Here is a 43,623-nt window from a genome sequence, read left to right on the forward strand (position 1 = left end):
ACGCCGGCGCAGATATGATTCTTCTCAGCCACACTCCCGAACTTCAAAGGAGGGCGATCGAGGCTTTGAAGGGAGCTGTGGAGGATGGAACCATACCGATGCGGCGCGTGAAGGAAAGTCTCTTGAGAATTGAAGAGACCAGGGAGAAGCTCTCGCGTCCCGACTATCGCGCCGGCTTTTCACAGGTACTGTTCGCCCCCGATGATCTCTTGCAGAAGACCCTTGCCGAAAAGAGCGTGGTGATCGGAAGAAACGGCGGGGACATACCCCTGGAGAAGAATTCCGCGATAGTGCTCGTCGAGTTGAGCCCCACGGTTACGGGATTGAACGAAGTCGAGGTCTCGAGCTCGGAAACCAGGAGGATCGTCTCCCGCTTCTTCAAGATAGAGCGCAGTTATACTCTCGGTTACGATACACCGCCCGACAAGCTCGTCGTGCTGGAAGAACTCGTCGATTCGAACACTTCTCTGGTAGTGATAACTGCCTCGAGGGGCTCTGAACAAATAAAGCCGCTCAAGGAAACACTCGAAAGTCTGGCCCGCAAGAGCGGGAAGTCCATTCTCATTTCGGGAAGAGACCCTTACGACGTCGGTACTCTCGAAGCTTTCGGTGCGTCGATGAAGACGTTCGGACTGCTTCCCGGGTCGATCGAGGCAGCCTGTATGGCTATCTGCGGAGAGTTGAAATGAACATCCTTCTGATTTCCGAGGAGGGGAAGTCCAGGGAAGCTCTGACGACAGTGTTCAGCGAGCGCGGTTTCTCCCTCGCGCAGACGCTCGATGAAGCCACCGATCTGGGTCGAGTCGATATGGTGGTTATAGGCGCCGGCAGGGCGACGACTTTCGGTTCGCGGTTCGGTGGCGGTGTGTTGAAAAAATTGACCCGATACGTCTTCGAAGGCGGGAGGTATCTGGGGATCTGCGCCGGAGCGTATCTGGCCCTCCAGCCCTACAACAGCGAAACAACCGGTTTCAATCTCTCCCCCAGAGAGGCGCTGGATATAGGTAACTGGGATAGGGGCTGCGGCGACGTGAAAATAAACTGGGAGGGCCGGCCCTGTGTGGTTCACTACGAAAACGGACCGATCTTCGGCGCCGAACCCGACGGCTGCGAGGAAGTGGCTGCGGTCTACGTCGATAGTTTCGACGGGGTTATGAAAGATGGAATCGCCGCGGTGAAGGGACAGGCCGGCAGAGGCAGGTACTTTCTTTTCGGGTTTCATCCAGAATTGAAGGAAAACACCCGGTTCATGGTAGAAGAAGCGATCGATTTCCTTTTCCGGGAGGAGTGATGAATTTGTGGAGGCAGTATTTTTCCAGACTGGAGAAGATTCTGGAAACGGTGGAAAAGAATGAAGATTCGAAAATTGAGAAGGCGGCACAGCTCATATTCGAAGCGCTTCAAAGGAACCGGCTGGTTTATGTGTTCGGCACCGGCCATTCCCATATGCTCGCCGAGGAGATGTTTTACCGGGCCGGAGGTCTCGTGTCGATTTACCCGATTCTCGAGACTTCTCTCATGCTTCACGAAAGCGCCGCGCGTTCCAGCAAGCTCGAAAGGCTTCCCGGCCTGGCCCGGGTGATACTGGAGCGTTACTCTCTGAAGGAGGGCGACGTGATGATCGTCGCTTCCAACTCCGGGGTCAACGCCGTCCCGGTCGAGGCCGCAATTAGGGGCAGAGAACTCGGCGCCAGCGTGATCTGCATAACCTCCATAGCCCACTCTTCCTCGGTGGAACCCAGAAACCCCGCCGGAAAGAGGCTTTTCGAGGTTGCCGATGTAGTTATAGATAACCATATTCCAATAGGGGACGGTCTTCTGGATATCTCGAACACAAAAGTTGCGCCGGCCTCGACGGCCGTGGGGGCGACCATACTCAATTCGATCGTCGGACAGGTGGCGTGGCTGTATTCGAAAAGGGGGGAGCTTCCACCGGTTTTCAGCAGTGCCAACACGCAGAACGGCGATCTGGAGAATTCCGAGCTGATACAGATATACCGGAAGATAATTCCGATCTTGTAAACACAGGGAGGTGTTTGTATGAAAAGGTTCTTGATCCTTCTAGTTCTTCTCCTGTTGACAGCAGGATTGATGGCGGTCGAGTTCGACGGCGCGACTATCATGAAAATGGCGATCAATCTGAACACGAAGATCAACGACTCGGGCCGCGTGATTCCCGATACCATCGAAATTCCGGGAACCGACAGGAGCGTCTCGATGGAAGAGGCGCTGTATCTGGTGGCCAAATGGATGGCGATATACGGTGCCAACGGAGAGAAGATTGGACAGCTACCTGCATCTGTGCCGTACATCGAGGTGAAGGCGCCACAGAAGCAGCTCCAGGGCGAAATAGGCGGCATGATAAACTGGCCGGATATTTACGAGGTTTCCAGACAAATCACGGCGAAGCTGGAGGCCGACCCGCTCATTCCGTCGCAGGTGGAGTTCCTGCTGAACGGCGAGAGTATGGCCGTAATGACACCGGATATTCTTCTGTACGTACTGACGAGATCGGTGAGCTGGGTGAACGACAACGGCAGCATGCCCAACTACGCCTCGCTTAGAGAAGTTAGCGGACCCGCCAACTGGCCGCCGGTAGAGAAGGCCGCTCCCGAAGTTATCGAGAAGATCCCGGGCAGCGAAGGAGAGATCAGGGCGGTATGGGCCTGGTCGACCGATTTCATATCTTACGGCGTGGACAGTGCCGTCAACGAATTGAAAGAGGCGGGCTTCACGGATGTATTCCTGCTTGTGAAGGGGACGGCGGGGCAGGTCTCCTGGCCTTCGGCGATCGCGTACGAGAAGATCGACGATACGACTATACTCGAAAAGACCGTGGCGGCCTGCAGAGAGGCCGGGCTCAGAATACACGCGTGGTTCGTAGTGAACCAGGACCAGGCATATCTCAAGAGGTTCCCCGAATCCAAGATGTGGGGCGTTCCAATCGAAGAAGGCGCAGATCCGCAGAAGGCAGGCTCTACGGTGGAGTTCGTTCAGGACACCCGTTACAGAGAGTACCTGGTCGATCTAATGAAAGAGGTAATAATACTGTACGACGTCGATGGGATCCATCTGGACTATATAAGGTATCCAACCGGAGCCTGGGGCTGGGGACCTTACAACATAGGCAGGGCCTGGCTCGAGGGACTCGACGTTGATTTCCTCATGGAGACTGCTAAAGAGACCTGGAGCTCCATCGGCGACAACAAGAAGTTCATCGATCTGTACAGGCAGTTCATGTACTTCGATATAAACCGCTGGGTAGAGATGAGAATGGACGATATAAGGGCCTTCACAGAAGAGATCAAGGCCGGAATAGAGTCCATGAAACCGGAGATAATCTACAGCGCCTCACTTATGCCTGAAGGTGGAGACATAGACGCCGCCTCCAACGGATTCGCGATGGTACACTACGGTCAGAGGTACGCTGATTTCGGAGAACTATGCGATATAGTTATCCCGATGACGTACCATCTCGATTTCGGAGAGAAGGCAAACTGGGTCGCCGACGTGGCGACCGGAACCAGGGACGTGATGATGTCCGATACGAAAGTCGTGATGGGCATTCAGGCTTACGATCTCTCGCCGACCGAGTTGCAGAAGGCTATATACTACGCCAGGGGCGCGGGGGCCGACGGAATCATGTTTTTCAGGTTCGGAACGCTGTTCGGCAACGAAAATCTCAAGAACGCCATGCTGGAAGCTTTTAAGTGAAAGGGGGAGAGACGATGAAAGGTAAATTGCTTGTTTTTCTCGCGATCGCGCTTCTTTCGACGGTGCTCTGCGCGAAGGAAATCACTTTCTGGTTCGCCGGCGGCGATCCCACGCTCGATCTTCCCGTGGTGCAGAGACAGGTCGAGGAATTTGAAAAAGAGACCGGCATAAAGGTCAAGCTCGTTGTCGTGCCGTGGGCCGAGGATCCACACACGAAACTGCAGGTTGCCATAATGTCGGGAAAGGCGCCCGATCTGGTGAAGCTCGGGTCTCCTTTCGAGCATGTCCTGGCGCGTTTCGGTGTGCTTGAACCGCTCGACGGCCTCATCTCGGAGGAACTGAAGGAGCAGCTTCTTCCTTCCGTACTGACTGCCAGTCTTTACACATCGATAACGCCGAAAGACATGACGGGCAAGCTGATATCTATCCCGTATTTCACCGATACCAGGGCGATCCTGTACAGAAAAGACATCTTCCAGGAGCGCGACGTGCCGGAACCGATAGGCTGGACCTGGAGCGAGTTCGTCACGTACGCCAAACAGCTGACCTTCGACAGGGACGGCGATGGAAAGATAGATGTTTACGGCTTCGGAACGGCGGCCAACTACACTTACCAGGCGGTCATGTACGCCTGGCAGGCTGGAGGGGAGCTCATGGGGGCCGACGACAGACCGGCCTTCACAACCGATGAATTCAACGAAGGCATCCAGTTCTACGCCGATCTCTTCAATGTGCACAAAGTCGTTCAGCCGGGCGCGATAAACGTGGATCTCTGGGATGTAAGGCGGCAGCTGGCCGAGGGTACGGTCGCCATGTACATAGACGCGGGCGACAGCGCCAAAGAACTCCAGAAGATCCTCGGAGACACCCTCGGGGTGGGACTGCTGCCCACGAACGAGAAAACCGGGAAATTCACATCCTACTTTGGCTCGGACGCCCTGGTGATACCGAAACAATCCAGGAACAAGTCCGAAGCCGCCAAGTTGCTCGAGTGGCTGGTGGATAAGGACCACATGACCGAATACTGCATCGCCTCGGGCTTTTTGCCTGCCAGACTCGACTCGGCGGCCGATCCGCACTTCTCGGATAGTCCCGTCGTCTCCATGTATCTCAGGCAACTCGAAGATGCGCACGCATGGATAGCCCACCCGGAGGCCAACTTCATCGCCAGAACGCTGAGAGTCGAGATTCAGAACGCCATTTCCGAAAACTCCGATATCGCAGCGGCATTGAAGACGGCGCAGGAACTCGTCGAGAAACAGCTGAAAGACAAGGGCTTTTTGAAATGAGGAAAGGAGAGAGCAAAGCTCTCTCCTTTATTTTCTCCGAGGAGGTTTTGAGATGCCCAAACGCAGGCTCTGGCGCGATACTTTGGTGGCATATCTCTTCTGTGCGCCGGCTTATACAGTCTTCGTACTTTTCATATTCATACCTATAATCTGGGCTCTCTTTTTGAGCTTCTACGATTTCAACATAATGACGTTCCTCTTCCCCGATTTCGTGGGATTGAGGAATTACCAGAAACTATTCACCGATCGCTACTTCTGGCTGGCGCTGAAGAACACGGCCGTCTTCTCTCTTATGTACGTTCCCATAAGCATGCTGGCCGGTCTCGTCTTTGCGCTGATGCTCCACGAGAGATTCCCCGGGAGGAATATCTTCCGTCTCTCGATATTCATTCCCAGCGTGATCTCCATGGTCGTTGCCAGCATAGTCTGGATGTTGATCCTTTCCCCTGGCTCTTCGGGACTGGCCAACAGGTTTCTGGGGGCCTTCGGGCTCGAGTCGAGGGGCTGGCTTTCCGAATCGCGGCTGGCGATGTTTTCGATCGTTATCGTGATGGTCTGGAAGGACTTCGGCTACAACATGCTGATCTATCTGGCCGGTCTTCAAAACATTCCCGGGGAGCTTTACCAGGCCGCAGAACTCGACGGCGCTTCGAGGCCGCAGAGGATACTGAAGATAACTCTGCCTCTTTTGAAACCGACCACCTTCTTCTTGAGTGTGACAACGATAATCGGATCGTTCCAGATATTCACGCCGATTTATATAATGACCGGGGGCGGTCCCGGATACGCGACTACCACGCTGGTCAACTATCTATACACCAAAGGGTTTCAGGAGTTCGAGATGGGTTACGCGACGGCGATCAGCTTCGTTCTCTTCGTTATACTGCTGGGACTGACGATTGTCCAGAGAAAGCTTTCCCGCGGCTCCGACACGGTCATGTGAGGGGGGATTGAGATGAATAAAAAAGGCAAAAAGCTCATCGGGTGGTCGTTGAGATACATGATCCTTATAGGCGTCTCTCTCTTCACGCTCATGCCACTTCTCTGGGCTTTTTCCACTTCCATCACTCCCGATACAGGCATAGTGACTTACAAGATAATTCCGAAATCCGTGACGCTGGATAACTACCCGGCCGCATGGGATTATCCGAGACTGTTCGACGAGAACGTCACGCTCGGGACGATGTTCCTAAACAGTATCCTGGTGGCCGGAGCGATCACCCTGGCAAGCCTTCTCTTCGATTCAATGGCCGGCTACGCGCTGGCCAGAAAGCAGTTCTTCGGTAAAACTCTGCTCTTCTGGGCCGCGCTCTCGACACTCATGATCCCCTTTTACGTAATAGTAATCCCCCTCTACCTTATAATACTCAGGATGGGGCTGATAAACTCTTATACGAGCATGATAATCCCTTTCATGTCGAGCGGCTTCGGGGTCTTCATGTTCAGGCAGACGTTTTTCAGTATTCCGCTCGAGCTGGAGGAGGCGGCCAGGATGGACGGTGCGAAGGACTTCTATATATACTGGAAAGTGATGCTGCCCCTGGTCAAGCCGACGATAGCCACGATGGCCATCATGAAGGTCCTCTGGTCGTGGAATATGTTCTTCTGGCCGTTGCTGGTAGTTCAGGATTACTCGAAGATGCCGATCAACCTGGGGCTGACGGTCTTCAGGGGACACAACATAACGCGCTGGGGACTGATGAGCGCGGGGATGATAATCGCCACCATTCCGGTGCTGATCCTCTTCCTGTCGCTCCAGAAATGGTACATACAGGGACTCACATCGGGCGCCGTAAAGGGGTAGTTTATGGAGAGAGAGCTGTTCTTGGGGATCGACGCCGGCGGATCGCAAACCAAGCTCGCGGTCTGCGACGGCCGGGGAAGACTCGTCGGCTACGGAAAGGGTGGCCCGGCGAACCACCTCTCGGTGGGACTGGAAAGGATGAAAGAGTCGCTCGTGGAGGCTATGAACGATGCCGGCTGCAGCGGGCTGCATTTCGAGTCCGCTTACATCGGTTACTCCGGTCTGGGAATCTGGAGCCCTTCGGAGCTTCTCGAAAAGATAGGCCACGAGGTGATAGACACCGACAGACTGGCGATAAACAACGACTGCTACAACGCCCTGTACGGTGGCTTTGGCGGCGAATCCGGCATCGTGGCCGTTACCGGCACCGGCTCGATGGTCCTCGCCATCGACGACGATGGCGAGGTAACCAGGCTCGGAGGCTGGGGCCACATACTCGGAGACTGGGGCAGCGGCTTCAGGATAGCCATGGATGCCATACAGGTCGCGCTCAAAGTGCATGACGGGACAGTGGACTCCCTTCTTCACGACAAAATGATGAGTTTCTTCGGTTTCGATTCCTCGAGGGCTATCGTCCGCTACTTCTACATAGAACAGCACTCGAAATCCGAGATCGCAGCCTTCGCTCCCCTTGTAATTGAAGCCGCCGTTTCCGGCGATCGCGAGGCCCGCAGAATAGTCGAGGCAAACGCTATAGAAATAGCCAGAACGGCGGTCGTAATGTACAATAAAGTGGCCGTCGCTCCGAGACTGGCCGTGGTCGGCGGATTGAGCAAGTCGGAGTTTTTCATGGAACAACTCCGGTGGGGGGTCAGCGGCTGGCTGAAACTCTGTAAGCCCCTGCTCCAGCCGGTTTTTGGAGCCGTACTGATCGCCATGAACAACTTCCGAAAGGTAGATAAACCTTCACTCGAGAGACTCAGCGAAATATCCGGGGAGTACGAACGTGAAGGCCGGCTTTAGCGAGACGAGAATCGAGCCGGAAACCGGGCTCGAGATGGCCGGTTATATCGATAGGCTGGAGATGTCATCCGGAATTCACAGACCGCTCGAAATGAAGGCTTTATTCATAGGAGACCGCGATCCCTTCTGGCTGGTCGCCGTAGATCTTCTCGGTATACCGGCCTCTTTCAGACCGAACGATACCGTAGCCGTCGCCACACATACCCACGCCGCGCCGGAACCGGGCTTGCTGACAGACCAGTTGAATTCGGCCTTCGATCGTTGCAGCGACCGGGCAAGAAAGGTGGCCAGTCACCTCTCTGGCATAGAACACATAACCTTCGAGGTTGAGGGCGTCTGTTCGCGCCGTACAAGCGGCGAGCAATCTAGCGTGGTAGGGGGAGATATTCTTGTTTTCGAGTGCGAGACGGGGAGGATCGGGATAGTGGTCTTCCCGTGCCACCCGACGGTTCTGGGACCGGAAAACACTCTCTACTCGCCCGATCTGGCGGGCGGTATCCGTCAGGCGCTGACCCGGAAGTTCGGCTTCCCCTTCATGTACTTCAACTCCTGCGCGGGAGATGTCAGCACGCGCTACACACGCGCCGGCAGATCTTCTGACGAGATAGAGAGACTCTCCGGTCTCTTCGTGTCCGGCATGGTCGAAACCGGTAGAAAGAGGATAGTTCCATCTGGTCCGTCATACAGCGAACACTCTTTCGAGATGCCAGTGAAATCGCCGGATGAAAAACCACCCTATCCGGCCAGACCCGAAGCGCTCCCGGGTTACAGACTGGCCCTGAAGCGGCTCGAGTCGAAGGGATTGGATAAGTACCGACCGGCCAGACTGGGCCTTCTGGAGCTGGGAGAGATCGCCATGCTCTTTCTCCCCTTCGAGCTCTTTCTCGACACCGGAGAAATCCTGAAGAGAATCGCCAGGAAGCATTTCGAGGTCCCGCTGGTCGTCTGTTACGCGCTGGATTATCTTCCCTACGTTGTACCGGCCGGGATGGAAGGCGGTTACGAATGGTACGCCTCGCCCTACGACGAACGGGCCGAAAGTCATTTGATAAGTGAAGTAGAGAGCTTTTTACTTGCCGGGAGGCCAAAAGATGAACAGGAGCTTTATTGAACTTTTGAAGAGAATCTCGACGATTCCTTCGCCAACCTTCCACGAAAAGGAAAAGTGCGAACTGATTGCCGGCCTTCTCGAGAAGGCCGGCCTGAGAGTATCCCGCGACGGGCTGTACAACGTGCTGGCCTGGTCGGGCGAGGAACTCCCGCAATCGGTAATACTTATAGAGGCACACATGGACACCGTCTTCGATGAATCCGTCCCGCTGAACTGGATAGAAGAGGATGAGACAATAAGATGCCCCTCAATCGCCGATAACTCCGTCGCCCTCGCCGCGCTGGTTGTGCTGGCGCAGAAACACTCGAACTGGCCGGACGTGGTTTTCGCGGCCACGACCAGGGAAGAGGGCCCGGGAAAGGGAGAGGGTATGAAGCGGCTCATAGAGGGAATTCTCGGCACCGGAAGAGAGATCAAATACTCTATCTCGCTGGAAGGCATACCGCAGGGAAGGATCACATACACCGGGATTGGCTCTATAAGAGCGAAGGTTTCCATAGAAACTACCGGCGGCCACCCCTGGCTGGAACCCTCCGCGCCCAGCGCCGTTCACACCGCCGCCGCCATCGTCTCGAAAATCGTCGACTCGAGCGGTTACAGAGAATCGCCAAAGACGACGGTGAACGTCGGAACAATATGCGGAGGCACGTTGCCGACCGTGAGGGCCTCGGAGAGTTATTTCACGCTGGATATAAGATCGGTTGACAGGGAGAGCCTCCATAAAACCTTTGATCTCTGCAAGCGCCTGGCCGGAGATATCTGCGCGCAGGCCAAAGCCGGGATTAAATGGGAGATCATCAGCTCGCGAGACCCTGTAAGCCTCAGGGAAGACCACGAATTGATCGGGTATGCCAGGGAGGTGCACCGTCGGCTGGGCATCGAAAGTCAGATCCGCCCGGCCGCGACCAACGCCAGCCTTCCGCTCTCGATGGGACTGGCGGCCGTAACTGTCGGGGTCTGCGAAGGCGGAAAGACTCACAGCAGGGAGGAATGGATCTCAAAGAAAGGAATAGAGAGGGGCATACTCCAGCTCGAATATCTTCTGGAGCTGCTGCAGAGAGGTGATGGTGCTTGAGCGGTCCGCTGTCAGGTATAAAAGTACTGGACCTCACGAGAGTTCTCGCGGGGCCCTTCTGCACCATGCTTCTGTGCGACCTTGGCGCGACGGTCATAAAAGTGGAGAGACCTGTAACCGGAGACGATTCGAGGGGCTTCGGCCCGATGGTGAACGGCGAGAGCGCCTATTTCATGAGTATCAACAGGGGCAAAAAAGGCATCACGCTCAACCTCAAAAGGGCCAGGGGCAGAGAGATACTGCTGGAGCTGGCTGCCAGGTCCGACGTACTGGTGGAGAACTTCAGGCCGGGAACTATGGAAAGACTCGGTCTGGGATACGAGAGATTCAAAGAGAAAAACCCCGTTCTCATATATGCCAGCAGTTCGGGCTTCGGCCACACCGGACCCCTGAAGGACAGGACGGCTTACGACATAGTCATTCAGGGAATGAGCGGCATGATGAGCATCACCGGTCCGGACGTGGAAAACCAGAGTAAGGTCGGCAGCTCGATAGCCGACATACTCTGTGGCATCTTCACCGCCCTAGCCATAACGGCCGCCCTCAACAACAGACGAGAAACCGGCAGGGGGCAGTATATAGATGTGGCGATGCTCGACTGTATGATATCGGTGCTGGAGAACGCCATTCTCCGCTACTCTGTGACGGGCGAGGTTCCCCGGCCCGTGGGAAACCGGCATGCATCGATCGCCCCCTTCGGAACTTTCGAATGTCTGGACGGAAAGATAAACATAGGCGTTGGCAACGACCAGTTGTGGAAAACCTTCTGCCGTGTGCTATCGATAGAAGAGTGCGAGAAGGATGAACGTTTTTCGAAAAACACGAGCAGAGCCGAAAACGTCGATGAACTGACGGAGATAATCAACGAAAAACTCCGTGGAAAATCCCTAGATGAGTGGCTAAGAATATTCGAAAGGGAAGGAATCCCCTCCGGAAGAATCTGCAACATAGCCGACCTCTTCGAAAACCCCCAGGTGATCGCCAGAGAGATGATAGTGAACCTGCCTGTTGGGGAGAGAAAGATCGGTATGGCCGGCACTCCCTTGAAATTCTCGGAAACGCCTGCAAATACAGGAGGTCCGGCCCCAAAGATCGGAGAACACAACGAAGAGATACTGAAGAACTTGCTGGGAATGGAGAGCTATGAAATCGAAAAGTTGCGCCAGGAGGGGATAATCTAGAGCGTGCGTGAGGAGCCCTCCTTCGTAAGAGCGAGAGGAGGAGAGAGAGAAGAGAGAAAGAGAGAGGACGCGAAAAATGGGAAAGACGCGAGGAGCCCGTCAGTCACTATTTTCGCTCTCGCCTTCTCTTGAGCGAAGCGAACTCTCGACGCTCTTTCTCTCGTGTTTTTACTCACCACTCACAACGGCTCCTATGATGAAATAAGCGTTCGCGGGTTATTATTGTTATTGAATGACGATACCGAGGAGGCGTCGAATGATAACCAGGAATGAGATACTCGAGCAACCACAGAAGCATGGAATTCTCTCAAGAAGGTACCGGAGTCTCTCGCGGCCTCTGGTCGATTTCATCGGGAAGAATGAGCCGGCGAGCATCGATTTTGTCGGCTGCGGAACGTCGTATTTTCTCGCCATGGGCTGTGCGAAGCAGCTGGAAAGGCTCTCGAAGAGGAGAATCAGGTCGTCCTATTACAGCGGTTCGGAGATAATGCTCGGTCTGGCCGGACCATCGGAGGGAGATCTGCTTATAGGACTTTCGAGGTCCGGAACTTCCACCGAAACGCTTCTCGCCCTCGAGAAGGCCCACCGGGACGGCGTGCGGACGGCCGCCCTCACCTGCCAGCCGGGAAGCAAAATGATCGAAATGGCCGATCTTCCAGTCGTGCTGGACTTCATAGAAGAGACGGCGATAGTGATGACGAAATCCTTCACGTCCATGGCCTTCTTCGTGAGCGCCCTTGCCAGAGAGCTGTTCGCCCCCGGGAGTCTTGACGATTACCTGAACAACATCCCAGCGTCCTCCCGTGCAACTCTTGACGACTCGCTGAACTGTCTGGAGACTTTTGCGATAGCGGACCTAGATCACTTCGTCTTTCTGGGATACGCCGAGTACTTCGCCGCCTCTATGGAGGGGATAATAAAGGTGACGGAGATGTCTCTCACCGAGGCCGACTCTTACCAGACATTAGAATACAGACACGGACCGAAATCTAAAGTCAGAAAGGGCACTCTGGCGGTCGTTTCTACAAATGGAAAGTCCCTGAGCGAGGAGCTGGCGATGGCCGGAGAGATAGAAAGGCTCGGCGGCCGACCGGTGATAATATCCGGCGGGAAAGTCGAAGGGTTCGCGAACATAGCCACACGGTACGGCGGCGAAGACTTCGGCGACTGGTTCCTCAGAGCTATACCTCTCCAGTTGCTCGGCGTCGAACGGGCGATCGCTAAGAGTCTCGATCCCGATAGACCGCAGAATCTCACGAAGGTCGTTCAACTCTAGATATAACGAGGAGCCGGCGGGACGGCGTTGAGAAAAAAAGGGACCGGTTTCACCCGGTCCCTTCGGTTAAATCCGTTCAGATTTTGTGTTTCTTGAGGAATTCGTCTATGATCTCTTCCAGATCCGGCTTGCCTATTTCCTGAAGTTCGTAGCCTATCCTCACGGCCGGCTTGTTTATATCTATGACTCTTCTGAGATCTATCGGCGTGCCGATGATGACCAGATCTACGTCGGCCTTGTTTTTGGTCTCTTCCAGTTCTTTCATCTGTTTTTCGCCGTAACCCATGGCCGGCAGGATCTCGTCGATATGGTTGTACTTCTCGTACGTGGCCACGATCGAGCCGACGGCGTACGGTCTGGGATCGACGATCTCTTTGGCGCCGAACTTCTTGGCGGCCACCCAGCCGGCTCCGTATCTCATTCCACCGTGCGTCAGCGTCGGACCGTCTTCGACCACGAGCACCCTCTTGCCCTTTATCTCCGATGCCTTACAGCCTTCGATCGTTATCGGGGAGGCGCCGTCGACGACTATAGCATCGGGGTTGTATTTGGCGATGTTTTTGCGGACCGTTTCGATTCCCTCGGGGGAGGCTGTCTCTTCTTTGTTTATAACTACAACATCGGCCATCATGAGGTTGGAGAAGCCCGGGTAGAAAGTGGTCTCGTGACCGGGCCTGTGTGGGTCTACGACAGTTATGTATTGACTTAATTAAGGTCAGACTCCTATTTATGATTTGGCGAAGAGGATTATTGAATTCCGTTTGCACTTGGATTCAGAATGATTGCATCAAGCTGTTTATGAAGCCTTTCACTCCCCAGGCGCATTTGGGGTTGTGACTCCTTTTCTGCGAGATCTTGCTGAACCAATCGGTGTTTTTCTGTCAATTCCAGCTTCGTCATATTTGAATGTCGAGAGACTATCCTTCTTCAAGCTCGGCTTCTACAATTCTGTAGAACTCTTCCCTGGCATGTCTTTCCATCCAGGGCATGTGGCCGCATCTTTCCAGAAGCCTGAACTTGAAATCCTTGAGTACCCTTGAAAGCGTGATCTCAACACCCTCTGCAGGATGGGGGTCGAAATCGCCATGGACTGCAAGGACGGGACAGCGAATCTTCTTGCCACTCTCGAGAAGCTCTCCGCTGCTTCTCATCTCTGAGGCCTCAGTCCAAACGCTCTTATATATCTCTGCATCAATATTGACTTCTACTCTTTCTGCATCTTCGAGAAGATCAAAGTGGTCTGTCTTGGCCAGGAGTTCTCTGAACTCAGATAGCATTTCTCTGTCTTTGAGTTCTGCATTGCTCAAGAGGCTCATGAGCTCTTCAACTCTAGCCCTTTCTTCTGCGCCAAGACGGTTCAAGCGAGTATTCATAATACCAGAAGCGTAGTGCTGTTCGAAAGGACCGCTGCTTATGAGTATTATCCTATGCACAAGATCGCTATACTTTGCCGCAAACAAGAAGACGAGCCATGCACCCCAAGAATGTCCCAAGAGAATAACTGGAGGAGAGCAATACTTCTCGACAGTCTCCTTCAATTCCTCCATTTGTCCGGATACAGTCTTCTTTGTCTGATAGGGCTCTAGAACTCCTCGCTTCTTTCCCAACTCTCTCGCAAGAGGCGCGACTCCTCCGGCCGCTCCTGGCCCTCCGTGGGCAACTATAACTTTGAATGGAGGATCACCGTACATTCTGAGATTATTCATTTTTTTCGCCTCCAGTTTGGAGTGTTCTTCTCTGCGCTTTGCAGTTACCTCTCTTTCACTGCTGTATTCTACTCCATCCTTACAGGGTATTCGAATACCGCTCGGTACATCCAAGCTTTGACAGCAGGAAATCTGAAGATAGCCAAACTAGCTAGATAATTGAAAGAAAGAGATGATTATCTATCTCTTTGCCCTAGGGCATTATCAATATGATTCACTGCTTACTATGCTATATCAGCAGATAGGATGAGACTCCTATCCTTGCCCCGAAAAAAATCTCACTTAGATCTCAACCTGATATTTCATACCAGTTCCATCGCTCTTTCTTTTCATTCGCTGAAGTCTAAAAACTGACAGGCAAACAGCGTGAAATCGTTTCCAAGCTTGAAGCAAAAAGAGTGTCCAACCTACTTAGAAACCTGGCTTAATACCTAGTAACACGCTTTCAATCTTCACAAACTCCATAGCCCTTTCTGGGAAACTAACTCATGCGTTTTGTTTATCTATATGATGTCGAACTCTTGGAAATAGCCTGCTAAAAGAGTCCAGAGTATGAGGTTGAGGTCACAGAAAGGAGTTCCATTAATTATCAGACCAAGGATAGGAAGCTCTCAAAACCAAAGCGGAAGCTGTTTCACATTTTGACCAATGAACGGCTCCTCTTCACTGTCTCTTTCGATCATGCCGGATAACAGTCGGTATATGTCGGGCTCCCGGGAGATCATATCAATGTCAAGCGGTATCCCTCTCATATCTATTAGCTTTGCGTTTCCTCTTTCTTCCTTACCGAGGTCAAGCACAAACAGTGCGCAGTAATTCTTTTCAATGCATTCTGTAGCCCCTGACCAAGTCCCACCCTTTTCCAGATCACTTCGTACAACTACGCCAAAGTCGGAAAGCGAATAGATATATTTGTTTCTATCCATTGCCCTCCAAACAGTGAATTTTTCCCAAGGAGGGAACGCTGACAGCAATACGAGACGACCATCCCTAACAAATCTGGAGATCTCATCCTTTTTTATGAAACTCTTGAGAGAATCAGCTACAATACCGGCAGCAAGACCTCCGTTCTGAAGCGATCCCATCATAGCGTGCATATCAACACCTTTTGCAGCACCGGAAACTACTGTTACACCTGACTGGGCACATCTTTTTCCCAAGAGATGAGCTTGATCAAGCAAAGATTGAGAGGTTTTTCTGGAACCTACGATTGAAACCGCCTTATTGTTTAGTATTGAAAGGTCTCCCGCATAAAAAATCAATGGCGGTGCAAGATGCTTGAGCTTATCCAGCAGTTTGCTAGGGTACTCCGGTTCTGCACGCGATATCGCACGAATGCCTTTTTCTTCGAGATTTGAAAGCTCAATCGCGAGAGAGTGCTTCCTACTCAAAAGGCCCGCTATAAGTTTCGCAGATTTTTCGTCTATCTCAAGCTGCTCGCCAATTTCCGCTTCACTAAGCTCCAGGAGCTTGGAAGGCCTCGAAAGCGGAGAAGAGGCAATGCGCCTGGCAAGGTTGTTAAAGTTCTTCAAGTTGAGAGGTTTGAGATCGTTGTTCCGCTCTGCATCAAATCTGATTGTAAGGAGCATTATCGAATGCCTGTCGGATATGTAATCATGACTCGTCGTCATCATAACCACCTTCCCACGAAGCCGATAAAGCAAAGGGATAAACCGCACCGGCGTTTTTCTTCTTCAGCAGATAAGCTATTACTGTAAATGTCCATCTCGAATCGACAAGGTCGTCGACAAGGAGGACTCTCTTACCCCCAAGATCAAGAGAAACTTCAAAAGCGGAGAGTACATTCTCAAACTGCATAGATGAGTTTTTCATGGCCTTCTGTTCATGTGTTTCCTTTTTCTTCACTACACAATCCGGTATGTAACTCAGACTAATGTCTTTAGCCAAAGCTTCCGCAAATCTAGAGACCAGATAGGGACGCCTGAGAGACGGAACGGACACAACAATTTCTGGAAACGGTTCAGGCGACCAGTAATCGGTAATCAAGTCCTTAGAAGCGGCTACCAATTCACTTCTGAAATGTCCCCTTTCGTATTTATCCTCCTTAACCATTCTACCCCAACCGGCATCACCATAAATGCTCAACGAATAACCAGCTTCATATCTGAAGGGTTCCGGTATTTGTATCATGTCTTCAAATCGATAAGGGAACCTTTTCCTTGGCTCAATTCTCACGAATCTATTCTTAAGAAACTTCGCGGCTCTCTGAACGAGCTGAGGGTTTGTACCCCTTGGTCGAAAATCACCCGCACAGTTGCAGCATCTACCGCAATCTTCACTGAGATTATCATCAAGCTTACTGACGACGTACTTCATAAGGCATCCTTTCAGTTCAAACAATGCCTTCACATCCTTGTACTCTTGTTTTCTCTGATGAATTATTTCCTTCCACCTTTCACTGTTAGGACTCCACCTGTTTGCGGTCCTGATGTATCTGGAGCCATTTCTGGTAATAATACCATCGATTTCAAGAATCTTAAGACACTTTTCGATTTCCGATATTTTAGCGTTTATTGATCTCATTATCTCGGCTTTACTTCTTGGAAACTGCCCAATCAATTCTACTAGCGTTTCAATGACCGCCCTTTCAGGAAAAGCATTTTCAAAGAAGTAATCGTGAATATCATCGTCTTCCTTACCTCCTAGAAGAATAACCTCTGCAGAATCTACTGATCTTCCTGCCCTCCCGATTTGCTGATAGTAGGCTACTATCGACGATGGAGTTTGAAAATGAATCACGAAACCAATGTCCGGTTTATCATATCCCATACCCAAAGCCACCGTACTAACCAAAGCTTTTACCTCGTTTTTCATCAGCAGTTTTTCCAGCTCTTCTTTTCTTTCGTTATTCATTTGCGCATGATATGCAGATGCATTTATATTGTTATCTTTGAGCCATCTGGCGACTCTTTCACAGTCAATCTTCGTCAGACAATAGATGATTCCTGATCCTGGAATGCTGGGTAAGTTCTCAGCAAGCCATGCCAGCCTTTCAGACTGATCTGCAAGTCTCACCGCCTGAAGTTTCAAGCTTTCTCGCTTCAGTGGACCTCTAATGGTAAGAAGATCTTTGCCGAACTGCTCTTCAATGTCTCTCACTACTCTGTCGTTGGCAGTAGCTGTTGTTCCTAACAATGGGGCTCCCTTCGGAAGATTTGAAACTATACGCACAATTCTTCGATAGTCTGGCCTGAAGTCATGACCCCAATCCGATATGCAGTGTACTTCATCGACTACAAGAAGTCCTATATTGAACGAGACGAATTTCTCAAGAAAACCTTTATTCCCTAGTCTTTCTGGTGAAATGAGGAGTATATCTACTTCATTTTTTCTTGTTCTTTCAATAATCTCTTCCCATTCAGTTGAATTCGTACTATTTACAGTTTCTGCGATGATTCCGATTCTCTTGGCCATGTCGATCTGATTTCTCATCAATGATAACAACGGACTTACAAGCAATACTACAGCCTTTGATTCTTTCCTCAGAAAGTATGCAGAAAGAAAGTATGTTATACTCTTTCCCCAGCCTGTTTTCTGGACAAGAAGAACCTTCCGGTGTTCGTTGACAACTGCGTTGATTGCTTCCCACTGATCTGGTCTGAATGACACCCCTTTTCCAAGCATTTTCTCCAGAATTTGCTGAGCTTCTTGTTTCTCTACCATCCGTTACCTCCGTGAATAGATTTACTACATGGAATATCAATTCTCTGAACTGTCATGACAAATCGAACAGAATGATTTCAACTATCGATAATAGACGACAGCGTAGTCGCCGTTGTCCTTAACAAAGCATATTCCTGCCCAGGAGCTCCAATGATCCTTGCAGAAGCTGAGACAAAGTCCCAGGGGATTCAAGATACTACAAGAAGTAGTATTCAGATAAGTGAAAAATTCGAATTCTTTGCGAGTCATTGCTAAAAACCTGCATATTCTAACTAGTTGTCAGTTATTGCCCAATTCATATGCCATATATTATTAGTTTACAAAGATTACAATAAAAAATCAAATCGCGCCGCTTACGAGAAAACTTTCACAGAGGTGTGAAACCATTAGCTAAGAATGGCTTTCAAGGATTCTGGTTCGTTCAGAAAAGATTTCTGAATTGATCCTTCTGGCATAGTCTCTGCCAATTTAGAAGACGTTTTCTCAGATCACTTCGAGTCTGTGGCTTCTTCACACGTGTATTCGTTGTTGGTCCGGACTCACATTGGGTACGAAGACGGTTCTATAAGAGTTTCTTTTTCAGGTGGTTTTACTTGTCGAAAGCTTCATGTGCTAGACTACCCTTGTCGGTCAAAGAATTGCTCTTAAACACCGGAATCGGGAATTATTTCCTGAAGAGCCGAGATTATTCAAGTTGCATTAGGCAGCAGATACTAAAGAATACATTACCGAGATATACTCATGACCGATTCGTGAATTCATAACAGCCCCGGGAGGCAATTATGGCTAACAAGAAAAGAGAAGATGAATGGAAAGAAGTCAAGAAGAGATGCAAGGTCGGTGACGAAACGATACGAATGGCGAAGGAACTGGGAATAAACCCAAGGACGATGATAAAGAATATACCCAACAAAGCGGAGAAATGGAAGGCGCCCGTCGATGTCTGGATAAGAGATATGTACGATGACATGAAAGAGAGGAGCGCAAAGAAAGCAAAAGCGAAGGCAAAGCGGCTGAGAAAAGAAAGTGAAGAATCTGCCGACGGTTCGTCTCGACTGGATGACAGCGACAAATCAGATAAGCAAGACTGAAGGTCGTTATCAAAGTTGTGAAAAGCTCTATGGTAATCAAAGGGCATAGATCCCGATTAATTCTTTTGTCTCTAAGAAAAGAGGACTGGAAAGCGTAAGTGGTATAACGGAACTTTTTAAAGCTCCGACATGAAAGATCTTCCGAACAAAAGCCTCTACAGCTAGTGGAAACTATCATAGTTCTCTTAAGTTAGTTCGATAGCCAGAATGGTTTTTCAGATCTTTCGAATGTCTAGAGATTCATTTCAGGCCGAATCAGGAGCCAGAACACCTGAGATCACAAAGAGCGTTCCAATTGACCAGAGCTGAGGGGAACAACTTGCGGGATATTCCGCAAGTCTCCCGGCTGTTTCAGACGTGGAGAGACCGCTGAAGAGTTCTGGGAGGCGATTGTCGTGATACTTTTCCTTCGCCTTCAATAGATCTAATGCTAGCCTCTTTGCCTTTTCCGAAAAGCCGTAATTGATAAGCCCAAGTAGAATCAGCGAGTTGTCGTGAGGCCAGACGCTTCCGTTGTGGTAGGAGAAGGGATTGTAGCGCTTCATCTTGCTCGAGAGAGTCCTTATTCCCCAGCCTGTGTACATATCTTCGGAAAAGAGCCTTTCAGCCAGCGCCACTGCTTTGTTTTCGTCCACTATTCCAGTCATTAGACAGTGGCCGGGGTTAGAGGTTATCGAATCTACCGGAGTTTTGTTCTTGTCGAGAGCAGTAGCGAAGTAGTTCTCGCTATCGAGCCAGAAATCACGGTTGAAATTGATCTTGAGAGCGGCCGCTCTAGAGGCACAAAGAGAGGCCATCTCTTGTTTGTCAAAGAGAACAACGAGCTTCTCGAGGCATTTGAAAGCATCGTACAGATAGCCCTGAACCTCTACGAGGGCAAGGGGCGGTTTGGCAAGCCTGCCGTCTGCAAAGCTCACCGAATCGGCAGAATCCTTCCAGCCCTGATTCACGAGGCCGCCGCCAGAAGGAGCAAATTCGACATATCCGTCGTTATCGGGGTCGGCATATTCGTCGATCCACTTTGCGGCTGCCATGATGTTCTTCTCGATGGATTTAATGAAGTCAAGGTCGCCTGTCTGCCGGTAGTACCTGTGAGATAGCATTATGAAGAGAAGGGTCGCATCGATCGTTCCGTAGTATCTTTCGAAAGGCAATCTTCCTGACAGAGAAAGCTCGTTCAGGCGGGTCTCGTGGACAATCTTTCCCGGCTGAGTCTCGGAATCAATCTCTTCTTCACAACTCTGGAGAAGAGAATGGATCTTCAGTATGTTCCTCGTTATCTCTGGAAGAAGATCGACCGTCTGGAGTCCGAAGATTAGACTGTCTCTTCCGAAGACGGTGGCGTACCATGGAAGTCCTGCGCCCGGAAAATCGCCATATACCGTCGGAATCATAAGCATCTTCAGATCTCCAATTTCCCTTTCGCCTACTTGATTAACGTTCCCAGTCAACTGGAGATTCCCCACAGGTCTCTCTGAAAGCATATCCTTGAAGATCTCTTCTTTCTTCACGGCCTTGCTCAATCTCAGTTTGCCCGAGGCCGTCGCGCTTTTCCCCGGCCTGAGCTTTAGAGAGAGCGAGGGTAGCGAGTTTTCTATGGTATCCTTTTCGAAGTCGCTTTCATACTGAAGGCTGTTGGGTGAAGATGACCATGCCGTTCTGGATATGTCCAACCCAGCATACGCATCGTTCTCTCCCCTTATCGTGAAGATATCTTCGAAGGCGCAGCTGATTTCGTAATCGAAAGTCAGCTGAACCTCTTCAAGCGAATAGTTTCTCACCGTCAGTTCGGCATACAGGGTATTGCCTTCTACCCTGAGGGTTTCAGATAGGAAGATGTCGAAGTTAGAAACGTCGGGTCTTGATCTCCCCAGATAGCGAACTTCTATTCGGTCCCACGAGAAATCTACATGGAGTCTCTCGAGGTAAATCGAGGCTTTCAAAATCATTCTGGATATGAAGCGGGTATCTTCCAGATAAAGGCCTGCCGCCTTTTCGCTCTCACAGTCTATAATCCCTCTTTCATCGGTAACTGCCATGAGATTCCCGTTCTTGAAGATCTTCATGGTTTCACCCCTTTTGCCGATCTATCTGATAGATTCCGAAATCTTTGTCTTGCATCAAAACAGGCTGCTTTCAGGGCTTTGATTCCCAAGATTTTTGCCGGCCGTAGAATTCTTGTATTGGATTAATGAGAAATCGAAAAAAACAACTATGATAAGATTTCGGCTCTTCACTTTTCTTCGGTCTTCTCGATTTCTTCCTGTTTCAGCCTCAGCGCCTCCTCAAGCGGTTCGCCGAGAAGATAGTGGCTGAACCAGGCGAGATTCTGTCTCATTATCGCTCTGTGGAGACCGGGCTTCTCTGCGACGTGCCCCATGCCCTTGTAGATCACCAGCCTTACGGGAACGTTCATCTCTCTCAGCCCCTGATAAAGCTCGAAGGCATTCGCTGGGGGAACCCTCGTGTCCGAGCCGCCATGTTGTATGAGGGTAGGTGTCGAAGCATTCTTTATGTAAGAGATAGGTGACGTCTGCTCGTATATTTTCGGATCCTCCCAGGGGTTGTTGCCGAGGTAACGGTGACAGAATTCATGGATGTCGGTATTCGCGTGATAGGTCATCCAGTTGGATATACCGGCTCCCACTGAAGCGGCTTTGAATCTGTTGCCGTAAGTCGCACAGAAGGCTGAGATGTAACCTCCCTGGCTCCATCCCATGACTCCAACGAGATCTTTGTCCACAAAAGCTTTTTCGATAAGATGATCGACACCGCTAACCACGTCTTCATAATCTCCAATGCCCAGGTTTCTGTAATTCAGTTTCTTGAAATCTCTCCCGTGGCCTTCGCTCCCCCGGTAATTCGGCTCCAATACAAGAACCCCTTTGGACACAAGCTGCTCCACAGGATAATAGCTGCTCGTGACCATCGCCGCAAAGGCCGTCCATGTCGGACCGCCGTGTACAAGCACGACGAGCGGGTATCTCTCGGAGCCGTCGAAATCTTCTGGAAGATTGAGAACGCCGTGGATCTCCGTTCCGTCATAACTTTTCCATGAGATCCGTTCCTTCTTCACCCTCTTTCTCACCGGGCAAGAAACGGCGATCTTCGTTATCCTCTTTCCGTCTAGAAAGATTTCAATAGGTTCCTCCATGGTTGCCATGGCAATTGCACGGTGTTTGCTATCAAGAGTAACGCTGGAGGCCAGAACCAACTTGTCCTGATCTGTCAGGCGCTCGAGATGGCCATTCATATCCAGCAGGCCAAGGCTCATTGTGCTGTTCTCGATCCAGCTCACGAAGAAGCCCTTCTCTGTCCAGGAGACCAGTTCAACGTTCAGATCGTCTTCGACGTTGACCCGCTCTTTTGACAGATTTGAGAGATCTACAATCTCGATAGCACCGTTATCCATCCAGGGGTCTTCTCCATCGGGAACGACGACGGCAAGTCTCTTCGAATCAGGAGAGAAGGCGAAGCCTCTCGGATATTTGAAGAGTAGTTCTTTCAGTTTTCTTTCGCTGTCCATGAGCATAACCTTCGCTTCATCGAAATCGTTAATATCGCTCGTCGGCGGAGCCATGAGTGCCACGTAATTGCCGTCCGGAGAAAGAGAGATCGAAGAAACATGGAACTTCTTCTCATCTGTCAATTTATCGAAAAGAGTCTCTTCAGATCTCATATCCTTAGGCAGTTCGAACCTTGAAGAGTACTTGTTCAATGCAGATGAGAGATGCAAAAAGTAAAGAGAACTGTTCTTCGGTTCCTCGTCTATGTATTCGATTTCACCGTAGTTCTCCTTCCTCTTTTTCAGTTCATCGCTTTCAGGAGAGTCGGCAACCAGGTAAAGCCCGTCGTTCTTTCTGCTCCACTTTATCTGATTTATGTCGTTTTCGAAAGTCAGCAGCTTGAAAGCTCGCTTCTCTTCGAAATCGAAGATCATTACATCATTCTTGTTTTCGCCGCCGATTTTCTGGAGAAATGCAAGTTTCCTCGAATCGGGAGACCAGTCGGGAAGAGAGCAGTCGAATTCATCGTTCGAGACATGTGAAGCAGTCCCGCTTTCAGCATCATAAACCACAACTGTCTGCAAATACTTGTTTGTGTTCCAGTCGGCGCGCTTCAGTATATAGGCAAGTTTCTTTCCATCTGGCGAAATTACCGGATTGTTTACGATCGGAAGCGAAAGCTGCTCTTCAATCGTGAGATATCTGTCGCTCAAAACACATCCCTCCCATCTAAGATAAGAAAACTATACTATCATAGTCTATCCTTTGAAAACAAACAAAAGACCTGCCAACAGTCTTCTCTCCGAATCAAAGTCTATTTCAAACGCTTGCCATGACCTTACTTTAAGACACAGGATTCTAGCTCACAGATATGTATAACCTTGAAGAAGATACATAGGAGAGGTTTTTTATCGTTCATCTTTTTGTTATCGCATCCATTCTCTTGGCAGGATTCACTCGGGCTTCAGATAGCAGGTGCCAATCCCGACTGAATGAATCAAAGGAGATGTCGGCATGAAGATTAATTTCCTTCCCCACTCACGATTAGGCAAGTGGGGTTTCTTTCTGAGTCTGGCCTTCGTTTTTTTGCTCTTTGCCCAGATACAGTTCTCATTGATTCCTCTGCCGGTCTTCTCTCTTCTTACTCTGGGAGTGGTGGGCTTTGTCTTATCTATCATCGCTTTTATAAAGAAAGATAAAGCATTGGGAACACTGCTTTCCATAATTATCGGAGCCGTTATTATCTTCGTCTTTGGATCGATACTGGTCATGTCTACCGACCTCTTCAAAGGCTTTCCCGTTGCGAAGGACTACCTGCAGAAGGCGGAAGGAGAGGATTTGTCCGGAGACGGAATGAATCTCGGAGATATTTCACAGTCAGGAGAGCAGATCTTTCTCGTAGAAAAGGACAGGCTGTACACCATAAACATCGACTGGACGAATCGAAGAGAGGTAACGGATTCTCCGGTCAGTTCTATCTTTCTTTCCGGTGACTGGATTTACTTCACAAACGATCGCGATGTGAGCAACCTGTATAGAATGAGGAAGGACGGAGGCGAGCAAATGAAACTGAGTGAGGACAATGTCGCCCATTTCTACGTTCTAGGTGATCACATTGCCTACAGCACGAAGAAAACGCTGGCCGAGTTCAACGAAATAAAGAAGGAAGCGCTAAATACAGAAGACGCAACAGTGGAAAGCGATGTGGGGACACTATACATGATGAAAACAGACGGCTCGAAAAAAATCGCGCTCTGCAAAGTCTCCCTGGAGCCGGGCAGGGTAATGATATCCGAAGAGTGGATATACTTCGAAGACTATCAGAAGCTGTGCAAAGTAAGGATCGATGGATCAGATTACACTGTGATCTCTGAAAAGGGGAGGTTGGGTTTCGTTGAGAATGGTTGGGTTTACTTCATATCGGTTCTCGATCCAGAAACTCGAGCTTATGATGATCTTGAGATCTGCCGTATGAAGAAAGACGGATCCGAAATTACGGTTCTCTCCTCTGTGAACAAAGTTAGCAGCTCTTGTTTCGATAACGGTTGGTTCTATTACGTTCTCCATTCAGAAAAGGGTCTGTACCGAATGAGGCCAGATGGATCGGAAAGAGAGAGACTCAATGAAATAAACATCTGGCAATTCGACGGTGTAGCCGGAAACTGGATGTACATTACTGACTATGCCGGCCCCAGGTATCGCGTAAAGCTAGATGGCTCGGTAGGCACCAGAATAAACTGAACCCTTTCTTTTGACCGGGTTACACATTCCGCTTATCATCTTCAACAACCTTGTTTTTTTCGAAGACCCGCAGGTTCGAAATCCTTGTTCTTTTGCTGTATGAGTTTCCGGCCACGCTGAAATCTATGCAATGGAGACAAAGATAGGAACTATCCAGGACGGGAGAAGTGTGTTTTCCTTTCTTCCTATCTTGCATGTCTTTCACTTCGCACTATCTTCAAAGAGACGAAAGGCCTTCAAGCCGGTAGATTATCGAAGTGGGTAAAACGTATGAAAGACTATAATAGTTATGAATTGAAGATGAGGAGACTACACATGAATACTGTTGTCTGTATTGGAGATAGTATCACCTTTGGTCGAGTGGGTGCAAGTTACTTTGAGATGCTGAAAAGCGAATTTGGTGGAAAATACAAGTTTATAAACAGTGGAATAAATGGAAATCTTTCTTACGACGTTCTAAAGAGAATAGACAAAGTGACCAGTTTGAAGCCAGATATCGCTATTCTCCTCGTAGGAACAAACGACGTGTGGGCAACCTACTCAGAGAGAACCATGAAAGCCTACATCAGAAAGAACAGACTACCAGAGAGACCTTCAAAAGAGAGCTATGCCAGAAACTTCGCTGAAATCCTGCAAAGGCTCAAGACCGCTTCCATTGCTCATATAGGAGTGATGTCGCTTCCTTTGATTACAGAAGAACCCGAACATATTCTCTTCAAGAGAAGCGTGGAATACTCTGAACTGATTAAGAAGATAACTTCGCAGATGGACTTGTGCTATCTAGATCTCAATGAACGTCAACGCGATTATCTGACAAAGAATAAGAAAAGTTCTCCCTCAGGGCGGAAAGTCTCCTGGGAATTCACATTACGGATGATCTTCAAGCATATCCTATTGAGAAAGAGCTGGGACGCACTATCGCAGGAAAATGGATTTCTGTTGACGGTAGATCATGTTCATCAAAACAGCACAGGAGCGGCCTTGATCAAGGATTGCGCCTCGGAGTTCTTGAAAAAGCTTTCGCTTCCAGATGGCTGATTTCTTCAACGCACATACTTAGAATAGTGATCATTAGCTGTTCAATTATCCAATTCGATCGGGTTCCTGTTTAGGGGAATTCTTCCTTCTTCATAAATATGTTAGAACGAATCGTCTAGAACGAACCGAAAGAGAGTGCTGATAACTGAACAACATCTACTGTTTGATTCATCAAAAACCAATAGATCCTGTGCAGAAGCACTCACAGTGACCATAAAAAGGAGCCTCAAACAGGAGCCCTGAACATAATCCCAAACAGAACCATTTTGGGGCAGGTTTTCAGGGCAGGCTATGCAGGATGATGAAGTAAGGAGTTGGTACAAGTCGCTGGGGCCAAAAGTCTTCTCTTGTTCCAGGTTATTCCCCTTCTTCAAGTCATTCTGAGATGATCATGCTCGGAATCTCAACGCGAAAAACGTGAACAGTTGTAAGTGCCAAGATCCAAGTTGTAAGTTATAAGAACAAAAACTAAGAAGGCAGTTCTCAGCAGATCATCGAGCGAAATCTAGAAGATGGACCGACTCTCTCGGAAGTGAGCGAAAACCTTTTCTATTCACCCTTCTACTGCACAAAGAAGTTTCACGCTCTAACAGGCATGAGGCTTAGAGACTACGTCCGGCTTAGAAGGATCTGTAAGGCCGCACTAGAACTCCGGGATACAAAGAAGTCGATCGCAGAGATAGCAATCGACAACGGGTTTTCCTCACAGGCGGCTTTCAGCAGATCGTTCAAGAAAGCGTATTCGATTTCACCCAAAGAGTTCAGAGTGTCTCCAAAGCCCCTTCCCCTTCTGCTGAAAAGGATCGTCTACGATCCCCACGTTTTGGGCATCAAAAGGAGGTGCGACTTGAGCGAAAAGGAACTGGAAAGGATCGAAGTGAAGATCGAAAGACTTCCCGCACACAAGTTTATCGGAATCAGGAACATCAACGCTAAGGGATACTTCCACTTCTGGGAACTTCAGGAAAGCATTCCCGGTCAAGATTGCCACACTGTTACGGGTCTACTCGAAAGCATCCAGAGCCTTCACGGTCAGATCGGAGGATGGTACTTCGAAGGAGATAAGCGGGGCTATCTATACGGAATCGAAGTGCCGCTCGATTACAGCGGAGAGATACCCGAAGGTATGGAGTGTACCGTCGTTCCTGAAAGCGAGTATGTGGTCTTTTACTATCCGCCGTACGATTACGATGAAAACAACCCAGCTGTGATGTCAACTGTCAATGAGCTTGCATGGAATTGGAATCCAGAAGATTCCGGCTACGAATGGAACACTGAAAATCCGATCTATCAGAGAAGCGACCCCGAGAATTATGGATATGCTATCTGCCGTCCCGTTAAACCTCTGAAGAAATAGCAGAAAAAGCCCCAGGCGCCGGGGCTTACTATTGGACTTCCTTTTGGTCGATAATCATTGAACTTTTAAGTACTTTTGTTTTTGAGTACTAGCTCTGCTGTAATCAAAGCAACAATAACGCGTCTGCAACGTCTGATGATAGAGAGCCCTTGTTAACTTGGCATAGAAAGAAGAAAGTGCGAGTGGTTTTTCCAGGTATCTTGACTGCGATAACTTGAGCGAATACCTCATAATCGACACTAGAGTTTTCCTCAGTAAAGATTTCCATCATATCTCCCTTCAGACAAAAATAAACGACTCTCTTTCCTCTTGAGAGGACTTTGTTTCAGATGAAGCGAGATGGTATTCTTTTTATGAGTAATCGATTACGTAATCGATTACTTAGAGAAGGAGAAGTGAAAATGGCCGTTAGAATTAAAGATGTAGCGCGGAGGGCAGGAGTTTCAACTGCCACTGTTTCAAGAGTCCTGAATAACGTTTCCACAGTCAGTGAAGAGAATAGAGAAAACGTTCTCAAAGCGGTCAAGGAGATGGGCTACAGTCCTAATGTTCTGGCCAGGGGCTTCAGAATGAAGAAGACTTTCACCGTGGGGATGGTTCTTCCAGATCTATCCAATCCACACTTCCCGTTGATGATGAAAGGCGCGGAGGAAGAACTCCGAAGAAAGAGCTATAACCTGATAATTGCCAATTCAGACGGCAAGCTGGAATTCGAGAGGGAGGCAATAAGTACGCTCCTTTCGAAGCATGTCGATGGAATTCTCTTCATTGGATCCGGCTACAATAAGTCGGTCGAAACCCTAATAGAGGAATCCGGGTGCCCGATCGTATTATTGGGAAGACGCTGGTCCAAGGCTCTTCCATCCGTTTCCATAGACAACTTCAGCGCCATGAAGAACGTTTTTGATCACCTCTATAGCGAAGGGCACAGGAGTTTTCTTTATCTTGGCGGTCCTGAAGATGTTTCGAGTTCAATAGATAGAGAAGAGGCTGCCAGGGCTGTTGCGCAAGAATATTCCGGCGTAGTGGTGAAGATAACGAGAGGGCAGTTCACATACGAATCCGGTTATGAGAGGGCGTTTTCTGAGCTGTCGGACCACGGAAGCGGTTATGACGCGGTTGTCTGTGCGAACGATCTGATAGCCTTCGGAGCTCTTGTTTCGTGTAAGGCTCTTTCGATAGGAGTTCCCGAAGAGATATCGGTCACCGGATTCGACAACATCTTCCTTTCGGCCCAGTTCACTCCGGCTCTGACAACTCTAGATCAGAACACATACGAAATAGGGAGAAGAGCCGCGAACCTACTGCTCCAGTATATAAGCGGCGAGAGGAAGAACAAGATCTCTTTTCAGCTCGGAACCAGGCTGATTATCAGAGAATCTTCAAGGGCACGAAGGAAGTGATTTCGTGATAGCGACTAGGCTCGTCGTTATAGGGGATCTGCATGCCGGACCCGATAGGTCGTCACTCAGAGGTACCCTCGTTAACGATCTCCTGAGTGAATGGATCGACTTTGTCAACAAAAGCATTGAACCGGATGCAATTGTCGAGCTCGGAGATAGAATTAACCCCGTCGATCGGGAAAGCGATATCAGGACACTTGGAGAGATGTCTAGAATACTTTCTAGATCAAGGTGTCCGGTGTACTACATTACCGGGAACCACGATCTGGACAATCTTACTCAAGAGGAACACGAAAAAGCTATAGGCAGCAAGCTTGGTAACCGATACGTTGTAGTAAAAGGATTACGTTTACTGCTTCTCAATACTCAGGACCCGGTTGTCCAGGGTATTGGAGGTATGGTCTCGGATGAAGCTCTCGACTGGCTTGAAAGGGAAATTGGAGCTTCTCCAGAGAAGAAAGTCGTTTTCACTCATCAGGCATTAGATGAACAGCCGCTCAAGAGGAATGTCCATTTTGAGAACATCGAGAATCTTGCCTACGTTGTAAACAAGCGAGAGCTTCTGCGGATATTTGAAAAGGCCGGAAACGTAATTGCCGCAATAAATGGCCACGTTCACTGGCCAAGCATTGCCTCTGAAAACGGAATTCTCTACGTCTCGGTGCCCTCGTTCACGGACACATGGAATCAACTAGGGAGCATCCCGGGTTCGTTTACTTTGATCGACTTCAGCGGAGAAGAAATAATCGTCGAAAACCATATGTTTAGACCGTCTATCCTTATGGGTCGCTTCAGAACAAACCGCAAAAAGGAGGGGTAAGAGATGAAACTTGGTTTCAAGACTTTCTTAGTGATCTTGATTTCACTTGTGCTAATTGCCGGAACAGCACTGTCCGTAACAAACCTTAGATTTTTCTTTCCCGTTCAGGTGGCAGGAGCACTTGCCGTACTAATGGATGGAGTCGTTGCAGACTTCAACAGCGAGCATCCAGATATCTTTGTCGAACCGATTTACAGTGGAAATTACGACCAGACAATGCAGAAGGCTGTAACAGCCGCTCAAGGAAAGAATCCTCCAGATGTTGCTCTTCTTCTCGCCATAGATATCTTCTCGCTTCTGGACATGAATCTTATAGAAGATATGGATCAGTTCCTGGTGGGAGAAGATGCGAACTTCACAGAACCTTTCTATGCCGGTTTCCTTGAGAATTCGATGATCGACGGCGTAACATGGAGCATACCATTCCAGAGAAGCACTCCGATTTTCTACTACAACAAGGATCACTTCAGAGAAGTGGGACTGGATCCAGAAAATCCCCCGAAGACTTGGGAGGAGTTGCTTGAGGCAGCGAAAAAGCTGACAATCAAGGATTCGCGCGGAAACGTTACTCGCTGGGGCTTCGAAGACATTACAGACGATACATGGACAATTCAGGCATGGATTCTTCAGGCCGGCGGAAAATACGCAGATGAAACGGGAACTGAGTCGTACTTCGACACGCCCGAAGTTGCAAAGGCCGTTGAGCAATGGTCCTACATGGCCAATGTCGAGAGAGTGATGCCAAGACACCGAAGCTATGGAGCCGCATCCCAGGACTTCGTTGCCGGTGCAACATCTATGATGTACAATTCTACAGGTAGTCTCAGCTTCGTAAAGAGCTCGGCCACATTCGATTTTGGAGTGGCTCCGCTTCCTGGAGAAGTCAAGACAGCAGTTCCAACGGGAGGTGGAAACCTCTACATCTTCAAGGGAATCCCCGATGAGAACAAGGAAGCCGCATGGACCTTCGTCAAGTGGCTTAGTAAACCCGAGAACTCGGCGAGATGGAGCATCGGGACGGGATACGTTCCGGTTCGAAAAGACGCCTTCGAGACTGAGGCTCTAAAGGAATTCGCGGAAGGATTCCCCTACATTTTAGTAGCAAGGGATCAGCTTGACGTCGCCAGAAGAGAGATGGCTTTCCACAGTAACTCGCAAGTTAGGGAGCTTTTCCTGACAACTCTTCAGAATATCCTGGATGAGAGAGTGTCGATCTCCGCAGGGTTGAAGCAGTTGCAGGAAGAAGTCGAAATGATTCTTGCTCCATTCAAGCAATAAGACCTAAATGACCATTGCCGGGAGGTGTGTAGATTGAAGACGAAAACGAAAAAGAAGATTTTGCCGTGGATTTTCATAGCGCCGACATTCTTTTTCCTTGGCATGTTTACATACTACCCGGCATTCAGGTCTCTCTTTCTGAGTTTCATGAGAATGAATATGGCAACGCCGGAGCCGGTATTCACGGGCCTCGACAATTTCAAGAGAGCCTTCTCGACTCCTCTCTTCTGGCAGGTAGCTGGGAACAATCTCTTCTACGCATTTATAACGGTCCCCATAACTATGGCTCTGGCGTTGTTTCTTGCTCTTCTTGTGAACCAGAAGATCTTCGGAAGCTCTTTCTTCAAGACTATCTATTTCTATCCTAACGTCATACCGATGGCCGCCGCTTCAATGATCTGGTTATATATCTTCCTTCCAGGCTATGGGTTTTTGAATTACATTCTCGGTAAGATAGGCATCCCTAGCATAGAGTGGGTAAGCGACAGCAGGTTTGCTATGTGGGCCCTGATTATTGTGGCTATCTGGAAGAACGCAGGATATTATATGGTGATCTTTCTCGGTGGATTGCAGCAGCTTCCCACGGAAATCTACGAAGTCGCCACTATTGATGGAGCCTCAGCCTGGCGCAAATTCTGGAAAATAACCTGGCCCTTGCTATCGCCGACAACATTCTTTGCATTCATAATCGCGGTAATAAACTCCTTCCAGGCAGTCGATCAGATCTATCTAATGACGAGAGGCGGTCCGGCAAACACTACTAACATGTTTGTCTACTACATCTATCAGGTGGCCTTCAAATACTGGGACTTCGGTTATGCCTCCGCACTCACCGTGATTCTTCTTGTGCTCTTGTTGATATTTACAGTCCTTGCCTTCTTCTTCATGGAAAGGAGAGTCTTCTATGAATCGGGTGAGAGACTATGACGAAAAGAGGAAGAACGACCAGATGGGTCTCGATCGCGCTGATGATAGTCTTCGCCGTGATTCTAGCTTTCCCTCTTTACTGGATAGTCGTTACGGCTTTCAAAGATCCGACTGAAGTCTTCTCGATGGTCCCAAAGTGGCTTCCTGAAAAATGGACGCTTGACAACTTCAAAGAGGTCTTCAACATAATCCCCTTCGGGAGATACTATTTCAACACGATTCTCTATGCCTTTGGACTTCTCGCAGTGCAGCTTGTAACAGTTACTCTCGCCGCTTACGCGTTCGCCAGAATGGAATTCAGATTCAAGAAGATTCTCTTCATGATCCTGCTTGTCCAGCTCATGATTGCTCCACAGACTCTCATTGTGCCGAACTACTTGACGATCAGCAATATGGGCCTGCTAGATACGAAAACGGCTATTGCGCTTCCTTACGTGGCCTCTGCGATCGGCGTCTTCTTGTTGAGGCAAGGTTTCGCCGCAATCCCGAGAGAACTTGAAGAAGCGGCGACTATTGACGGCTGCGGAACCTTCAGGTTCATGATCTCGATAGCCATCCCGTTGCTTAAACCGACATATCTTGCCTTCACCCTCATAAGCGTGACGTATCACTGGAACGAATTCTTCTGGCCCCTGATAGTTACAGACAGCGTGAAGGCCCGGACGCTTACAGTCGGTCTTGCGATGCTGGCGGAGGCTTCAGAGAGCGCCGCGGCTTGGACACTGCTGATGGCGGCGACGCTTCTGGTAATACTGCCATTAATCATATTCTTTGCGATATTCCAGAAGACATTCATATCCAGTTTCATGCAGTCAGGAATGAAGGGGTGACGGATAGAACCAGGGTTGGGGATTGCGGGTTCGCGGTAGAAAAGACGAGAATGAACCGGGTTTGCCGTTGAACGGTTGTCCGTTCTCCGAAAAGAGCCGCTCATTGCTTGCTAAGATACGCTGAACGCTGGAAAGAGCAAACATGAGGCTTCTCCGGCCAGACTTTGCCTTCAAAAGATCTGAAGAAATACTAATGAATACATTGATACTTCCTCGAAACTCAAGACGCCTGATCTTCTCACATATCTCTAGCCATCTTGACAAGTCTTGAAGCTCGATCTAAATCTACTTGGTTTGTTGTTTGACCGTCCACTTTTATTGAAGTTCCTACGATGACTCCATCAGCTATTCGAAGAATATCCTGAACATTCTCTTCGGAGACACCGCTTCCAACCCAAATGGGTTTTCTGATCACTTCTCTCATTCTAGACAGATATGCCATGTCAATAGCATTTCCAGTCGTTGAACCAGTAATTACTAAATAGTCAGCGAATCTATCGGCCATTTGCACAAAGTAGTTGGAATGGCTTTCAGAAATAACTGAAAAAGAGTGTTTGACTTGAACATCAGCGGCAATACGGACGGTTGAGTTGATCGCCTTTCTATATCTAAGGGCTTCTGCAGCGACCGGTCCGATTCTTCCTTCTGCACAAATCCTCTCTTCAGTGAATGCTGCGATTCTAATAAAAGAAGCTCCAGTTGACGATGAAGCTGCGATCATCTCTCTCCACAGATTCATCTGGACACTAACACCAATCTCTATTCTAGCTTTTCTTACAACAGTCCTAAGAATTGCAACATAGGCTGCAAATGCTTCCAGTTCCATGGAATCCACTCTAAAAGGTTCATCGGAGATGTTCTCCACTATTGCTGACTCAAATCCAGCCTTTTCGAGCGAGTCAAGATCCGCAAGAGCTCTTTCTTCTAGGCGTTCTAAATCAAGCTTATTCCCAGGAGAACCAGGTAGAGAACCAAGATGAATCATTCCGATCAGCTTCTTCATCTTTGCTACTCACCTCCTATTCCTTTACCTACACCAACCATTAGGGATACTATGTCTTCATGGTTTGCTTTTGCTGTGGTCAATTCTCCTGCTATTTGTCCTTGTCTCATGATAACAATTCTGTCTGAAACTTCAAAAACGATGGGGACTGAATGAGATATCAGAATCATTGGAATTTCATGTTCCTTTAGCTTCAAAATTAGATCGATTATCCTTCTAGATTCTTTAATCCCCATTGCAGCTGTTGGTTCATCGAGTATTAGTATTTTGACGCCAAAGGATACTGCTCTACTAAGTGCAAGAGCCTGACGCTGACCTCCAGAGAGATTTCTGGTCTCAGTTTTTAGCGTCTGAACTGTAGAAACCCCTATTGACTCCAGAGCTTTCCTGGTTTTGACTTCCATTGCTCTTCTATCGAGGATTTTCATAACCCCTAGATTGATTTTCGTTATTTCTCTACCAAGAAACATATTCGAAATGAGATCCATCTGTCCTGCAAGAGAGAGATCCTGGTAAACTGTCTCTATACCTTCCTTTCTCGCATCAGATGGATTCCTAATATTTGCCTTTTCTCCATGAATGAAAATGTCCCCTTCATCGGGAATATACACACCTGAAATGCATTTTACTAGAGTTGACTTTCCGGCTCCGTTGTCGCCCATCAAAGCAACTGTTTCCTTTTCGAAAAGCTGGAAATCGACACCTCTTAAAGCTTGAACACCTCCAAAATGCTTTTTTATATTCTTAACTTCAAGAACTGCTTTTCTATCTTCCATAGTTACCCCCGATCATGGATAAATTCTTTTACTTCGTCCATCGTTGGTATTGAAGATTGAGCGCCTACTCTTGATACAGCCAACGCAGACGCATGCCTTGCAATCCTAATTGATTCTTCAAGAGAAAGACCTTCATCTATTCCGTAAAGTATTCCTCCATCGAAAACATCGCCCGCTGCAGTTGCATCAACCTGCTTCGCTTGTACAGCTTTCCATTCACCTAAGACCTTCTTATTCTCATAAAGCAAACCGCCTTCTCTACCCATCTTTAAAAAGACGATTCCAGCTGCCCTAAGCAATGCTTCTTTCCCAAGCAACGTCCATTCATTCCTATTAACAAAAACATAATTTGCATCTAGAGAGAACTCCAACGTTTTTTCGGGCCAAGTTCTGCAAATCATGCTCCCTGGATCAAAAGAAACTTTCGTTTCCTTGCTGACAACTTGTTTGATCATGTTCCAATGACTGGGAGTTCCGCCGCTAATATGGACAATGCTGCACTCTTTAAGCAAGGCTATTGTTTCTTCAGTCATTTCGAAATCTAGATTAGGTCCAAGATAGGTCATTAATCTCCTATCGCCTGCCAAATCGTAGACAGCAATACACACTGCAGTGTGCAGCTCACCTGAAATCCTCACTGCGGGTCTTACGTTGTCCTTCTTGAGGCTCTCCACAAGGAATCTGCCATAATAGTCGTTTCCAACCGTCCCGAAAAAGGTTATTTCTGCTCCTAATCTAGCAGCCGCAACTGCAGTATTGGCACCTGTCCCTCCCGGAATTTCCTTCAAAGAATTAACAGCGACTTCGTCATCATTTGAAGGATATTTTTCAACTTCAGCAGCAAAATCTAGAATTATGTTTCCAAACACACCTATCATACTATTCACCGGAAATTGAGATAAGCCGTAATGGGTTTTCGTGGAGAAGCAATAAGACGTCATCTTCAGAAAACCCGGCTTCGTAGAGCATTGATACGAATCTCGTCAACACATGGTCATATCCGTGGCCTCCATACTTGTGTAGGTGGCTCTTTCTAGATACATCTGAGGAAAGAATTATCTTATTACCAAGCCCCTTTTCAAACAGAAATCTTATCATTTCCACTCGCTCAGAATCGGGGCGATAGTCTGTACGCCCAATATTATCAATGCAAACAAATGCTCCCCTCTTGGCTACTTCAAAATGGATATCCGGATCGGGATACAAATCCATATGACCAATACCAACCTTTTTGGTGTTCACACCCTTCTTCTCCAAGAAATCCAACTGTTCAAGAGCATTAAGACCGAAATATGTGTGAGTGATTATTGCAGCTCCGGTTGCTTTATGAGCGATAACAGCAGCTTCGAAGACCCTTTTCTCCGCAGGAAGCACTTGTTGACCCCAACCGATTTCACCAATTACTCCAGCCTTAACATCAGTACCGTCGATCCCTTCTGTTATCTCTCTAACAAACCTTTCAGCCAGAGAATTTGCACTACTTGTGATTGCTACAAGCGGAAGATAAAGGCCGAAGTAAAATCCTGTCGAACATACCACTTTGTTTGAACAGTTCATTGCTATGTGTCTTAAGATCTCGGGATTACGGCCAGTATTAGTTGTTGAAAGGTCTACTAACAGATCTCCTCCTGCTCTCGAAAATTCCTTGAGTTCTTCAATTATTGTCTCAGGCTCAGTCATACATGCATCTGGATCATGTTTGATTCTAGATGTGTCGAAATTCAGGTGCTCATGAACCAATACCATTCCCTCTATGCTCTCTGATGACACATCCCCAAGTACCGTTCTTACGAATCCTTCCATATTTACTCTCCCCTGAATTTTCGGACGATTCTCATGAGCCTCGTTACTTTTTCCGAGTCAACAGGATTCCACCATTTGTCATCAACTTTAAGATGAGTACCGGCAATCGCACCTTCACATTCACCAAGTATTCTCGTGATGTTATTCTCACAAGTCCCACTGCCGACAATCACTGGAAGTTTCGAGGCAGCTTTAATCCTTCTGATTTCGTCGGAGCTAGTTTCATCGCCCGTTCGCTCGCCTGTTGCAATCAAAACATCTGCTGCAAAAAATACATTATCAAGAGCCTGCTCTTCAACAGATCTATCAGCAGTAATCGCATGACTGCCGTGCTTAACATGAACGTCAGCAAAAACCTTTATGCTATCTGATTTCAGGAAAGATCTGTATCTTAATGCTTTGGCTGAAGGACCTTCCACAAACCCTTCGTTAGCTACATAGGCATTTGCCCACTGGTTGCATCTAACCCACAGAAGACTTGAAACAGATGCAACAGCCATAGCTGGCACTACACCATTTGCAAGCATGTTGACTCCAACTGGTATATCGAACTTCGTTCGTAGTTCCATTGCAACGGCCGTCAAACCGGCTACCGTTTCGAAGGAAATATCCCTAGGATTGGGGAACGGAAGATCCCAAGCGTTCTCAATCTGCAGTCCATCAATTCCATTCTCTACAAATGTTCTTGCATCTTGAACTGCAGCGTCAAGCGTTTCTCTGAAATTACCATTATAAAATGGTGATCCCGGTAATGGTTTGCAATGGATCATTCCAATTACAATCTTATCTTTTCCAAATATTTCTTTGAGTGCATTTGGTCGGTCAGGAAAGACATCTTTGAACAAAGTAATCACATCCAATCTATATCATTTATTCCTACTTCTCTCTCTGATGTAATTGAGCCATACAGCAAACAAAATAATCATACCTTTTACAACCATTTGGTTGTAGGAAGAAACTCCCAGAAGATTGAGTCCGTTGTTTAGTGATCCGAGAAGAAGAACTCCCACAAGAGTTCCCAGAATAGATCCTCTTCCACCTGAGAGACTTGCCCCACCTAAAACAACAGAAGCAATAGCATCCATTTCAAGGCCAGTACCGGCGTTAGGGCTGCCGCTTGAAAGCCTACCGCTAATCAAGGCAGCACAAAGTGCTACTGAGACTCCCTGTATCGCAAAGACAGAGAGAATCACTCTCTTGGTTTTTATGTCGAATCGGCGTGCAGCCTCGGCATTGTCTCCAACTGCATAAACATGTGCTCCAAATTGGGACTTATGAAGAAGTACCCACGCAATGAAGAAGTATGAAACCATTATCATGATTGCAATTGGAATCCCTAATACTGAATCACGTCCCATGATCCTTAACGAAGGATCAGAAACATAGATCGGCTTGTTAGAATAAATGAAAGCCAATCCCCTAAATGCAGTGAACATTGCCAATGTCACAATGAAAGCTGGAATCTTCTGGTATGCCACCAAGAAGCCAAGACCAATGTAGATGGATGCAGCTATAAGACAAACAAGAGGCAGAGCTATCCAGAGAGGCATACTGTTAAGCTCCATAAATCCTGCTAAGAGTACTGCGAAAAGAGCAACACCTGAACCTGCTGAAAGATCAATATTTCCAGTAATTATTATGAAGGACATCCCAACAGAGAGTACTCCGATATAAGCAATCTGCCTGCCAATATTAAGAAAGTTTGAAAGAGAGAAAAACGTGTCGGTTGAGAAAGTAAAAAAGAGAAATACTGCGACAAATCCCAGGACCGTTGTTCCTTTTGTGAGTAACCAGTCTTTTGTAAACGCGCTTCTATTGGATACTACTACAGAAGACTTCGAACTGCGCTCCATCCTTCAATGCCCCCAAAACACGACGGCTCGGAGGAGCCTATGCTCCTCCAGCCGTTGAATTTTCTTAACTACTGTATTGTTGGTTCAGTTGGGTCACGTTTGAACGTGTCTACGTTATCCGGAGTAAAGATCTTTGCAGGAACCAAGCTGTTCGCAGGTACCCAGTTGTTACCAAGAATCTCCATGCCTTTGATGTGTGTTAAAAGTGCCTGAACTGCAATTCGACCTTCAAGGTAAGGTTGCTGCTGGGCCATAGCCAGAATTGATCCATCACTTAATCCCCTTAAGGCTTCGTCAGTCATGTCAAATCCGATTATCTTCATCTTGTCGAGTAGTCCGAATGTCTCGAGTGCTGCATGGGCTCCAACAACAGAATTCTCAGCTGGAGCATAAATAAGATCCAAATCGGGGTGAGCCATAGACAAGTCGCTTACAGCGTTGAAGGACTGGTCTCTGTCATATCCCTGATATTCACCCACAAAAGTCAAACCCTCCATGCTAGCAAGTGCTTCCATGAATCCTTCTGTTCTTTCGATTTGTATTTGAGATTCCAACCACCTTACTACCGCGACCTTGGCTTTGCCCCCGAGTTCGTTTTCAATATACTCCTTTGCGACCAAGCCAAGCTCGTAACCGACCTGCTTGTTGGGGGTCCCTACAAACGTAATAACCCCAGGGACCTCAACTGGCATATCTACAGTAACGACAGGTATTCCCGCTTCTATTGCTTCTGTGGTAACTGGAATAAGCCCTTTAACATCAATTGGAATAAGAATGATTGCATCTACCTTCTTCTGGATAAAATCTTCCATTGCTGCTACCTGTTTCTCCATGCTAAGATCTGGATCAAATGTCTCAACCTCAATTCCTGCTAGAACAGCTGCATCTCTTATTCCTGCCTCAATTGCTTGAAAGAATTCGTGTCTAAGAGTAATCGTTGTAACACCGATCTTCAAAGCAAAACCAAAACTTGCAAGCAATCCTAAAATCACGATGAATACTAGCGCCTTTCTTAACATTTACACCACTCCTTTTTTCTCTAAATAAGGAAATTTTCCCCCGATCTGACTGCCAGTGCTGTTTCTGTAAAGCCTTATGCTATATCGATATGCATATCCCACAATTGTAGCTCTGACAAATTCAACAACTCTACCGTTGGTCGCATGAGTAACCCGCTCATAACTCATAACTGGAGACCCTGGAGAAATGTTCAGAAGCTTGGCTTCGCTCTTGGTGGCAGCCTTTGCTTCCAAGAACTGGTCTGCATAATCTAGTTGATATCCATGATCTTCGAGAAGCTTGTAAAGAGATATAGTCGGATTTTCTTGAATATTTGGAGGCAAGAATCCGATGGCTTTGGCAATACCATAAGGAACATAGTTGTAATTTATCCCAATCGGTTCTTCACCCGAAAGCCTTAGTCTTACAATGTAAATGAGCTCTCTATCTTCTTCTGAAAAGTAGTCAGATTCTTTCATTTTAGATCCGATTTCATGGCTTATAATCCTGTTTCTTGGTTGACCTGAAGAATTAATTACATCCTCACTGAATCCTGTTAGACCAGGCAAGCTCAGATTAAGTTTCTCACCTGAAACAAAGGTTCCTTTCCCCTGTATTCGCTTTATGAAATTTGAATTCTCTAGTTCAGTCATCGCTCGCACAACCGTTGCCCTGCTTACTCCGAACTGATTCATAAGTTCACGTTCAGTCGGAAGCCTATCTCCGGCACTAAGCTCTTGTTCTTTGATTAGCTGAGTAATTCTCTTCATAAGAATTCTGTACATAGGGATTTCTTTTTTCATATAAGTCCTCCTGATATACGGTCAACAGGTTGACCGGTCCATTTTCTCAAATAATCTATTGATTCTCAAAACACAGCTATGCTTAATGCACAGTGACTATCCACAATGATAGTCGATTAATGGGATAGAACTCACTATATTGAGAAAATGACAGAAACAGGTTTGATTTTCTGAAAATCAGACCTAAGCATGTTTCGTCAAGATCCATTTTAATAAAGTCCAATTTGTAATTCGAAATTTCTTTGATTTTGATATACAAACTCTTTTTCCCTGTCCAGCGAAGGAAAACTACACTACCTGATTACTTCAGAGTCTGTACGCAGTTTGTAAGGTAAAAAGTTGACATTTTGCTTATGAATGTGCTCGTATCTCAGTAATTACTTCTTATATTCTTGTTTGGATTTGTCCAGTCGCTCATTCTGCTACTCCTGCCGCTATTACGGCAGGAGTATAGATATACCGATTCAGGAAAATGGAGGGTGGAGACCGTGAAAAAGTGGATAGTGAGCATTATCTTGATTGCACTTGATAACCATTCCTGTTAGTTGTTTCGCTGCAAGTGTTACAACCCCAGGTCTTTACGTTTGCAGGCCACAATGACGTGATGACGCTGGGCGTAAGCCAGATGAACGACGAAATGTCTGCCTTGATAATGTACGCGCTTAACGAGTCATTGATCAGAAACAGCTATAACGAGATTATTCCCGGCCTGGCAGAGTCCTACGATGTTTCGGAAGACGGAACAGTATATACATTCCATCTTCGAGATGCTAAGTGGTCCTATGGAGTACCTGTGACCGCGAAGGATTTCGAGTATTCCTTCCTGAGAACAATGAATCCTGAAACCGGATCGTCTCAGGTATCGGAGTTCGACTCTATCCTGAATGCACAGGCTTACTACAACGGTGAGATTACCGATGCATCTCTCGTCGGTGTGAAGGCCGTAGATGAAAAGACACTGGTTTTGACTCTCACTTACAACGACTCCTTCTTCACGACGGAAATGGCTGAAGGAATCAACTTTTACCCGTTTAGAGAAGACTACGTGGAGAAGTACGGAATGTCGTACGCATCCAGCCCGGAAACTTTCATAGGCTGCGGTCCGTTCGTCTTGAAGGAATGGGTTCAGGGCGCACGAATCACTCTTGAGAAGAATCCTGAGTATTGGAACGCCGACAAGGTTAAGCTGGAGAGGGTCGTGGAGCTTATCATTCCAGACGAGACACCAGAGTCGGAATGTATGACCTCGGCGAAATCAACGTAATCTACTCTATCTAAAAAGTACAGACGATTATGCACCCTGAGAATGGCAGCAGAAGCGCTGTCACACTTCAGTATCTTGCCTTCAACTGCTCAGAGGGTCTTGTAATGGAAAACATGAATCTACGTAAGACACTTAGCTATGCAATCGACAGAGAGGCAACAGTCGCTGCCATCTTATCACCAGGAACGATTCCGGTCGACAGAGTGATCGATCCCAGCATCATCATCGATGGGAAATCCGTTACAGAGGCATATTCAAATTCGACGGGTGTTCCGCCAAGCGGTGACATCGAGAAGGCGAAGGAGTTCTTGAATAAGGCACTCTCTGAACTTGGGTTCTCCAAGCCGTCCGATCTTCCTTCAATAAACTATGTCTGCATGGATTCACCCGTTCACAAGCAGTACGCCGAAGCACTCCAGGCAGGTTGGAAGGATGGACTAGGTGTCGATGTCGGAATTAGTATCCTACCGGTCCCTCAGGCAATTGGAGCGCTTCTCTCGGGCCAGTTCGACATCTTCCTGGTCGGTCAGACCTCCGGTGTTGATCCTGCTACAGTAATGAACAACTTCACCATAGGCAACGGCGCCAACAACGCAAATATTGTTATACCCGACCCCTCCACAAGGAAGAGATTCAGGATCCAGCGAGACGCAGATCACTACGGAAGCATAGATCCCATGGTTCATGCGGCAGTATGCGCAGGCTACGGACCCGACGGGGCCGACTGGGTTAGAGAGATGAGGGAGTACGTGTCGGAGAATGTCTCCATAATGAAGGATTTCTTCACCAGGAATATTCCGGCAGTCACAATGACCGAAGTAGAGGGTTCATTCGTAATCTGGATAGACTGGCGGAGGCTTAAACTAGATGATGAGGAGCTGCACTCATTCCTGCTGAACGAGGCATATCTCGATCTGGATAGAGGCGTGAACTATGGAGAAGGTGGAAAGGGTTTTACGCGAATGAACATCGCTGCACCCAGAAGGAAGATAGAAGAGTCACTGGGATTCCTTTTCGAAGCTGCCGCGAGACGTGGGTATGCAGTATCCGAGACTTTGAACAGGTGGAGGTGAAGATCATTCCTATGAAGAAACTGATTGAAGACTACTTCGAACAGAATAGGGAGCTCATGATAAGAGATATCATGAGACTGGTAAGGATAAAGAGCGACAAGCAAGAGGCGAAAGAGGGCAAGCCATATGGCGAAGGACCGGCCGAAGTGCTGGCTGTGGCCCTTGAGATGGCGTCTGAGATGGGATTCAAGACCAGAAACTACGACAACTATGTAGGAGCGATTGACTTCGACGATCAGAAAAACAAGCTTGACATTCTTGCTCATCTCGATGTGGTACCGGGAGGAGACGGTTGGTCGGTCACAGAACCCTTCAAACCGGTAGTCAAGGACGGAAGGCTCTACGGCAGAGGAACGATAGACGACAAGGGCCCCGCCGTAGCAGCTCTTTACGCCATGAAGGCTGTCAAGGATCTCAATATTCCTCTGAAGGCCGGCGTAAGACTGATACTTGGAACCGATGAGGAATGCGGATCGTCCGACATAAGATACTATTATGGGATCGAAGAGGAAGCTCCAATGACCTTCTCGCCGGACGCAAGCTTCCCGGTTGTGAACATAGAGAAGGGCGGACTTCAGGGAAAGTTCGAATCGAGATTTGAAGAGTCAACTGAAACTCCCCGAATTGTAAGCTTCAAGGCCGGGATCAAGAGTAATGTGATTCCTGGTGAAGCGACTGCCGTTGTAGAGGGGATCGATCCCGAAGAGATCCGCGATTGCTGTGAAGCCGTCGACAAGATCAGCGGCATCTCGTTCAACTTATCTACAGAGGGAAACAAAACTACAATCAAGGCCAAAGGACTTCAAGGCCACGCTTCGACTCCAGATAAGGGGAAAAATGCATTGACGGGTTTGCTGGAGGTCATCTCAAAACTCCCGGCTTCTCGAAGTACCGGCTTTGAAAGACTTCGAGCTCTAAACTCGGTATTTCCTCATGGAGATTGGCTCGGTGAGGCTGCCGGTGTGGCGATGAGCGATGAACTTTCCGGCAAGCTTACAATAAGCCTCAATATGATGGAGTACGATGGCTCCAGCCTAAACGGGACATTCGATTGCCGGGCTCCTTTGTGTGCAACGAAAGAGAACCTTCTTGACGTAATCAAGGCAAAACTGGCCGGCTATGGCATAGATCTACAAAACGATGACATAAAACCTCCTCATCACGTACCGGGTGACTCCGAGTTCGTCAAGACACTTCTGAGATGTTATGAAAGCTACACCGGAGAGAAGGGGTACTGCATCTCAATGGGCGGCGGAACGTATGTACATCGACTGAAGAACGGTGTGGCATTTGGCTGTACTATGCCCGGAAGCGAAAACAATATGCACGGCCCCGATGAATTTGCTGTCATTGAAGATCTCCTGACGAGCGCAAAGATTTTCACACAGGCAATCATAGAGCTATGCGGGTGAACGAACCTGTTCTGTAAGCTAGAAACGATAAGGGCTGTCCGTTATGGGATCTCCGTTCTCCGGGAATAACAACAGTTGCAAGTTGTAACCGAGGTTAGAGGTCAGTGGTCAGAGGTTTGAAGAGTAAGAGAAACTGGTTGACCGTTGAGCAGTTCTCCGTCCGCCGAGAAGAACATACAGTTGCAAGTTGTCTGTTCCAAGTTGCAAGCATAGGACCTGCTATGCGCTTAAAAACGGAGAACCCGCTAATCGCTGGAAAAAACACTTTGCGCTGGACGCTTGCTATGATACGCTGAACTCTTGAAAGACCAAAGGAACGGTTGCAAGTTGTGAGTTGTAGTGT

General features: G+C 48.2%; 37 protein-coding genes and 1 pseudogene (1 of these 38 only partly in view). 24 read left to right on the forward strand and 14 right to left on the reverse strand.

Annotated features, from left to right (window positions below; all coding sequences use genetic code 11):
* The 12 genes from nagZ to Y696_RS11680 form a co-directional block, all read left to right on the forward strand.
* Positions 1 to 689: the 3' portion of a beta-N-acetylhexosaminidase gene (nagZ, locus tag Y696_RS11625; protein WP_147431786.1), read on the forward strand. Its footprint begins 841 nt before the window's first position; 689 of the gene's 1,530 nt are visible here — the last part of the coding sequence; its start codon lies off the left edge, out of view; the stop codon is at positions 687 to 689.
* Entirely contained in the window at positions 686 to 1,291 is a 606-nt protein-coding gene (locus Y696_RS11630) for a BPL-N domain-containing protein (protein ID WP_121510598.1), read from the forward strand. Before nagZ ends, Y696_RS11630 begins: the two co-directional genes overlap by 4 nt.
* Complete coding sequence (locus Y696_RS11635) at positions 1,291 to 2,022, forward strand: SIS domain-containing protein (protein ID WP_121510599.1); 732 nt, start codon at positions 1,291 to 1,293, stop codon at positions 2,020 to 2,022. The genes Y696_RS11630 and Y696_RS11635 overlap by 1 nt, the downstream gene beginning before the upstream one ends.
* An 18-nt stretch (positions 2,023 to 2,040) precedes the next feature.
* A complete protein-coding gene (locus Y696_RS11640; protein ID WP_121510600.1) occupies positions 2,041 to 3,714 on the forward strand; it encodes a glycoside hydrolase family 10 protein in 1,674 nt (557 codons plus the stop codon).
* A 14-nt stretch (positions 3,715 to 3,728) separates the two neighbouring features.
* Positions 3,729 to 5,003 (forward strand): ABC transporter substrate-binding protein, encoded by a 1,275-nt coding sequence (locus tag Y696_RS11645; protein ID WP_121510601.1) that lies wholly within the window; start codon positions 3,729 to 3,731, stop codon positions 5,001 to 5,003.
* A gap of 52 nt (positions 5,004 to 5,055) precedes the next feature.
* A complete protein-coding gene (locus tag Y696_RS11650) occupies positions 5,056 to 5,946 on the forward strand; it encodes a carbohydrate ABC transporter permease (protein WP_121510602.1) in 891 nt (296 codons plus the stop codon).
* A 12-nt stretch (positions 5,947 to 5,958) separates the two neighbouring features.
* Complete coding sequence (locus Y696_RS11655) at positions 5,959 to 6,807, forward strand: carbohydrate ABC transporter permease (protein ID WP_121510603.1); 849 nt, start codon at positions 5,959 to 5,961, stop codon at positions 6,805 to 6,807.
* 3 nt (positions 6,808 to 6,810) lie between these two features.
* On the forward strand, positions 6,811 to 7,770 hold the full coding sequence (locus Y696_RS11660; protein ID WP_121510604.1) for an N-acetylglucosamine kinase: 960 nt from the start codon (positions 6,811 to 6,813) through the stop codon (positions 7,768 to 7,770).
* Entirely contained in the window at positions 7,754 to 8,881 is a 1,128-nt protein-coding gene (locus Y696_RS11665) for a hypothetical protein (RefSeq protein ID WP_121510605.1), read from the forward strand. The genes Y696_RS11660 and Y696_RS11665 overlap by 17 nt, the downstream gene beginning before the upstream one ends.
* The gene (locus tag Y696_RS11670; protein ID WP_121510606.1) at positions 8,862 to 9,956 is read left to right on the forward strand and encodes a M20/M25/M40 family metallo-hydrolase; all 1,095 of its coding nucleotides are present in this window, start codon (positions 8,862 to 8,864) and stop codon (positions 9,954 to 9,956) included. Before Y696_RS11665 ends, Y696_RS11670 begins: the two co-directional genes overlap by 20 nt.
* Positions 9,953 to 11,137: a CaiB/BaiF CoA-transferase family protein gene (locus Y696_RS11675; protein ID WP_121510607.1), complete on the forward strand. Its 1,185-nt coding sequence runs from the start codon at positions 9,953 to 9,955 to the stop codon at positions 11,135 to 11,137. Before Y696_RS11670 ends, Y696_RS11675 begins: the two co-directional genes overlap by 4 nt.
* Positions 11,138 to 11,393: 256 nt before the next feature.
* Complete coding sequence (locus tag Y696_RS11680; protein WP_183084223.1) at positions 11,394 to 12,413, forward strand: SIS domain-containing protein; 1,020 nt, start codon at positions 11,394 to 11,396, stop codon at positions 12,411 to 12,413.
* A 76-nt stretch (positions 12,414 to 12,489) separates the two neighbouring features.
* Here Y696_RS11680 and Y696_RS11685 read toward each other — a convergent pair.
* The 4 genes and pseudogenes from Y696_RS11685 to Y696_RS11700 all read right to left on the reverse strand — a co-directional run.
* Positions 12,490 to 13,113: pseudogene (locus Y696_RS11685) on the reverse strand (GTPase); the annotation flags it as partial.
* A 217-nt stretch (positions 13,114 to 13,330) separates the two neighbouring features.
* The gene (locus tag Y696_RS11690) at positions 13,331 to 14,119 is read right to left on the reverse strand and encodes an alpha/beta fold hydrolase (RefSeq protein ID WP_121510609.1); all 789 of its coding nucleotides are present in this window, start codon (positions 14,117 to 14,119) and stop codon (positions 13,331 to 13,333) included.
* A gap of 611 nt (positions 14,120 to 14,730) precedes the next feature.
* Positions 14,731 to 15,753: a DNA-processing protein DprA gene (locus Y696_RS11695; RefSeq protein ID WP_121510610.1), complete on the reverse strand. Its 1,023-nt coding sequence runs from the start codon at positions 15,751 to 15,753 to the stop codon at positions 14,731 to 14,733.
* On the reverse strand, positions 15,734 to 17,803 hold the full coding sequence (locus tag Y696_RS11700; protein ID WP_121510611.1) for a RecQ family ATP-dependent DNA helicase: 2,070 nt from the start codon (positions 17,801 to 17,803) through the stop codon (positions 15,734 to 15,736). Before Y696_RS11700 ends, Y696_RS11695 begins: the two co-directional genes overlap by 20 nt.
* A gap of 782 nt (positions 17,804 to 18,585) precedes the next feature.
* Here Y696_RS11700 and Y696_RS11705 point away from each other — a divergent pair.
* A complete protein-coding gene (locus Y696_RS11705; RefSeq protein ID WP_121510612.1) occupies positions 18,586 to 18,894 on the forward strand; it encodes a hypothetical protein in 309 nt (102 codons plus the stop codon).
* 245 nt (positions 18,895 to 19,139) lie between these two features.
* On the opposite strand, the gene Y696_RS11710 is transcribed toward Y696_RS11705, so the two are convergent.
* The gene (locus Y696_RS11710; RefSeq protein ID WP_121510613.1) at positions 19,140 to 20,960 is read right to left on the reverse strand and encodes an MGH1-like glycoside hydrolase domain-containing protein; all 1,821 of its coding nucleotides are present in this window, start codon (positions 20,958 to 20,960) and stop codon (positions 19,140 to 19,142) included.
* Between the two features lie 167 nt (positions 20,961 to 21,127).
* Positions 21,128 to 23,113, reverse strand: coding sequence for a S9 family peptidase (locus Y696_RS11715; protein WP_121510614.1), 1,986 nt, complete (start codon positions 23,111 to 23,113; stop codon positions 21,128 to 21,130).
* A 301-nt stretch (positions 23,114 to 23,414) separates the two neighbouring features.
* On the opposite strand from Y696_RS11715, the gene Y696_RS11720 reads away from it, so the two are divergent.
* The 8 genes from Y696_RS11720 to Y696_RS11755 all read left to right on the forward strand — a co-directional run bounded on the left by Y696_RS11720 (position 23,415) and on the right by Y696_RS11755 (position 32,294).
* Positions 23,415 to 24,641 carry a DUF5050 domain-containing protein gene (locus Y696_RS11720; RefSeq protein WP_121510615.1) on the forward strand — a complete coding sequence of 409 codons (1,227 nt, stop codon included), beginning with the start codon at positions 23,415 to 23,417 and terminating at the stop codon, positions 24,639 to 24,641.
* Between the two features lie 270 nt (positions 24,642 to 24,911).
* Positions 24,912 to 25,679, forward strand: coding sequence for an SGNH/GDSL hydrolase family protein (locus Y696_RS11725; protein ID WP_259459941.1), 768 nt, complete (start codon positions 24,912 to 24,914; stop codon positions 25,677 to 25,679).
* A 532-nt stretch (positions 25,680 to 26,211) separates the two neighbouring features.
* The gene (locus tag Y696_RS11730; RefSeq protein WP_220668798.1) at positions 26,212 to 27,036 is read left to right on the forward strand and encodes a helix-turn-helix domain-containing protein; all 825 of its coding nucleotides are present in this window, start codon (positions 26,212 to 26,214) and stop codon (positions 27,034 to 27,036) included.
* 401 nt (positions 27,037 to 27,437) lie between these two features.
* Positions 27,438 to 28,439 (forward strand): LacI family DNA-binding transcriptional regulator, encoded by a 1,002-nt coding sequence (locus Y696_RS11735; RefSeq protein ID WP_183084224.1) that lies wholly within the window; start codon positions 27,438 to 27,440, stop codon positions 28,437 to 28,439.
* A 4-nt stretch (positions 28,440 to 28,443) separates the two neighbouring features.
* A complete protein-coding gene (locus Y696_RS11740) occupies positions 28,444 to 29,259 on the forward strand; it encodes a metallophosphoesterase (RefSeq protein ID WP_121510619.1) in 816 nt (271 codons plus the stop codon).
* Positions 29,260 to 29,262: 3 nt separating this feature from the next.
* Positions 29,263 to 30,537, forward strand: coding sequence for an ABC transporter substrate-binding protein (locus Y696_RS11745; protein ID WP_121510620.1), 1,275 nt, complete (start codon positions 29,263 to 29,265; stop codon positions 30,535 to 30,537).
* A 33-nt stretch (positions 30,538 to 30,570) separates the two neighbouring features.
* The gene (locus tag Y696_RS11750) at positions 30,571 to 31,464 is read left to right on the forward strand and encodes a carbohydrate ABC transporter permease (RefSeq protein WP_121510621.1); all 894 of its coding nucleotides are present in this window, start codon (positions 30,571 to 30,573) and stop codon (positions 31,462 to 31,464) included.
* Complete coding sequence (locus Y696_RS11755) at positions 31,461 to 32,294, forward strand: carbohydrate ABC transporter permease (protein ID WP_220668799.1); 834 nt, start codon at positions 31,461 to 31,463, stop codon at positions 32,292 to 32,294. The genes Y696_RS11750 and Y696_RS11755 overlap by 4 nt, the downstream gene beginning before the upstream one ends.
* A gap of 238 nt (positions 32,295 to 32,532) precedes the next feature.
* Here Y696_RS11755 and Y696_RS11760 read toward each other — a convergent pair whose 3' ends face one another.
* From Y696_RS11760 to Y696_RS11795, 8 genes are all read right to left on the reverse strand, one after another.
* Entirely contained in the window at positions 32,533 to 33,297 is a 765-nt protein-coding gene (locus Y696_RS11760) for a BtpA/SgcQ family protein (protein WP_121510622.1), read from the reverse strand.
* Positions 33,298 to 33,302: 5 nt separating this feature from the next.
* Entirely contained in the window at positions 33,303 to 34,073 is a 771-nt protein-coding gene (locus Y696_RS11765; protein ID WP_121510623.1) for an ATP-binding cassette domain-containing protein, read from the reverse strand.
* A 2-nt stretch (positions 34,074 to 34,075) separates the two neighbouring features.
* Positions 34,076 to 34,951 (reverse strand): carbohydrate kinase family protein, encoded by an 876-nt coding sequence (locus tag Y696_RS11770; protein WP_183084225.1) that lies wholly within the window; start codon positions 34,949 to 34,951, stop codon positions 34,076 to 34,078.
* A 1-nt stretch (position 34,952) separates the two neighbouring features.
* Positions 34,953 to 35,876 carry a phosphotriesterase gene (locus Y696_RS11775; RefSeq protein WP_121510625.1) on the reverse strand — a complete coding sequence of 308 codons (924 nt, stop codon included), beginning with the start codon at positions 35,874 to 35,876 and terminating at the stop codon, positions 34,953 to 34,955.
* 2 nt (positions 35,877 to 35,878) lie between these two features.
* Positions 35,879 to 36,730, reverse strand: coding sequence for a BtpA/SgcQ family protein (locus Y696_RS11780; RefSeq protein ID WP_409071684.1), 852 nt, complete (start codon positions 36,728 to 36,730; stop codon positions 35,879 to 35,881).
* A 12-nt stretch (positions 36,731 to 36,742) separates the two neighbouring features.
* A complete protein-coding gene (locus Y696_RS11785) occupies positions 36,743 to 37,729 on the reverse strand; it encodes an ABC transporter permease (protein WP_121510627.1) in 987 nt (328 codons plus the stop codon).
* A 68-nt stretch (positions 37,730 to 37,797) separates the two neighbouring features.
* Positions 37,798 to 38,748, reverse strand: a complete 951-nt coding sequence (locus tag Y696_RS11790) for a substrate-binding domain-containing protein (protein ID WP_121510628.1) — start codon at positions 38,746 to 38,748, stop codon at positions 37,798 to 37,800.
* On the reverse strand, positions 38,749 to 39,531 hold the full coding sequence (locus Y696_RS11795) for a GntR family transcriptional regulator (RefSeq protein WP_121510629.1): 783 nt from the start codon (positions 39,529 to 39,531) through the stop codon (positions 38,749 to 38,751). It abuts the gene before it with no gap.
* A gap of 625 nt (positions 39,532 to 40,156) precedes the next feature.
* Here Y696_RS11795 and Y696_RS14200 point away from each other — a divergent pair.
* The 3 genes from Y696_RS14200 to pepV all read left to right on the forward strand — a co-directional run bounded on the left by Y696_RS14200 (position 40,157) and on the right by pepV (position 43,280).
* A complete protein-coding gene (locus Y696_RS14200; protein ID WP_220668800.1) occupies positions 40,157 to 40,795 on the forward strand; it encodes an ABC transporter substrate-binding protein in 639 nt (212 codons plus the stop codon).
* Between the two features lie 104 nt (positions 40,796 to 40,899).
* A complete protein-coding gene (locus Y696_RS14205) occupies positions 40,900 to 41,868 on the forward strand; it encodes an ABC transporter substrate-binding protein (RefSeq protein WP_121510631.1) in 969 nt (322 codons plus the stop codon).
* 11 nt (positions 41,869 to 41,879) lie between these two features.
* On the forward strand, positions 41,880 to 43,280 hold the full coding sequence (gene pepV, locus Y696_RS11810; RefSeq protein WP_183084226.1) for a dipeptidase PepV: 1,401 nt from the start codon (positions 41,880 to 41,882) through the stop codon (positions 43,278 to 43,280).
* Positions 43,281 to 43,623 lie beyond the last annotated feature (343 nt).

Origin of the sequence: Mesotoga sp. H07pep.5.4 (assembly GCF_003664935.1) — a bacterium.
GTDB classification, from domain to species: Bacteria; Thermotogota; Thermotogae; order Petrotogales; family Kosmotogaceae; genus Mesotoga; species Mesotoga prima.

What these genes read in the sequence shown, in the direction of transcription:
- Y696_RS11630 (WP_121510598.1), top strand. Translation starts at nt 686, where the DNA reads ATGAACATCCTTCTGATTTCCGAGGAGGGGAAGTCCAGGGAAGCTCTG.
- Y696_RS11635 (WP_121510599.1), top strand. Translation starts at nt 1,291, where the DNA reads ATGAATTTGTGGAGGCAGTATTTTTCCAGACTGGAGAAGATTCTGGAA.
- Y696_RS11640 (WP_121510600.1), top strand. Translation starts at nt 2,041, where the DNA reads ATGAAAAGGTTCTTGATCCTTCTAGTTCTTCTCCTGTTGACAGCAGGA.
- Y696_RS11645 (WP_121510601.1), top strand. Translation starts at nt 3,729, where the DNA reads ATGAAAGGTAAATTGCTTGTTTTTCTCGCGATCGCGCTTCTTTCGACG.
- Y696_RS11650 (WP_121510602.1), top strand. Translation starts at nt 5,056, where the DNA reads ATGCCCAAACGCAGGCTCTGGCGCGATACTTTGGTGGCATATCTCTTC.
- Y696_RS11655 (WP_121510603.1), top strand. Translation starts at nt 5,959, where the DNA reads ATGAATAAAAAAGGCAAAAAGCTCATCGGGTGGTCGTTGAGATACATG.
- Y696_RS11660 (WP_121510604.1), top strand. Translation starts at nt 6,811, where the DNA reads ATGGAGAGAGAGCTGTTCTTGGGGATCGACGCCGGCGGATCGCAAACC.
- Y696_RS11670 (WP_121510606.1), top strand. Translation starts at nt 8,862, where the DNA reads ATGAACAGGAGCTTTATTGAACTTTTGAAGAGAATCTCGACGATTCCT.
- Y696_RS11680 (WP_183084223.1), top strand. Translation starts at nt 11,394, where the DNA reads ATGATAACCAGGAATGAGATACTCGAGCAACCACAGAAGCATGGAATT.
- Y696_RS11690 (WP_121510609.1), bottom strand. Translation starts at nt 14,119, where the DNA reads ATGAATAATCTCAGAATGTACGGTGATCCTCCATTCAAAGTTATAGTT.
- Y696_RS11695 (WP_121510610.1), bottom strand. Translation starts at nt 15,753, where the DNA reads ATGATGACGACGAGTCATGATTACATATCCGACAGGCATTCGATAATG.
- Y696_RS11700 (WP_121510611.1), bottom strand. Translation starts at nt 17,803, where the DNA reads ATGGTAGAGAAACAAGAAGCTCAGCAAATTCTGGAGAAAATGCTTGGA.
- Y696_RS11705 (WP_121510612.1), top strand. Translation starts at nt 18,586, where the DNA reads ATGGCTAACAAGAAAAGAGAAGATGAATGGAAAGAAGTCAAGAAGAGA.
- Y696_RS11710 (WP_121510613.1), bottom strand. Translation starts at nt 20,960, where the DNA reads ATGAAGATCTTCAAGAACGGGAATCTCATGGCAGTTACCGATGAAAGA.
- Y696_RS11720 (WP_121510615.1), top strand. Translation starts at nt 23,415, where the DNA reads ATGAAGATTAATTTCCTTCCCCACTCACGATTAGGCAAGTGGGGTTTC.
- Y696_RS11725 (WP_259459941.1), top strand. Translation starts at nt 24,912, where the DNA reads ATGAAAGACTATAATAGTTATGAATTGAAGATGAGGAGACTACACATG.
- Y696_RS11735 (WP_183084224.1), top strand. Translation starts at nt 27,438, where the DNA reads ATGGCCGTTAGAATTAAAGATGTAGCGCGGAGGGCAGGAGTTTCAACT.
- Y696_RS11745 (WP_121510620.1), top strand. Translation starts at nt 29,263, where the DNA reads ATGAAACTTGGTTTCAAGACTTTCTTAGTGATCTTGATTTCACTTGTG.
- Y696_RS11755 (WP_220668799.1), top strand. Translation starts at nt 31,461, where the DNA reads ATGACGAAAAGAGGAAGAACGACCAGATGGGTCTCGATCGCGCTGATG.
- Y696_RS11760 (WP_121510622.1), bottom strand. Translation starts at nt 33,297, where the DNA reads ATGAAGAAGCTGATCGGAATGATTCATCTTGGTTCTCTACCTGGTTCT.
- Y696_RS11765 (WP_121510623.1), bottom strand. Translation starts at nt 34,073, where the DNA reads ATGGAAGATAGAAAAGCAGTTCTTGAAGTTAAGAATATAAAAAAGCAT.
- Y696_RS11770 (WP_183084225.1), bottom strand. Translation starts at nt 34,951, where the DNA reads ATGATAGGTGTGTTTGGAAACATAATTCTAGATTTTGCTGCTGAAGTT.
- Y696_RS11775 (WP_121510625.1), bottom strand. Translation starts at nt 35,876, where the DNA reads ATGGAAGGATTCGTAAGAACGGTACTTGGGGATGTGTCATCAGAGAGC.
- Y696_RS11785 (WP_121510627.1), bottom strand. Translation starts at nt 37,729, where the DNA reads ATGGAGCGCAGTTCGAAGTCTTCTGTAGTAGTATCCAATAGAAGCGCG.
- Y696_RS11790 (WP_121510628.1), bottom strand. Translation starts at nt 38,748, where the DNA reads ATGTTAAGAAAGGCGCTAGTATTCATCGTGATTTTAGGATTGCTTGCA.
- Y696_RS11795 (WP_121510629.1), bottom strand. Translation starts at nt 39,531, where the DNA reads ATGAAAAAAGAAATCCCTATGTACAGAATTCTTATGAAGAGAATTACT.
- Y696_RS14200 (WP_220668800.1), top strand. Translation starts at nt 40,157, where the DNA reads ATGAACGACGAAATGTCTGCCTTGATAATGTACGCGCTTAACGAGTCA.
- Y696_RS14205 (WP_121510631.1), top strand. Translation starts at nt 40,900, where the DNA reads ATGGAAAACATGAATCTACGTAAGACACTTAGCTATGCAATCGACAGA.
- pepV (WP_183084226.1), top strand. Translation starts at nt 41,880, where the DNA reads ATGAAGAAACTGATTGAAGACTACTTCGAACAGAATAGGGAGCTCATG.